This is a genomic window from Actinomadura montaniterrae (assembly GCF_008923365.1).
Lineage (GTDB): Bacteria > Actinomycetota > Actinomycetes > Streptosporangiales > Streptosporangiaceae > Spirillospora > Spirillospora montaniterrae.
In genome coordinates this window covers 1-55,891 of record NZ_WBMR01000034.1, presented here as the reverse complement: position 1 = coordinate 55,891, position 55,891 = coordinate 1, and the positions used below count along the sequence as shown (strand labels likewise).

The 55,891-nt window shown below is 74.4% G+C and carries 53 protein-coding genes (1 of these 53 cut by a window edge); 22 read left to right on the top strand and 31 right to left on the bottom strand.

The genetic code is table 11. The annotated features are described in order from the left end of the window. Together F9B16_RS15050 and F9B16_RS15045 are read left to right on the top strand one after the other, a co-directional pair. Positions 1–289: the 3' end of an AAA family ATPase gene (locus tag F9B16_RS15050; RefSeq protein ID WP_151540677.1), read on the top strand. The gene continues 2,420 nt to the left of window position 1, outside the view; 289 of the gene's 2,709 nt are visible here — the last part of the coding sequence; its start codon lies beyond the left edge, outside the window; it ends in the stop codon at positions 287–289. Positions 290–360: 71 nt separating this feature from the next. Then, the gene (locus F9B16_RS15045; RefSeq protein WP_151540676.1) at positions 361–1,902 is read left to right on the top strand and encodes a toprim domain-containing protein; all 1,542 of its coding nucleotides are present in this window, start codon (positions 361–363) and stop codon (positions 1,900–1,902) included. Here F9B16_RS15045 and F9B16_RS15040 read toward each other — a convergent pair whose 3' ends face one another. Further along, positions 1,903–3,177 carry an amidase gene (locus F9B16_RS15040; protein ID WP_151540675.1) on the bottom strand — a complete coding sequence of 425 codons (1,275 nt, stop codon included), beginning with the start codon at positions 3,175–3,177 and terminating at the stop codon, positions 1,903–1,905. A gap of 441 nt (positions 3,178–3,618) precedes the next feature. Here F9B16_RS15040 and F9B16_RS15035 point away from each other — a divergent pair, with 441 nt between their 5' ends. The 6 genes from F9B16_RS15035 (at position 3,619) to F9B16_RS15010 (ending at position 12,471) form a co-directional block, all read left to right on the top strand. Beyond that, positions 3,619–5,223: a gamma-glutamyltransferase gene (locus F9B16_RS15035; RefSeq protein WP_225991640.1), complete on the top strand. Its 1,605-nt coding sequence runs from the start codon at positions 3,619–3,621 to the stop codon at positions 5,221–5,223. Between the two features lie 74 nt (positions 5,224–5,297). Then, the gene (locus F9B16_RS15030) at positions 5,298–7,724 is read left to right on the top strand and encodes a phosphoketolase family protein (RefSeq protein ID WP_151540674.1); all 2,427 of its coding nucleotides are present in this window, start codon (positions 5,298–5,300) and stop codon (positions 7,722–7,724) included. Positions 7,725–7,812: 88 nt separating this feature from the next. Beyond that, a complete protein-coding gene (locus tag F9B16_RS15025; RefSeq protein WP_151540673.1) occupies positions 7,813–8,874 on the top strand; it encodes an acetate/propionate family kinase in 1,062 nt (353 codons plus the stop codon). 118 nt (positions 8,875–8,992) lie between these two features. Beyond that, the gene (locus F9B16_RS15020) at positions 8,993–10,237 is read left to right on the top strand and encodes a PP2C family protein-serine/threonine phosphatase (protein ID WP_151540672.1); all 1,245 of its coding nucleotides are present in this window, start codon (positions 8,993–8,995) and stop codon (positions 10,235–10,237) included. Positions 10,238–10,248: 11 nt separating this feature from the next. Continuing rightward, positions 10,249–11,631 carry a sigma-70 family RNA polymerase sigma factor gene (locus tag F9B16_RS15015; protein ID WP_151540671.1) on the top strand — a complete coding sequence of 461 codons (1,383 nt, stop codon included), beginning with the start codon at positions 10,249–10,251 and terminating at the stop codon, positions 11,629–11,631. A 60-nt stretch (positions 11,632–11,691) separates the two neighbouring features. Beyond that, entirely contained in the window at positions 11,692–12,471 is a 780-nt protein-coding gene (locus F9B16_RS15010) for an SDR family NAD(P)-dependent oxidoreductase (RefSeq protein WP_151540670.1), read from the top strand. 12 nt (positions 12,472–12,483) lie between these two features. Here F9B16_RS15010 and F9B16_RS15005 read toward each other — a convergent pair whose 3' ends face one another. Together F9B16_RS15005 and F9B16_RS15000 are read right to left on the bottom strand one after the other, a co-directional pair. Next, complete coding sequence (locus tag F9B16_RS15005; protein WP_151540669.1) at positions 12,484–13,032, bottom strand: TIGR03086 family metal-binding protein; 549 nt, start codon at positions 13,030–13,032, stop codon at positions 12,484–12,486. Positions 13,033–13,185: 153 nt separating this feature from the next. Next, entirely contained in the window at positions 13,186–13,983 is a 798-nt protein-coding gene (locus tag F9B16_RS15000; protein WP_151540668.1) for an aminotransferase class IV family protein, read from the bottom strand. Between the two features lie 97 nt (positions 13,984–14,080). On the opposite strand from F9B16_RS15000, the gene F9B16_RS14995 reads away from it, so the two are divergent. Next, a complete protein-coding gene (locus tag F9B16_RS14995) occupies positions 14,081–16,741 on the top strand; it encodes a DUF4132 domain-containing protein (RefSeq protein ID WP_151540667.1) in 2,661 nt (886 codons plus the stop codon). 21 nt (positions 16,742–16,762) lie between these two features. On the opposite strand, the gene F9B16_RS14990 is transcribed toward F9B16_RS14995, so the two are convergent. Further along, on the bottom strand, positions 16,763–17,335 hold the full coding sequence (locus tag F9B16_RS14990; protein WP_151540666.1) for a TetR/AcrR family transcriptional regulator: 573 nt from the start codon (positions 17,333–17,335) through the stop codon (positions 16,763–16,765). A gap of 91 nt (positions 17,336–17,426) precedes the next feature. Here F9B16_RS14990 and F9B16_RS14985 point away from each other — a divergent pair, with 91 nt between their 5' ends. Together F9B16_RS14985 and F9B16_RS14980 are read left to right on the top strand one after the other, a co-directional pair. After that, entirely contained in the window at positions 17,427–17,831 is a 405-nt protein-coding gene (locus F9B16_RS14985; RefSeq protein WP_151540665.1) for a nuclear transport factor 2 family protein, read from the top strand. Positions 17,832–17,909: 78 nt separating this feature from the next. Continuing rightward, complete coding sequence (locus tag F9B16_RS14980; protein WP_151540664.1) at positions 17,910–19,298, top strand: DUF6882 domain-containing protein; 1,389 nt, start codon at positions 17,910–17,912, stop codon at positions 19,296–19,298. Positions 19,299–19,338: 40 nt separating this feature from the next. Here the strand turns inward: F9B16_RS14980 and F9B16_RS14975 are convergent, their stop codons facing one another. Then, a complete protein-coding gene (locus F9B16_RS14975) occupies positions 19,339–19,902 on the bottom strand; it encodes a TetR family transcriptional regulator (RefSeq protein WP_151540663.1) in 564 nt (187 codons plus the stop codon). A 102-nt stretch (positions 19,903–20,004) separates the two neighbouring features. Here F9B16_RS14975 and F9B16_RS14970 point away from each other — a divergent pair, with 102 nt between their 5' ends. After that, the gene (locus F9B16_RS14970; protein WP_151540662.1) at positions 20,005–20,889 is read left to right on the top strand and encodes an SDR family NAD(P)-dependent oxidoreductase; all 885 of its coding nucleotides are present in this window, start codon (positions 20,005–20,007) and stop codon (positions 20,887–20,889) included. A gap of 32 nt (positions 20,890–20,921) precedes the next feature. On the opposite strand, the gene F9B16_RS14965 is transcribed toward F9B16_RS14970, so the two are convergent. Further along, a complete protein-coding gene (locus tag F9B16_RS14965) occupies positions 20,922–21,407 on the bottom strand; it encodes an Lrp/AsnC family transcriptional regulator (protein ID WP_151540661.1) in 486 nt (161 codons plus the stop codon). A 127-nt stretch (positions 21,408–21,534) separates the two neighbouring features. Here F9B16_RS14965 and F9B16_RS14960 point away from each other — a divergent pair, with 127 nt between their 5' ends. Together F9B16_RS14960 and F9B16_RS14955 are read left to right on the top strand one after the other, a co-directional pair. After that, complete coding sequence (locus F9B16_RS14960) at positions 21,535–25,011, top strand: indolepyruvate ferredoxin oxidoreductase family protein (protein ID WP_151540660.1); 3,477 nt, start codon at positions 21,535–21,537, stop codon at positions 25,009–25,011. A gap of 209 nt (positions 25,012–25,220) precedes the next feature. Beyond that, positions 25,221–25,757 (top strand): hypothetical protein, encoded by a 537-nt coding sequence (locus tag F9B16_RS14955; protein WP_151540659.1) that lies wholly within the window; start codon positions 25,221–25,223, stop codon positions 25,755–25,757. Between the two features lie 92 nt (positions 25,758–25,849). Here F9B16_RS14955 and rpmG read toward each other — a convergent pair whose 3' ends face one another. The 7 genes from rpmG to F9B16_RS14920 all read right to left on the bottom strand — a co-directional run bounded on the left by rpmG (position 25,850) and on the right by F9B16_RS14920 (position 31,442). Then, positions 25,850–26,014, bottom strand: a complete 165-nt coding sequence (gene rpmG / locus F9B16_RS14950; RefSeq protein ID WP_151540658.1) for a 50S ribosomal protein L33 — start codon at positions 26,012–26,014, stop codon at positions 25,850–25,852. Positions 26,015–26,078: 64 nt separating this feature from the next. Continuing rightward, a complete protein-coding gene (locus F9B16_RS14945; protein WP_192808794.1) occupies positions 26,079–26,510 on the bottom strand; it encodes an HIT family protein in 432 nt (143 codons plus the stop codon). Positions 26,511–26,535: 25 nt separating this feature from the next. Then, positions 26,536–27,030: a hypothetical protein gene (locus F9B16_RS14940; RefSeq protein WP_151540657.1), complete on the bottom strand. Its 495-nt coding sequence runs from the start codon at positions 27,028–27,030 to the stop codon at positions 26,536–26,538. 1,032 nt (positions 27,031–28,062) lie between these two features. After that, positions 28,063–29,427 carry a hypothetical protein gene (locus tag F9B16_RS14935; protein ID WP_151540656.1) on the bottom strand — a complete coding sequence of 455 codons (1,365 nt, stop codon included), beginning with the start codon at positions 29,425–29,427 and terminating at the stop codon, positions 28,063–28,065. Then, the gene (locus F9B16_RS14930; protein WP_225991639.1) at positions 29,424–30,161 is read right to left on the bottom strand and encodes an ABC transporter ATP-binding protein; all 738 of its coding nucleotides are present in this window, start codon (positions 30,159–30,161) and stop codon (positions 29,424–29,426) included. The genes F9B16_RS14935 and F9B16_RS14930 overlap by 4 nt, the downstream gene beginning before the upstream one ends. Positions 30,162–30,163: 2 nt before the next feature. Further along, a complete protein-coding gene (locus F9B16_RS50870; RefSeq protein WP_192808793.1) occupies positions 30,164–30,874 on the bottom strand; it encodes a hypothetical protein in 711 nt (236 codons plus the stop codon). Between the two features lie 46 nt (positions 30,875–30,920). Next, the gene (locus F9B16_RS14920; RefSeq protein WP_151540654.1) at positions 30,921–31,442 is read right to left on the bottom strand and encodes an RNA polymerase sigma factor; all 522 of its coding nucleotides are present in this window, start codon (positions 31,440–31,442) and stop codon (positions 30,921–30,923) included. Between the two features lie 170 nt (positions 31,443–31,612). Here F9B16_RS14920 and F9B16_RS14915 point away from each other — a divergent pair, with 170 nt between their 5' ends. After that, positions 31,613–32,041 (top strand): MarR family winged helix-turn-helix transcriptional regulator, encoded by a 429-nt coding sequence (locus tag F9B16_RS14915; RefSeq protein WP_151540653.1) that lies wholly within the window; start codon positions 31,613–31,615, stop codon positions 32,039–32,041. A 65-nt stretch (positions 32,042–32,106) separates the two neighbouring features. Here F9B16_RS14915 and F9B16_RS14910 read toward each other — a convergent pair whose 3' ends face one another. Further along, positions 32,107–32,340, bottom strand: coding sequence for a DUF3040 domain-containing protein (locus F9B16_RS14910; RefSeq protein WP_151540652.1), 234 nt, complete (start codon positions 32,338–32,340; stop codon positions 32,107–32,109). Positions 32,341–32,450: 110 nt separating this feature from the next. Next, complete coding sequence (locus tag F9B16_RS14905) at positions 32,451–33,155, bottom strand: helix-turn-helix transcriptional regulator (RefSeq protein ID WP_225991638.1); 705 nt, start codon at positions 33,153–33,155, stop codon at positions 32,451–32,453. Between the two features lie 118 nt (positions 33,156–33,273). Between F9B16_RS14905 and F9B16_RS14900 the strand changes: the two genes are divergently transcribed. Then, the gene (locus tag F9B16_RS14900) at positions 33,274–33,909 is read left to right on the top strand and encodes a DUF2231 domain-containing protein (RefSeq protein WP_151540651.1); all 636 of its coding nucleotides are present in this window, start codon (positions 33,274–33,276) and stop codon (positions 33,907–33,909) included. After that, positions 33,906–34,331, top strand: coding sequence for a hypothetical protein (locus tag F9B16_RS14895; RefSeq protein ID WP_151540650.1), 426 nt, complete (start codon positions 33,906–33,908; stop codon positions 34,329–34,331). Before F9B16_RS14900 ends, F9B16_RS14895 begins: the two co-directional genes overlap by 4 nt. Here the strand turns inward: F9B16_RS14895 and F9B16_RS14890 are convergent. Both F9B16_RS14890 and F9B16_RS14885 read right to left on the bottom strand, forming a co-directional pair. After that, complete coding sequence (locus F9B16_RS14890) at positions 34,328–34,675, bottom strand: YciI family protein (RefSeq protein ID WP_151540649.1); 348 nt, start codon at positions 34,673–34,675, stop codon at positions 34,328–34,330. The two genes, F9B16_RS14895 and F9B16_RS14890, sit on opposite strands and share 4 nt — an antisense overlap. Before the next feature lie 34 nt (positions 34,676–34,709). After that, the gene (locus tag F9B16_RS14885) at positions 34,710–35,438 is read right to left on the bottom strand and encodes an SDR family NAD(P)-dependent oxidoreductase (protein ID WP_151540648.1); all 729 of its coding nucleotides are present in this window, start codon (positions 35,436–35,438) and stop codon (positions 34,710–34,712) included. 57 nt (positions 35,439–35,495) lie between these two features. Here F9B16_RS14885 and F9B16_RS14880 point away from each other — a divergent pair, with 57 nt between their 5' ends. Together F9B16_RS14880 and F9B16_RS14875 are read left to right on the top strand one after the other, a co-directional pair. Further along, a complete protein-coding gene (locus F9B16_RS14880; protein WP_151540647.1) occupies positions 35,496–36,089 on the top strand; it encodes a TetR/AcrR family transcriptional regulator in 594 nt (197 codons plus the stop codon). Positions 36,090–36,168: 79 nt separating this feature from the next. Further along, positions 36,169–37,194: a hypothetical protein gene (locus tag F9B16_RS14875; RefSeq protein ID WP_225991637.1), complete on the top strand. Its 1,026-nt coding sequence runs from the start codon at positions 36,169–36,171 to the stop codon at positions 37,192–37,194. A 154-nt stretch (positions 37,195–37,348) separates the two neighbouring features. Here F9B16_RS14875 and F9B16_RS14870 read toward each other — a convergent pair whose 3' ends face one another. After that, positions 37,349–38,770, bottom strand: coding sequence for an MFS transporter (locus tag F9B16_RS14870; RefSeq protein WP_151540646.1), 1,422 nt, complete (start codon positions 38,768–38,770; stop codon positions 37,349–37,351). Positions 38,771–38,837: 67 nt separating this feature from the next. Between F9B16_RS14870 and F9B16_RS14865 the strand changes: the two genes are divergently transcribed. Next, complete coding sequence (locus F9B16_RS14865; protein WP_225991636.1) at positions 38,838–39,335, top strand: winged helix-turn-helix transcriptional regulator; 498 nt, start codon at positions 38,838–38,840, stop codon at positions 39,333–39,335. A gap of 76 nt (positions 39,336–39,411) precedes the next feature. On the opposite strand, the gene F9B16_RS14860 is transcribed toward F9B16_RS14865, so the two are convergent. The 13 genes from F9B16_RS14860 to F9B16_RS14800 form a co-directional block, all read right to left on the bottom strand. Beyond that, positions 39,412–40,089: a GTP-binding protein gene (locus F9B16_RS14860; protein ID WP_151540645.1), complete on the bottom strand. Its 678-nt coding sequence runs from the start codon at positions 40,087–40,089 to the stop codon at positions 39,412–39,414. Then, the gene (locus F9B16_RS53590; protein ID WP_264159704.1) at positions 40,070–40,687 is read right to left on the bottom strand and encodes a DUF742 domain-containing protein; all 618 of its coding nucleotides are present in this window, start codon (positions 40,685–40,687) and stop codon (positions 40,070–40,072) included. Before F9B16_RS53590 ends, F9B16_RS14860 begins: the two co-directional genes overlap by 20 nt. A 6-nt stretch (positions 40,688–40,693) precedes the next feature. Next, positions 40,694–41,113 (bottom strand): roadblock/LC7 domain-containing protein, encoded by a 420-nt coding sequence (locus tag F9B16_RS14850; RefSeq protein ID WP_151540644.1) that lies wholly within the window; start codon positions 41,111–41,113, stop codon positions 40,694–40,696. Further along, positions 41,110–43,755, bottom strand: coding sequence for a sensor histidine kinase (locus tag F9B16_RS14845; protein ID WP_151540643.1), 2,646 nt, complete (start codon positions 43,753–43,755; stop codon positions 41,110–41,112). Before F9B16_RS14845 ends, F9B16_RS14850 begins: the two co-directional genes overlap by 4 nt. Positions 43,756–43,950: 195 nt before the next feature. Then, positions 43,951–44,298, bottom strand: a complete 348-nt coding sequence (locus F9B16_RS14840; RefSeq protein ID WP_151540642.1) for a hypothetical protein — start codon at positions 44,296–44,298, stop codon at positions 43,951–43,953. A 152-nt stretch (positions 44,299–44,450) separates the two neighbouring features. After that, positions 44,451–44,963, bottom strand: coding sequence for an ATP-binding protein (locus F9B16_RS14835; RefSeq protein ID WP_151540641.1), 513 nt, complete (start codon positions 44,961–44,963; stop codon positions 44,451–44,453). A gap of 204 nt (positions 44,964–45,167) precedes the next feature. Beyond that, positions 45,168–45,749 carry a PadR family transcriptional regulator gene (locus F9B16_RS14830; protein WP_151540640.1) on the bottom strand — a complete coding sequence of 194 codons (582 nt, stop codon included), beginning with the start codon at positions 45,747–45,749 and terminating at the stop codon, positions 45,168–45,170. 59 nt (positions 45,750–45,808) lie between these two features. After that, complete coding sequence (locus tag F9B16_RS14825) at positions 45,809–47,662, bottom strand: fatty acyl-AMP ligase (RefSeq protein WP_151540639.1); 1,854 nt, start codon at positions 47,660–47,662, stop codon at positions 45,809–45,811. A gap of 7 nt (positions 47,663–47,669) precedes the next feature. Continuing rightward, positions 47,670–49,418: an acyl-CoA dehydrogenase family protein gene (locus F9B16_RS14820; protein WP_225991635.1), complete on the bottom strand. Its 1,749-nt coding sequence runs from the start codon at positions 49,416–49,418 to the stop codon at positions 47,670–47,672. Between the two features lie 133 nt (positions 49,419–49,551). Beyond that, positions 49,552–49,959, bottom strand: a complete 408-nt coding sequence (locus tag F9B16_RS14815) for a nuclear transport factor 2 family protein (protein ID WP_151540638.1) — start codon at positions 49,957–49,959, stop codon at positions 49,552–49,554. Positions 49,960–50,090: 131 nt separating this feature from the next. Continuing rightward, positions 50,091–50,714 (bottom strand): SGNH/GDSL hydrolase family protein, encoded by a 624-nt coding sequence (locus tag F9B16_RS14810; RefSeq protein WP_151540637.1) that lies wholly within the window; start codon positions 50,712–50,714, stop codon positions 50,091–50,093. Next, the gene (locus F9B16_RS14805) at positions 50,714–50,971 is read right to left on the bottom strand and encodes an acyl carrier protein (protein ID WP_225991634.1); all 258 of its coding nucleotides are present in this window, start codon (positions 50,969–50,971) and stop codon (positions 50,714–50,716) included. The genes F9B16_RS14810 and F9B16_RS14805 overlap by 1 nt, the downstream gene beginning before the upstream one ends. Positions 50,972–51,382: 411 nt before the next feature. Further along, positions 51,383–52,414, bottom strand: coding sequence for a sulfotransferase family protein (locus F9B16_RS14800; protein WP_151540636.1), 1,032 nt, complete (start codon positions 52,412–52,414; stop codon positions 51,383–51,385). A 532-nt stretch (positions 52,415–52,946) separates the two neighbouring features. Here F9B16_RS14800 and F9B16_RS14795 point away from each other — a divergent pair. Both F9B16_RS14795 and F9B16_RS14790 read left to right on the top strand, forming a co-directional pair. After that, complete coding sequence (locus F9B16_RS14795; protein ID WP_151540635.1) at positions 52,947–53,786, top strand: hypothetical protein; 840 nt, start codon at positions 52,947–52,949, stop codon at positions 53,784–53,786. Positions 53,787–53,841: 55 nt separating this feature from the next. After that, positions 53,842–55,878, top strand: a complete 2,037-nt coding sequence (locus tag F9B16_RS14790) for a flotillin family protein (protein WP_151540634.1) — start codon at positions 53,842–53,844, stop codon at positions 55,876–55,878. Positions 55,879–55,891: the final 13 nt, after the last annotated feature.

The window sequence follows — 55,891 nt, the reverse complement described above, 5'->3', positions numbered from 1 at the left end:
CGCGGAGGCGGACGGGTTCCGGCTCGCGCCCGGCACCGAGGAGACGCTGCGCTCGATGCTGCGGACCGCGCCGCGCGGCCCGTCGTTCGGCAACGGCCGGCTGATGCGCAACCTGCTGGACGTCGCCGTCGCGAACCAGGCCGACCGGATCGCGTCCGCGGCCGTGGGCGCCGGCGGCGACGGCGGGCCGGCGAAGCCGCCCGCGAAGAAGGACCTGGTCACCCTCACCGCCGAGGACCTGCCGCCGCTGCTGGACCACCCGGAGGAGTTCTTCGGCCTGTACCTGTGACGCCTGTACTCCCGGCGTCCGGGGTATGACTCAGGCGGCTTCCCCGCCGGCCCGACGAAGGCGAGGGACCCGTGACCGCCACCCCCTGGGAGGACGACCGGCGCCGCCTGGCCGCGCTGCTGCGCGACATGGCCGCCCATGAGGTGTCGCTGCTGCGCGACGGGACGCGTCCGTGGACGTGGTGGCTCGACCGGGCCGTCCTGCACGGGCGCCGCCACGGTTTCGTCAACACGCTGCTGATCGGCGCGCAGTGGCGCGCGGCGACGGACGTCCGGTCGTACGAGGACTGGCGCGCCGCCGGGCGCCAGGTCAGGAGGGGCGAGGCGGGCATCCGCGTGCTGTCGCGGACGGGCCGCCCCTACGCCGTCTTCGACATCGCGCAGACGACCGGCCTGCCGCTGCCTCCCGCTCCAGCCGGGCCGCCCGCGCCGCCCGAGGGGCTCGTCCACCGGCTGGCGGGCGAGCTGAGCCGGGGGCTGCCGCCGGTGGAGGCCGATTCGGTCGCGTATCTCGTCCTGGCGTGGCTCGGACTCGAACCGGATCCGCCGGTGTTCCCGGTGAACGCGTTCTGGGCGGGCGCCGAGGCGGGCGACCGGATCCTGCGGACGGCCCGCCGCGTCCACGATCGCGTGCGCGACCCGTCCGGCGGGGTCCTGCCGGACGCGCACCGCTTCTTCCGCGCCCGCCTCAAGGCGAGCTGGGTGCCCGCCTACCTGGACGGACGCGGCTTCCCGGCGGCCGTGCAGCGGCGCCGCCAGATCGGCTGCGCGCCGGACTCGCCGCACGCCCTCGTCGATCACCTGCGTTCGCTCGGGCACGCCGACGAGGCGATCGTCGCGTCGGGGCTGGCGCGGCGCGGGGCGTCGGGACGGCTCAACGCCATGTTCCGCGACCGCGCGATGTTCCCGATCCGCAGGCCGGACGGGGCGATCGCCGGGTTCCTCGGCCGCCGCCGCGACGACGCGGACGGCCCGAAGTACCTCAACGGCCCCGACACCGGCTTCTTCCACAAGGGCGAGCTGCTCTACGGCCTGCACGAGGTCCGGGAGCGGCTGGCGGCGGGCGCGCGTCCCGTGCTGGTCGAGGGCCCGCTGGACGCGATCGCGGTCGAGACCGCGCGGGCACCCGAGTACGCGCCCGTCGCGACCTGCGGGCTGTCCCTCACGTCCGCGCACCTGGCGGCCCTCGCGGACGCCGCCGACCTCGACGCCACGGGCGTCCTCATCGCCCTGGACGACGACCCGGCGGGCCGGTCCGCGGCCGTCCGCGCGTGGGACGTCCTGACCCGGGTCGCCGGCCCGCTCGACCTCGCCTCGCTGCCCGGCGGCCAGGACCCGGCGGGCGTCCTGGCCGCGCAGGGCCGCGACGCGCTCCTCCAAGCGCTGCGGACGGCGATCCCGCTGATGGACGCGGTCGTGGACGCGGCGGCGGCGCGCGCGGGCGGTTCCCTCACCAGCCCTGAGCAGCGCCTCGCCGCGCTCCGCGCCGCCTGCTCGCCGATCACGGCCCGGCCGTCCGGGGCGGCCCGGCAGGTCGTCCGCCTGGCGGCCCGGACGGGCCTGCCGGCGCCCCTCGTGACCGTGGTCCTCGCCGACCACCTCACGGGCGGCTGATCACGGGACGAGGCCTGCCGCGAGGGCGAACAGCAGATCCTCCCGGCCCGCGCTCGTGACCAGCTGCAATCCGGCGGGCAGCCCTCCGGCCGTCCCGGCGGGGACGGTCAGCGCGGGCAGGCCGAGGACGTTCCAGGCGCACGTCAGGCTCAGCAGCACCGGCTGCACCCGGCCCAGCGCGCACTCCTCCTGCCCGATCTCCGGCGCGGTGATCGGGACGGTCGGCAGCGCGAGCACGTCGTGGCGGCGCAGGAGCGCGGCGGCCTCCTCGGCGAACCGCGCCCGCTCCCGGGACGCGCGGACGTACCGCCAGCCGGGCGTCTCCCCGGCGCGGCGCAGGCGGTCGAGGGTGGCCGGCTGGTACAGCTCCGGGGCGTCCGCGACGCGTTCCGCGTGCACCTCGTAGGCCTCGCTGTCCTGGATCGCGGCGAAGACGCGGCGCAGCTCCCGCAGCTCGACGCGTTCGGCGGGCGCGCCGGGGAGCAGCCCGCGGACGATCTCCGCCACCTCGTCCGCGACCGGAGCGCCCTCGACCCACGCGACGCGGAGGTCGTCGTGCCCGGCCAGGGCGTCCTGCGGCTGCCGCGTCAGGACCCGGTAGGCCGTCCGGCAGTCGGCGGCCGTGGCGGCGAGCACGCCGACGTGGTCGAACGAGACCGACAGCGGGAAGACGCCCTCGGTCGGCACGGCGCCGTAGGCGGGCTTGAACCCGGCGATGCCGCAGAACGCGGCGGGAATGCGGACGGACCCGCCCGTGTCGGTGCCGATGGCGAGCGGGACCATGCCCGCGGCGACCGCGACCGCGCTGCCGCCGCTGGACCCGCCGGAGATCCGGGACGGGTCGTGCGGGTTGCGGGACGGGCCGTTCACCGCCGTGTCGCCGCTCGCGCCGTACGCGAACTCGTGCGTGGTGGTCTTCCCGACGATCACCGCGCCGGCCGCGCGGAGGCGGGCGACGCAGGCCGCGTCGCGGTCGGCGACGTACCCGTCGAAGTGCGCCGAGCCCATCCCGGTCGGCAGGCCCGCGACGTCGACGATGTCCTTGATCGCGACGGGCACGCCGTGCAGCGGGCCGCGGTCGCGTCCCGCGGCGAGTTCCTCGTCTGCGGCGCGGGCGGCGGCCGCGGCGCCCTCCGCGTCCACCGTGACGAACGCGTTGAGGGACGGATCGATCGACTCCAGCGCGCGGTCGAGCAGCCCGGCGGCCGTCTCCGCGCCCGACCGCAGGTCGCGGCCCAGGTCGCCGAGCGTCCGTCCGGCGAAGAATCCCGTCATGCCGCCTGCATAGCACGGCGCGCCGGACCCGTGCCGCTCGCGCCGCCGCCGATCGCGGGAGGCGCCGTCCGGCGGTCCTCCGGCCAGGGCCGTCGCCCGCTCGTCGCAGGAATCCGACCGTTCGGCGACGGGACCGCCGGACGCGTGAACCTACGCGCGGGTACACGGCAAGCTTCATCGCACCTTGTGGAGGCGTTCCCACCGGTTCGCTGGGGGGCGGGGCGGCGGCCCGCGGCGGTCGCCGCCCCTGTAACCGGTGCCTTCCACAGCCGGGTGGGGGGACGGGGCCACGGCGGCGCGGTCTTGAGGCGCGCACCCGCCGCCGTGGCCTCCCCGGCCGCCCCGCCGCCCTCACCGCGTCCCCGGCTCCCTGTCAAATCCGCTGACAATGCCCGCCATCTGGGCCTTTCGGCCCGGCGCTGCGGCAACTACCGTCATAGTGTGAACGCGCCGGTGGAGCGGTACCGCCTCTGGGGGCGGACCCCCAGACCCCCCGGGCTCCCGCCCGAAGCGCGGGATCAGCAGGGGATCACCGGCACCGCCGACCGGGCGATGATCTGCACCGCCGACCACCGCGCGTCCTCCGCTGGCCTCGCGATCCTGCGGGCCGGCGGGTCCGCGGCCGACGCGGCGGTGGCGGCGAACGCGGTGCTGGCGGTCGTCGCGCCGCACCGCTGCGGGCTCGGCGGCGACCTGTTCGCGCTGGTCCACGACCGTCCCGGGCCGCCCGCCGCGCTGAACGCCTCCGGCCGCGCCGGGTCGGGCGCCGACGCCGCCGCCCTGCGCGCGGAGGGCCGCCGCCGGATGCCCGTCCGGCACGACCTGCGGTCGGTGACCGTCCCCGGCTGCGTGGACGGCTGGCTCGCGCTGCACGCCCGGCACGGCCGGACGCCGCTCGCCGAGGTGCTGAAGTCGGCGATCCTGCACGCCGAGCGCGGGTTCACCGCCTCGCCCGGCCTCGTCGCGGCCTGCCGGGACGCCCCGGGCGGCGACGGGCTCGCGTGGCCCGCGCGGCCCGGCGAGCAGGTGAAGCGGCCGGGGATCGCCCGCGCGCTGCGGGCCGTCGTCGCGGACGGGCGCGCCGGGTTCTACCAGGGCGAGTTCGGCGACGGCCTCCTCCGCATGGGACGCGGCCTCTACGCTCCGTCCGACCTCGCCGAGCCCTGCGCGGAGTGGGTGCCCGCGCTCGGCGTCCGCGCGTTCGGGCACGACGTGTGGACGGCCCCGCCGAACTCGCCGGGCCACGTGCTGCTCGCCGCCCTGGCGGTCGCCGCCGGGTTCGACCTGCCGGATCCCGCCGACCCCGGCTGGGCGCACCTGCTCGCCGAGTCCGTGCTCGCGGCCTCCGACGGCGGCGGGGAGGCGGACGCCGCGGCGCTCCTGCGCCCGGACCGCATCGACGCGCTCCGCGCCGCGATCGACCCGGCCCGGCACTGGCGCCGCCGCGGAACGGTCCAGTCCGGCGACGCCGCCTGCGTCTGCGTCGTCGACGACCGGGGCATGTCCATCGCGCTGCAGCAGTCGAACGGCACCGGACTCGGCTCGCTCCTCTTCGAGCCCGGAACCGGGATCAACCTCCACAACCGCGGCGCGGGGTTCACGCTGGCGCCCGGCTCGGCCGCCGAGTACGGGCCGCGGCGCCGCCCGCCGCACACGCTCGTCCCGGTGGTCGCGACGCGCCCCGATGGCACGTTCCGGGCGGTCCTCGGCTGCGCCGGCGGCGGCGTCCAGCCGCAGGTGGACCTGCAGATCCTCGTGCGGCTGCTGCGCGGCGCGGCGGCCGAGGACGCGCTCGCCGCGCCCCGCTGGCGGCTCGCCGGCGGGCTCGGGCCGTTCGAGGCGCCGCAGGGCAACACCCCGATCCGTCTCGACCTGCAGGCCGGGGCCCCGGACGCGTGGGCGCGGCACCTGCCCCGCTACGGGCACCTCGTGCGGGCGGCGGCGGAGGACGAGGAGTTCGGCGAGGCGCACCTCATCGAGGCCGGTCCCGGCGGCGGCCTCCGCGGCGACGGCCCCTGCCCCTTCACGCTCCCCCGCGTCCGCTGAGCGGGGATTGACGGGAGTCAGAGGGGGGACGTGATCCTTCCCGGGCGTATGCCGACCACCGAAGGGACCGCGCCATGACCGAGGCCGTGACCGCGTCCACCCCCCTGTCCGATGACGAGGTCCGGCGGATCGACGTGTACTGGAGAGCCGCGAATTACCTTTCGGTAGGGCAGATCTATCTGCTGGGCAACCCCCTGCTGCGCGAGCCGCTGCGGCGGAGCGACATCAAGCCGCGACTGCTCGGCCACTGGGGCACCTCGCCCGGCCTGAACTTCTGCTACGCCCACCTGAACCGGGTCATCAAGGCCCGCGACCTCGACATGATCTACATCATGGGGCCGGGCCACGGCGGGCCGGCGGCCGTCGCGAACGCGTGGCTGGAGGGCACCTACAGCGAGGTGTACCCGGACGTGTCGCGGGACGGCCCGGGCATGGAGCGGCTGTTCCGGCAGTTCTCGTTCCCCGGCGGGATCCCGAGCCATGTCGCGCCGGAGACGCCCGGCTCGATCCACGAGGGCGGCGAGCTGGGCTACTCGCTCGCGCACGCGTACGGCGCGGCGTTCGACAACCCGGACCTGGTCGTGGCGTGCATCGTCGGCGACGGCGAGGCCGAAACGGGGCCGCTCGCGGCGTCGTGGCACTCGACCAAGTTCCTCGACCCGGTGCGGGACGGCGCCGTCCTGCCGATCCTGCACCTCAACGGCTACAAGATCGCGAACCCGTCGGTCCTGGCGCGGATCTCCGAGGAGGAGCTCGTCCAGCTCCTCGACGGCTACGGGTACCGGCCGGTCGTCGTGAGCGGGGACGAGCCGGAGTCGATGCACCGGAAGATGGCCCTGGCCCTCGACCAGGCCCTGGACGAGATCGCCGGCATCCAGCGGGCCGCCCGCGACGGCGGCGACACCGCCCGGCGGCGCTGGCCGATGATCGTCCTGCGGTCGCCGAAGGGCTGGACGGGCCCGAAGGTCGTCGACGGCCTGCCGGTCGAGAACACCTGGCGCTCGCACCAGGTGCCGCTCACCGGCGTCCGCGACGACCCCGAGCACCTCGCGCTGCTCGAGGAGTGGCTGCGCTCCTACCGTCCCGGCGAGCTGTTCGACGAGGAGGGCCGCCCGTTCCCCGCGCTCACCGGGCTGGCGCCGGAGGGCGAGCGGCGGATGAGCGCGAACCCGCACGCGAACGGCGGGCTGCTGCTGCGCCCGCTGAAGCTGCCCGACTTCCGCGACTACGCCGTCCCGGTGGGCAAGCCCGGGACGACGACGTCCGAGGCGACCCGCGTGCTCGGGACGTTCCTGCGGGACGTGGTGGCGGGCAACCCGTCCAACTTCCGGATCATGGGCGCGGACGAGACGGCGTCCAACCGGCTCGGCGACGTCTTCGCGGCCACCGACCGGGTCTTCGAGGGCGAGCGGCTGCCGACGGACGAGTATGAGATCCCGGCGGAGCCGGGCGGGGGGCGCGGGGGGTCGTCCCCCCGCAGGCTGTTCGCCCCGCACGGGCAGGTCATGGAGGTGCTCAGCGAGCACCTGTGCCAGGGCTGGCTGGAGGGCTACCTGCTGACCGGGCGGCACGGCCTGTTCAACAGCTACGAGGCGTTCGTCCACATCGTGGACTCGATGTTCAACCAGCACGCGAAGTGGCTGAAGGTGACGCGGCGGCTGCCGTGGCGGCGGCCGATCGCGTCGCTGAACTACCTGCTGTCGTCGCACGTGTGGCGGCAGGACCACAACGGCTTCACCCACCAGGACCCGGGCTTCCTCGACGTGGTCATGAACAAGAAGCCCGAGATCGTCCGGGTGTACCTGCCGCCGGACGCGAACACGCTGCTGTCGGTCGGCGACCATTGCCTGCGCTCGCGCGACTACGTCAACGTGATCGTCGCGGGGAAGCAGCCCGCGCTGAACTGGCTGCCGATGGACGCCGCGATCGCGCACTGCACGCGCGGCATCGGCATCTGGGAGTGGGCGTCGACCGATGGCGGCGCCGATCCCGACGTCGTCATGGCGTGCGCGGGCGACATCCCGACGCTGGAGACGCTCGCCGCCGTCGACATCCTCCGCCAGCTGTTCCCCGACCTGCGCGTCCGGGTGGTGAACGTCGTCGACCTGATGCGGATGGAACCCGACACCGAGCATCCGCACGGGCTGCCGGACCGCGAGTACGACGCGCTCTTCACCACCGACAAACCGGTCATCTTCGCGTTCCACGGCTACCCGTACCTGATCCACCGGCTCGCCTACCGCCGCCACGGCCACGACCACCTGCACGTCCGCGGCTACAAGGAGGAGGGCACCACGACCACGCCGTTCGACATGGTCATGCTGAACGACCTGGACCGCTTCCACCTCGTCATGGACGTCATCGACCGCGTCCCGTCGCTCGGCGGGCGCGTCGCGCACATCCGCCAGCGCATGGCCGACCAGCGCCTCGCCCTGCGCGCCTACACCCGCGAGCACGGCGAGGACGCGCCCGAGGTCCGCGACTGGACCTGGCCCTACTGAAGACGGGCCTTACTGAAGACGGGCCTTACTGAAGACGTGGCCTTGCTGAAGCAGAGCCGTACCAGAGAGCCGTACTAGGGGGACCGCGATGCGCATCCTGACCGTGAACCCGGGGTCGAGCAGCCTGAAGCTGAGCATGATCGACCCGGACGGCTCCGTCGTCACCGAGAACGCCGGCGCCCGCCACGAGGTCGCCCCGATGGTCGCGGACATGCCGGCGCCCGACGCGGTCGGCGTCCGGTTCGTGCACGGCGGTACCGGCTTCACCGAGCCCGTCGTCGTCGACGCGGCGGTCACCGAACGGCTGGAGGCGCTCGCCGACCTCGCGCCGCTGCACCAGCCCGCGTCGCTGCACGCGCTGTCGGAGATCACCGCCGCGCTGCCCGGCGTCCCGGCCGTCGCGTGCTTCGACACCGCCTTCCACGCCACGCTCCCGGACGCCGCCGCGACCTACGCGCTGCCCGCGGAGTGGCGGGAGCGGTTCGGCCTGCGCCGCTACGGCTTCCACGGCCTGTCGTACTCCTACGCCGTCCGCCGGACGCGCGAGATGCTCGGCGCGCTGCCGACCCGGACGGTGATCTGCCACCTCGGGTCCGGCGCGTCGCTCGCCGCCGTCGCCGACGGCCGCTCCGTCGACACGACGATGGGCTTCACGCCCCTCGAAGGGCTCGTCATGGCGTCCCGCGCCGGCAGCGTCGACCCCGGCATCCCGCTGTGGCTGATCAAGCACGGCGTCGAGGCGTCCGAGGTCAACGAGGCCCTCGAGAGCCGGTCCGGGCTGCGCGGGCTCGCCGGGACGGGCGACATGCGGGAGATCCGCGAGCGCGCCGAGGCCCGCGACGCCGTCGCGCTCGCCGCCCTCGACGTCTACCACCACCGGCTGCGCGCCTGCGCCGCCGCGATGGCCGCCACCCTCGGCGGCCTCGACGCGCTGGTCTTCACCGGCGGCGTCGGCGAGCACGACCCGTCCGTCCGGCACCGCCTCGCCGAGGACCTCGCCTTCCTCGGCGTGTCCGTCGACCCCGCCCGCAACGACGGCGCGCACGGCGACGCCGACGTCACCGCGCCCGGTTCCGCCGTGCGCGTCCTCGTCGTCACCGCGCGCGAGGACCTCGAGATCGCCGACGGGGTCCGCCGGTGCCTCCGCTGACCCGCGCCGGACGCGCCGCCGGCGCCCCCGCCACCGGTGGCCGCCCGGAGGGCAATGACATCCTCCAACCTGCACCAATACCGGTAAAGCGCCGGATATCGCGCATACGATGACCGGGATGGAGAGACCGGCGGACGCCCTGGAGAGCCTCGCGCGCAAGCTCGAGAACATCCAGGCGATCACCGATGAGGCCTTCGCGCACATGGGCGTCGAGGAGTTCCTGGACACCCTGCTCGACCGCGTCCGCGACATCCTCGGCGTCGACACCGCGGCCGTGCTCCTGCTGGACCGGCGGGCCCGGCTCCTCGAAGCGGCCGCCGCGAAGGGCCTCGAGGAGGAGGTCACGCAGGGCGTGCGCGTCCCCGTCGGCCAGGGCTTCGCCGGACGCGTCGCCGCCGAACGGATCCCGGTCTACATCCCCGACGTGCCCCACGCGACCGTCTACAACCCGCTGCTGGTCCAGCGGGGCCTGCACTCCCTGCTCGGCGTCCCCCTCATCGGCGGCGGGCGGCTGGTCGGGGTCATGCACGTCGGCACCCTGGCGCCGCGCCGGTTCACCGCGGACGAGACCGAGTTCCTGCAGCTCGCCGCCGCCCGCGTCGCCCTGGCGGTGCAGTCGCTGACGAGCCGCGCCGAACGCGCCGGCGCCCTGGAACTGCAGCGCAGCCTCATCCCGTCCGGGCTCCCGGAGATCCCCGGCCTCGAGCTGGCCGCGCGCTACCGTCCCGGCAAGGAGAGCGTCGGCGGCGACTGGTACGACGTCTTCGACCTCCCCGCGGGCGAGATCGGCATCGTCATGGGCGACGTGGCCGGGCACGGGCTGGGCGCCGCCGTCGTGATGGGCCGGATGCGCAGCGCGCTGCGCTCGTACGCGCTGGAGACGACCGACCCGGCCGAGGCCCTCGGCAAGCTCAACCGCAAGATGATGCACTTCGAGCCCGACGCGACCGCGACCGTGCTCTACGCGGTGTGCGATCCCGCCTTGGACCGGGTCCGGCTGTCCTCGGCCGGCCACCCGCCCCCGGTCCTCGCCCTGCCCGGCCGTCCGGCGGAGGCCGTCGACATGAAGTTCGACCTCCTGATCGGACTGGACGAGACCACGGCCCGCCACACGACGGTGGTGGAGCTTCCCCCCGGAGCGCTGCTGTGCTTCTACACCGACGGGCTCATCGAGCGGCGGGACGACTCGGTCGACAGCGGCATCGCACGGCTGTGCGGCGCCGTCCGCGCGGACCCGCCCGAGCAGGTCGCCGCCGCGGTGATGGGTGCGCTCATCGGCCGCGAGCGCGCCGAGGACGACGTCGCGCTGCTCCTTCTGCGCCGGGCCCTGGACGGCCCGGCGGCCGCGGAGCCCTTGCCCTAGGCTCTGGGCGCATGGCGGACAACGCGTGCCGGGTGTGCGGGAAGGCACTGCCGCGCCCGGACGGACGGCCCGGGCGGGCGTCGGTGTACTGCTCGGCCGCGTGCCGGCAGAAGGCGTACCGGACGCGGCGGGCCGGCGGCGGCGACGCCGTCCACGACCTGATCTCCGACATCGAGCGGCGCGTGCGGAGCCTGGCGCCCGAACGCCCCGAGCCGTTCTACGCCGACGTGCGGGAACTGTCGTCGTCGATCGGGCGGCTGCGCCGCATCGCGCGCGTAGCGGCGGACGCGACGCGGTCCGTCCCGGCTGCCGTCACGGAATCCGTCACGCATTCCGTCACGCCGGCGCTCACGGAATCCGGCACGCCCGGATCCGGCACGTCCGAATCCGGCACGGAATCCGTCACGCCGGAGCCCGTGACGAATCCGCTCCGGGACGGGGACGAGATCGATTTCGCGGCGCTCGTCGAACCGCACCGGCGCGAGCTGCAGGTCCACTGCTACCGGATGGTCGGCTCCTACGACGACTCCGAGGACCTCGTCCAGGAGACCCTGCTGAAGGCGTGGCGGAACCGCGACGGGTTCGAGGGGCGCTCCAGCCTGCGCACCTGGCTCTACACGATCGCCACCAACGCGTGCCTGGACTTCCTGCGCCGCAACGAGCGCCGCCCGCAGCGGTACGCCCCGTCCCCCGTCCCGCCGTCGAACGAGGTGACCGCGCCGCCGTTCCTGCCCTGGCTGCAGCCGTTCCCCGACGACCCGGAGGCGGCGGCGGAGACCGCGGAGACGCTGGAGCTGGTGTTCCTCGCCGCGATCCAGCACCTGCCGCCGAAGCAGCGCGCCGTCCTGATCATGCGGGACGTGCTCGGCTGGCCCGCCGCCGACACCGCGGCCGCCCTCGGCCTGACCGTGGCCTCGGTGACCAGCGCGCTGCAGCGGGCCCGGCCCGCCCTCCGCGATCGTCTCCCGGAACGGCGTGACGAATGGGCGCGCGGCACCGACCCGTCCGAGGCCGAACGCGCGCTCCTCGACCGCTACATGCGGGCCGCCGTCGACGGCGACACGGCCGCGATGACCGCGATGCTGCGGGAGGACGTCCGCATCACCATGCCCCCGAACCCGCTGTGGTTCGGCGGCCGGGACGCGATCATCGGGATGCTCTCGCAGACGTTCGACCCGTCCTCGCCCGCGTACATCGGCCGGTGGCGGCACCTGCCGGCCAGGGCGAACGGGCAGCTCGCCCTCGGCGGCTACGTGCAGCGGCCCGGCACCCGCGTCTACCGGGCGCAGGTCATGGACGTCCTGCGGATCGAGGACGGCCTGATCGCCGAGATCACCTCGTTCGAGCCGCACCTGTTCCCCGCCTTCGGGCTGCCGCTGACGCTGACCGATTAGTTTCCCCGCCGCGCGCGTCTCCATAGGCGTCCCACAACAACGCGAGAACGGAACACGGACATGCTCCTGGAGAACAAGAACGCGATCATCTACGGCGCCGGCGGCTCGATCGGCGGGACCGTCGCGACGACCTTCGCCCGCCTGGGCGCGACCGTCTTCCTCGCCGGCCGGACCCGCGCATCCCTCGACGCCGTCGCCGCGGACATCGCGGCCGCCGGCGGCCGCGCCGAGGTGGCCGTCCTCGACGCGCTGGACGAGAAGGCCGTCGAGGAGCACGCCCGGCAGGTCGCCGACGCCGGCGGCATCGACGTCTCCTTCAACCTCGTCACGCGCGGCGACGTGCAGGGCATGCCGCTCACGCAGATGCCCGTGGACGACTTCGTCAGCCCGATCACGACGGGGATCACCGCGAACTTCATCACGGCCCGGACCGCCGCCCGGCACATGTCCGAGCGCGGCTCCGGGGTCGTCCTCACGCTGAACAGCGGCTCGGCGAAGGGCAGCCCGATGATGGGCGGCACGGGCCCGGCGGACGCCGCGCTCGACGCCCTCGTCCGCAACCTGGCGCAGGAGTGCGGCCCGGCGGGCGTGCGCGTCGTCGGGATCTGGACGGCGGGCCTCCCCGAGACCCTCTCGCCGGAGAAGCTGTCCCAGTTCGGCCCGCCGATGGACGACGCCGCCTTCCAGGCCCTCCTGACCCGCCTGGACGAGATGCGCCTGCTCCGCCGCTCCCCCACGCTCGCCCAGATCGCCGACACCGCCGCGTTCCTCGCGTCCGACGGCGCCGCCGCCATCACCGGCACCTTCGTCAACGCCACCGGCGGCATCTTCACCGACTGACCCCGCCCGTGGTCAGCGGCGGGGGTCGCGGCCGGTGACGCCCAGCACGCGGTGCAGGAGGGGCGCGTCGTCGGGGACGGGGACGGCGGGCCCCCAGAGGGTCGGGACGGGAGCCTTCGGGACGAAATCGGCCACGTGGTCGAGGCAGGCGCGGAGCGTGTCGTCCGGCAGCGCGAAGGGCCGGCCGGTGGCGGTGGCGAGGTCCCAGCCGTGTACGACGATCTCGGTGAACGCGATCTTGCCCCACAGCTCGTTGGGCAGCGTCGTGCCGCCCGTCTCGGTCTCGCCCTCCCAGGCCGCCGGGTCGGCCCAGGCCTCGCCGAGCGCCCGCACGTGCTCGGCGACGCGCTTGTGCCAGCCGTCGCCGAGGCCCGTGGCGCCGCCGGATCCGGGAGGCTCCTCGCGGGCGAGCCCGGCGAAGCCAGCGGACACCGTGTCGACGTGGAGGATGAGGTCGCGGACCGTGTACTCCGTGCAGGGCGTGGCGTCGTCGAGCCGGTCATCGGAGACGCCCGCCAGCACGTCGATCATCCGGTCGCAGGCCGGGGTCATGTCGATCATCGGTCTCCTCGCAGTGCGGTTCCTCGGCCGCGCGAACGCGGCCCGTGGGATATAGACCTGCGGGGAGCCCGAAACTCGTCGGTCACGACCGTAGCCGCCCGCGGAGATGATCGAGCCGGGCCGTGACCGCGAGGGCCGCCGAGCAGCCGCTGGTCACGGCTCGGTGAGGGGTTCGGCCTCGTAGGCCTGGTGGAGCAGGTCCAGGAAGCGGGGCGCGTCGGGAACGGGCGCCGACCCGATCCGGTGGACGGCGATGCCCGGCGTCCACGAGTTCATGACCACGGCCCCGGACAGCGACGGGACGTCGGCCGGCGTCACCTCCTTGACACGCTGGGGCACGCCGAGCCGTTCCAGTTGGCGGCGGACGATGCCCATCGTGGTGCCGACCAGCATCGGCGCGTCGGGCCACACCACGGCGTCGCCGTCCCAGAAGGCCAGGTTCCAGATCGTGGCCTCGGTGAGCCGGCCGCGGCGGTCGACGAACGCGGCGTCGTCGAAGCCGTCCCGGACGGCCCGCCGCATGAAGTACGTCTTGGCCACCTCGCCGACATGCTTCACGGCGGGCAGCACCCGTTCGTACTCGACCGTCGCGAGCGCCAGGGGCCCCTCCGGGCCGGTCGCGGGCGGCCTCGTGCGGACCAGGACGTCGGGCTCCGCGTCCTCGACCGGAGCGGACCCGCCCGGCGCCACGTACATGGTGGCCGTCAGCGAGACGTCCGCCGGACCGGCCTCCAGCGCCGTCCGCAGGAAGGACCGCACCCGGTCGTCGGGCACCGCCCGGCCGAACAGTTCCGCCGACGCGGACCGCAGCCGCTCCAGATGCAGGTCGAGGCCGCGGATGCGGCCTCCGCGCACCTGCATGGCGGTGAAATGGGCATAGCCCGCGAAGGCGAGCGGCGCCAGTTCCCCGGTGGTCGCCGCGTGCCCGTTGCGGTGGGCGAGTGTGGTCATCGGTGTCTCCATAGGTCCGGAATGATCGCCGCCCTCATCGTGCATGCTCACACGTCCGGGCCTACGGTGTCGGTCCCCTGCCCTACCGTGGGGCCGCGTGATCACCTCCCGCCCCGAGAACGTCCTGGCCGTCCCCGACGCGTGGCTGGAGGACCTGCTCCCCCGGCACGGGGGGCGGGTCCCGGCGCCCGAGACCGTCCCGGACCAGGAGGCGCACGCCGCCGTCCGCGACGGCCTTGAGGCCGCCGAGCCCCTCGTCCGCGAGGTGCTGGAACACCGGGGCACCGTGCCCGGGCTCGCGGAGGCCGGGCTCGCCTACCTGAAGGGCGAGGCGACCCCGCTGGGGGCGGCGGTGGTCGCGCGCGTGGAGACGATGGCGCGGTCGAGGTCGCGTTTCGCCTGCGACCCCGGCTGGGCCGACCACCTCGCGGCCGAGCACGGGCTCGCCTTCGCCGCCTGCGTGTTCGCCGAGATCGAGGGGATCTGGGTCTCCGGCGACGGCGGGCCGGTCGGGCTCGAGGAGCAGCCGGCCTACGTCCTGGAGGGCACGGGCGACCTCGACCACGCCCACTGGGCGGCGGGCCGCGCGGGCCGGCGGATGCGGGCGTTCCTGGCGGCCGCGGGCGAAGACGACCGGACCGCGGCCGTGCAGGCGCTCGCGGGGCACCGCCAAGGACCGGTCCGGCGGCTGGTCGCGGCCTTCCTGATGCCGGACCGGACGGACTGGGTGGACGACTGCTGCCAGGACCCGCCGCCGCGCACGTCGTACTACACCTCGTCCGGCGCCAAGATGCTGTGGTGGTCGCTGGGGACCGCCGAGCAGGTCGAGCGGCTCGGCGACTGGGCCGTCCTGCAGACCGGCGAGCGGGACCCCGACGTGCTCTACACCCTGGTCGACGGGCTGGGCGAGGCCGCGGCGCCGGTGCTGGCGCGGTCGCTGGACGGCGACGCGGAGCCGAAGGAGCGGCGCCGCATCGTGGACGCGCTGGCGCGGATCCCGGGCGACGAGGCGTTCCGGATCATGGGCGGCCGGCTCGACGCGACGCACGTGCTGCCCGCGATGGAGGCGATGATCGACCGGTTCCCGGTCCGGGCGCTGCGGCTCCTGCCGGAACTCGGCACCGGCACCGCCTGGCGGTCGTCGCTGGCGGCGGGCCTGCTGAACGCGCACCTCGAGGCGCACCCGGAGCTGGTCTCGGCGGCGGACCTGAACCCGCGGGCCCGGGAGGCGCTCGACGCACTCCAAGCCGCGCGCACGGCCGAGGCGCCGCTCGACCAGGTGCCCGCGGCCCTCCGGAAGGGCGGGAAGAATCGGGCGCCGGCGTGGGCGCGTCCGGCCGCGCTGCCGCAGGTCCTGCTGCGCGGCCGCGAGCACGCGCTGCCCGCGGCGGCGACGGGCCACCTGGTCGAGGCCCTGAGCAAGGCGAGCCCGCGGCGCGCGCCCGCCCAGAGACTCAAGGACGCGCTCGACGCGCTCGACCCCTGGTCGCTGGCCGAGTTCGGCTGGAGCCTGTTCGCCCGGTGGCGGGCGTCCGGCGAGGCGACGCGGATCGGCTGGGCACTGGCGCAGCTCGGCTGGACCGGCGACGACGAGATCGCGCGGCGGCTGGGCGGGATGGCCCGGTCCTGGCCCGGCCAGAACGGGATCCAGCTGCCGCTGAAGGCGCTCGACGTGCTCGCCGGGATCGGCACGGACGTGGCGGTCATGCAGCTGCACCTCGTCGCGGACAAGGCCCGGCCCAAGCGGCTCAAGAAGCGGGCGGGGCAGCTGCTGACCGAGGTCGCCGACGAACGCGGGCTCACGATGGACCAGCTCGGCGACCGGATCGTCCCCGACTTCGGCCTGGACGCCGGCGGCGGCATGACGCTCGACTACGGCCCGCGGACGTTCACGGTGGGCTTCGACGAGCAGCTGCGACCGGTCGTGTTCGACGGCCGCGGCACGCTCCGCAAGACGCTGCCGAAGCCCGGCGCCAAGGACGACCCGGAGGCGGCGCCCGCCGCGTACCGGGCGTTCACCGGGCTGAAGAAGGACGTCCGCACGGTCGCCGCCGACCAGATCGGCCGGCTGGAGCGGGCCATGGCCGGGCAGCGGCGGTGGACGACCGGCGACTTCCGGCGGCTGTTCGTCCGGCATCCGCTGCTGTGGCACCTCGTCAGGCGGCTGGTCTGGCTGCACGACGGGGACGGGGCCGCTCCGGTCGCGTTCCGGGTCGCCGAGGACCGCACGTTCGCCGGCGTGGACGACGAGGCGCTGCCGCTCCCGGAGTCCGGCGAGGTCCGGATCGCGCACCCGGTGCACCTGGGCGAGAGCGTCGCGGCCTGGTCGGAGGTCTTCGCCGACTACGAGATCCTGCAGCCGTTCCCGCAGCTCGGCCGGCCCGTCCGCGCGTTCACGGCGGAGGAGGCGGCCGGCGACCGGCTCGACCGGGTCGCGGGCACCGTGGTCGGCGTCGGGAAGGTGCTGGGCCTGGAACGCCGGGGCTGGGAGCGCGGCACGCCGCAGGACGCGGGCGTGCAGCACTGCCTCACCCGCGGCGTGGCCGGACGCACGGTCGTCCTGGACGTGAGCCCCGGCTTCCCGGTGATGTCCCCCGCCGAGTGGCCCGAGCAGACCCTCGGCGCCGTCTGGATCGCCGGGTCCGAGGCGTCCGATCCCCATCTCGCGGAGGCGACGTTCGGGGAGCTGGACGACGTCGAGGCGTCCGAACTGCTCCTCACCCTGCACGATCTCGCCGCTCAGGCTGTGCCCGCGTAGGCGGGGCGCCCTGCGGCGCCGTCACTCGGGCTGCTCGGCCTTGGTGATGGCGTAGACGGCCGGGCGGAGGATCTCGACGACGCGCTCGGGGTCGGCGTCGGCCAGGTGGTCGAGCTCGATGAGGTGCCGGCCGAGGGCGATCCCGATCAGCATCGCGTTGACGACGGCTGCCCGCAGGTCGGCGTCCTCGTCGGGGATGGCCTGCCCGATCCCCTCCTTGCGGAGCCGCGCCGCGGACCGGAACGCGCGGGCGGCCTCCGGGTGGGTCAGCATCGACCGCAGGAGGGCGAGCGACTCCACCGGTTCCTCGGCCAGCGAGGTGCGGAGCCGGTCGAGCAGTTGCTCGGCGACCTCGTCGGCCGTGCCGCCGGGCATCCAGCTCGCGCCCGCCTCGATGGCCCGCGCGAAGAGCTTCTCCTTGCTGCCGAAGTAGTGCATGACCAGGCCGGGGTCGACGCCCGCGGCGGTGGCGACCGCGCGGATGGTGGTCCGGTCGTAGCCGGCGTCGGCGAAGATCCGGCGGGCGTGCTCGAGGATGCGGGCCTGGGTGGCGCGCCGCTGCTCGGCCCGGGACCCGCCCCCTGGAGTGCTCACCTTCTCATTCTATGAGCGTTGACCGGGCCGCCCATTTCGTTCTACATTCGTTGAACCAGTCATACAACGCACGTTGAACGAAGGAGCGGCCATGAGCGCACCGGCGACACCCCTGGAAGTCCTCGAACGGCGGCGGGACCTGCTGATCAACCGGGACATGGAGGCGTTCGCGGACCTGTTCGCAGCGGACGGCGTCATCGAGCTGCCGTTCGGCGGCCCGGGACTGCCGGACCGGCTGGAGGGCCGCGACGAGATCCGCGCGTTCTCCACGAAGGCGGGCCGGCCGGACCTGGAGATCCGCGACCTGCGCGTCCGCGACGTCCACCGCACCACCGACCCCGAAGTCGTGATCATGGAGCTCACCACCGTCGGCCGGGTCGTCGCGACCGGCGAGCCGTTCGAGGTGCCCTGCATCCAGGTCTTCCGGATCCGCGACGGCCGGATCGTGCTCTTCCGCGACTACGTCGGAGCCGGATCGCTGCCGGCCCCGTCCTGATCGCGCGATCGCCCGGCACGCGGCGCAGACGATCCCCTACGCTCTGGTGATCGCAGTCGGACGGAATGCGGGGATCCGGTGGATTCGTTCAGTGACGCGCTGCTGACACTGGCCGCGCCGCGGCTCGGGGTGGCGGCGGAGCGGTCGGCGCGCCTCAACCGCGCCCTCGAAGGGACGACGTTCCGCCGGAACCTGGAGGCCGGGGTCGCGTGGTCGGGCGACCGGCGGATGGCCGCCGGGATCCTCGGCAGCCACGCCGAGGACAACACCTTCCAGTGGAGCTGGGTCGTCCCGGGCTTCGCCGGGACCCCGGCCGCCGCGCACGCCGAGCGGCTCCGGGAGATCGGCGAGCGGCGCGGCGTCCCGGAGCTGACCGAGCCGCTGGTCGACCTCGGCGGGTTCTACGACCCGCGCGCCGCCGCCGACGACCTCGCCCTGCTCGCGGTCGCGCTGCTCGACGCGAGCGCCGCGATCCGGCACGGCCACGGCGGCCGTGCGCTCACGTTCATCGTCGCCGACGCGCCCGACCTGACGTCCGGCGCGCCCGCCGCCGAGCAGGCCGGGGCCTGCCTGCGGCGCGCCGCCGACCTGCTCGGCGACTACGACGCCCGTCAGCACACGGACGCGATGATGCGCGGCTACGCCGGCCATCACGGTCTCGCCGTGCGCGGGACGGAGATCGAACTGCCGGACGGGACCGTCCCCTTCCCCACCAAGGACGACGGCCGTTCCGGTCTGCTGCTCGTCAACGAGCTCGACGTGAACGGGCCCGTCCCCGCGTCGCTGCTGGCGACGGCCGCCCCGGCGATGGCGTGCGTCCTGGCCGGGCAGAACGCGCTGATCGACCGGCTCTCCGACGACGGCGTGGACTGGCGGACGCCGCCCGAGTGGGACGCCGCCGCCGGGACGCTGCGCTTCGGCGGCACCGTCACCGTCCAGGCCCGGGAGATCGGCGTCTTCGCCCAGAACGGCACCTGGACCTGGGCGGACGGCGACGGCCCGGCACAGGCGAAGGAGCTGGTCGCCGCCGGCGGCGAGCCATCGTGGGCGGCCGGCGAGGTCGACCTGAGCGGGCATCCCCGGCCCGCGCACGTCGCGGAGCTGCTGACCTGCGCGGCCGCGCGCCTCGGCGGCGGCTGGGGCGCCTGGTCGGTGCCGGGGCCCGGCGGCGAGCGGCGGTTCGCGCTCGTCGATCCCGAGCAGCCCGGCACCGGACCGGACACCATGCTGGCGGCGCTGCACACCAGCGCCAACATCGTCCAGCAGCTCGTGCTGCGGCGGGACCGGTACGAGATCACGCGCGCGATGGCGCTCGGGGTGTTCGAGCACTGCGGGTACGTCCCGTGGCACGCCGGCGAGCCCGAGTTCCTGATGGGCGTCCAGGGCCTGTACCAGGTGCGCGCCTACGTGAGCGTGGACGGCACCATCTACCGGCTGTCGTCCGGCCTGTTCGGCCAGCCCGGCTGACGCGCGTCCAGGCCTGTGTGCCCGGCCGGGGCGTCGCAGGTCAGGCCAGGAGGGCGGCCACCGCGTCGACGACGAGGCGGCGGCGCCGTCCGGCCGAGCCGTCCTCGATGAGGGCCTCGAACTCGGGCATGCTCGCGCTCCACAGGCCCGACAGGTGGATGACCAGGCCGAGCAGTTCGGCGGCGGAGAAGCGGGTGGGGAGCGTGCCGTCGGCCTGCGCGGCGGCGATCGCCCGGATCTTCGCCTCGTTGCCCGCCACGACGGGCGCCAGGAGGTCGGACGAACCGGCCCGTTCCAGCCGGTACCAGGTCGCGATGCGCTGTACCCACGGGCGCTTCTCGTAGGAGTCGTGCAGGCGGCCCGCGTACTCGGGGAGGTTCGCGGCGTCGATGGGGACGTCGTCGAGCGTCTCCCGCACCATGGCGTCGAAGACGGCGTCGAACAGGCCGTCCTTGCTGCCGAAGTAGTGGTAGATCTGCGCCTTGTTGCTGCGGGCGGCGGCGGCGATCCGGTCGACGCGGGCCCCGGCGATGCCGTGCGCCGAGAACTCCTCGCGTGCCGCGTCCAGCAGCCGTCGCCGCGTGGCGTCCGCGTCCCGTGCCATGCCCCGCACTCTATCAACTAACCGTTCAGTTGACATCTGGGCCGGACCGTGCCTACCTTGTTCTAAACAACCAGTTAGTTAGTAACTGCTCCGGAGGGCACCATGTCCACCCAGAACTCACTGTCATTCCTGGTCAGCGGCGCTTCCCGCGGGCTCGGGCGGGAGATCGCCCGCGCCGCGCTGGAGGCCGGCCACCGGGTCGTCGCCGGAGTGCGCACGCTCTCCGCGCTGGACGACCTCGCCGCCGAGCACGGCGACCGCCTCGTGGTCGTCCCGCTCGACGTGACCGACGCGCACGCCGCGGAAGCGGCCGTGCGGACCGCCGTGGACCGGTTCGGCCGGCTGGACGTCCTGGTCAACAACGCCGGCTACGCCGACCTCGCCGCGATCGAGGACGTCGACTTCGACGACTTCCGGACCCAGATCGACACGAACCTGTTCGGCGTGGTCCGGCTGACGCGGGCGGCGCTGCCGGTGATGCGCGAGCAGCGCGCCGGGCACATCGTCCAGGTCTCGTCGGTGGGCGGCCGGCTCGCCACCCCGGGCCTCGGCGCCTACCAGACCGCCAAGTGGGCCGTCGGCGGGTTCTCCTCGGTGCTCGCCGCCGAGGTCGCGCCGCTCGGGATCAAGGTCACCGTGCTGGAACCCGGCGGGATGCGCACCGACTGGGCGGGGTCGTCCATGCGGATCGCGCCCGTCCGCCCCGAGTACGCCGAGACCGTCGGGGCGATGGCGGCCAGGCACGCGGACGGGAGTGTCACGGCGGCGAGCGACCCCGCCAAGGTCGCGCGCCTCGTCCTCGACGTCGTCGCGCTGGACGAGCCGCCGCTGCGCCTGCTCGTCGGCCCCGACGCCTACGCGTACGCCACCGCCGCGGGCCGCGCCCTGCTCGCCGAGGACGAGCGGTGGCGCGAGCTGAGCGTCTCCACCACCGCGGACGACGCCACGGCGGAGCACGTCGACCCGCTCGGCCACGCCCGCCCCTGAAACCCGGGCCGGCCGGGCGTCGGGGGGAGGGGTCAGCGGGCGCGGCGTTCCTCGTCCTCCAGGAGCGGGCCCAGCCGGAACGGGACCTGCTCGGTGAGGACGATCGAGGTCGTGCTGCGGCGCACGCCGGGGCACGCGAGAATCGAGTCGATCACTTCGTGCAGCTGCTTGCCGTTCGGGGCGACCGCGCGCACCAGCAGGTCGCCCTGCCCGGTGATGCCGAGCACCTCCAGGACGCGCGGGATCGCCGCGAGCGCCTGCGCGGCCTCGCGCAGCCGGCCCTGCGCGACCTCCAGGGTGACGAACGCGGTCAGCTCGAAGCCGAGCGCGCCGAGGTCGACCTCGCGGCCGCGATGCCCGATGACGCCGTCGCGCTCCAGCCGCTCGACGCGGGCGTGCGCGGTGTTGCGGGCGATGCCGAGCTTGGCGGCCAGCTCGGTGATCCCGATGCGGGGCTGGTCGACCAGCCGGCGCAGGATCTGGATGTCGAGGAGGGTGGCACGCGTCACAACGCTCATCTCCGGCGGGTAACTCGGTTCTGACTTGAGCAATCCGCTCAATTATCGCCTCATCATCTTGCACTCCGCTCAGGCAAGAGTGCTCAATGTGGCTGAACAGTCCGGCCGCCGGGAGAGGGGCAGCACCATGACCAGTACCTCCGCGCTCCGCGACCGCCTCGAGCTGGAGCGGGGCCGGGTCGCGCTCGGCGGCGTCCAGGCGCTGGTCCGGCTGCTGCTCGAGCAGCGCCGCGCCGACGCCCGCCGCGGCTGGACGACCGCCGGCTTCGTGTCCGGGTACCGGGGATCCCCGCTCGGCGGGCTCGACCAGCAGCTGATGCGCGAGGCGAAGCTCCTGGACAGCCACGACATCCGGTTCATCCCGGGCGTCAACGAGGAGCTGGCCGCGACCGCCGTGTACGGGTCCCAGCTCGTCGACCACCTGCCGGACCCGCGCTACCAGGGCGTCTTCGGCCTCTGGTACGGCAAGGCGCCCGGCGTCGACCGGTCGCTCGACGCGTTCAAGCACGCCAACTGGCTCGGCACCGCCGAGCGCGGCGGGGTCCTCGCCGTCGTGGGCGACGACCCGTCCTGCAAGTCCTCGACGCTGCCGTCCGCGACGGAGGGCGCGCTCGCGGAGGCGTTCATGCCGGTGCTCGCGCCCGGATCGATCACCGACGTGCTGCGGCTCGGCCGGCACGGGTTCGAGATGTCCCGGTTCAGCGGCGCGTGGACCGGGTTCAAGCTCGTCACCGACGTCGCGGACTCGCTCGAGGTCGTGGACGTCGCGCCCGTCCCGGACCCGGTCGTCCCCGAACTGGAATGGCGTGGCCGCCCCTGGAAGCCGACGCGGCGCCCCGGCGTCGACCTCAAGGACACGACGTCCCTCGAAGCCGAGGTCCTGCACGGACGGCTCCGCGCCGCGGCGGCCTACGCGTCCGCGAACGGCCTCGACGTCATCGAGGGCGCCACCGGCGACGCCGCCATCGGGCTCGTCGCGTCCGGCCGCACCTACCTCGAACTGCGCGAGGCCCTCGACCGGCTCGGCCTCGACGACGCGGCCCTCGCCCGGCGCGGCGTCCGGCTCCTCAGGCTCGCCCTGATCCACCCGCTCGACCCGGTGCGGCTCCGCGCGTTCGCCGCCGGCCTCCGCGAGATCGTCGTCGTCGAGGAGAAGCGCGCGTTCGTCGAGACGCAGATCCGCGACCTGCTGTACGACGCGCCGGAGCGGCCCGCCGTGCTCGGCAAGAACGGGCCCGACGGCGCGCCCCTCGTCCCCGCGGACGGCGGCCTCACCGCCGACCGGATCGTCAAGGCGCTCGCCCGGCTCCTCGCCGACCGCGTCGGCGAGGACCACGTCGACCTGCGCGACCCGGCCCTGCGCCCGCGCAAGCCGAGCATCAACCTGCTCGCGCCCGCCCGCACCCCGTACTTCTGCTCCGGCTGCCCGCACAACCGGTCCACGGTCGTCCCCGACGGGTCGATGGCGGCGAGCGGCATCGGCTGCCACGTCATGACCGTCTTCCAGGACCGCAGCATCGGCACCACGCAGATGGGCGGCGAGGGCGCGATGTGGGTCGGCGCCGCGCCGTTCACCGGCACCGGGCACATGTTCCAGAACCTCGGCGACGGCACGTTCTTCCACTCCGGCAGCCTCGCGGTCCGGCAGGCCGTCGCCGCCGGCACCAACATCACCTTCAAGCTGCTCTACAACGCGGCCGTCGCGATGACCGGCGGGCAGGACGCCGACGGCGGCACCGACCCCGCGTCCATCACCCGCATGCTGCACGCCGAGGGCGTCGCGAAGATCGTCGTGGTCGCGGACGACCCGTCCCGCTACCCGCGCGGCACTCAGTGGGCGCCCGGCGTCCGGGTCCGGCACCGCGACGACCTCGACGCCGTCCAGCGGGAACTGCGCGAGATCCCCGGCGTCACCGTGCTCCTCTACGACCAGGCGTGCGCCGCCGAGACCCGCCGCAAGCGCAAGCGCGGCCTCGTCCCCGACCCGCAGACCCGCGTGCTGATCAACGAGGCGGTCTGCGAGGGCTGCGGCGACTGCGGCACCAAGTCCAACTGCCTCAGCGTCGAGCCCGTCGAGACCGAGTTCGGCCGCAAGACGCAGATCAACCAGACGTCCTGCAACAAGGACTACTCCTGCGTCGACGGCGACTGCCCGTCGTTCGTCACCGTGATCCCGGGCGAACGGAGGCCGTCCGGGCCCGCGCTGCCGAAGATCGGCGAGCTCTCCGAGCCCGCCTCCCGGCCGGACGCGGCGGACGTCCTGCTCGTCGGCATCGGCGGCACCGGCGTCGTCACCGTCAACCAGGTCCTCGCCACCGCCGCGCTCCTCGACGGCCGGCACGCCCGCGCCCTCGACCAGACCGGGCTCAGCCAGAAGGCCGGCGCGGTGGTCTCCCACCTGCGGATCGGCGCCGCCCCCGCCGAGCGCCCCGGCATGATCGGGGACGGCGGCGCCGACGCCTACCTGGTGTTCGACGCGCTCGCAGGCACGTCCGAGACCAACCTGCGCCGCTGCGCCCCCGGCCGCACCACCGCCGTCGTGTCCACCAGCGAGGTCCCGACCGGCCGGATGATCACCGACGTGACGGCGTCGCTGCCGCCGAGCGCGTCCCTCTTCCGGCAGATCGCCGCCCGCACCGACGCCGCCCGGCTCGTCGCGCTCGACGCCCTGGACCTGGCCGAACGCTGGTTCGGCAGCACCACAACCGCGAACTTCGTCGTCGTCGGCGCCGCCTACCAGGCCGGGCTGCTGCCGCTGTCGGCGCGCGCGATCGAGGAGGCGCTCGCCCTCAACGGCGTCCAGGTCGACGCGAACGTCCAGGCGTTCCGGGCGGGCCGGCGGCTCGTCCTGGAGCCCGGCTGGGCCGAACCGCCCGCCGCCCCCGCCGTCCAGCGGCCCCTCGCCGTCAACGCGCCCGCCGCCATGAACCTCGTGGACGCGTCGGGCACCGACGACGAGCTGGCCCGCGTGCTGCGGATCCGCGTCCCCGACCTCGCCGCCTACCAGGACCTCGCGCTCGCCAAGCGGTACCTCGACGCCGTCCTGCGCGTCGCCGCCGCCGAACGCGACGCCGTCGCGTCCGGGCAGCGGCTCGCCGTCGCCGTCGCCCGCCACCTGCACAAGCTCATGGCCTACAAGGACGAGTACGAGGTCGCGCGCCTCCACCTCGACCCGGCGCTCACCCGCCAGGTCGAGGAGCAGTTCGGCGCGGGCGCCACCGTCCGGTACATGCTGCACCCGCCGCTGCTGCGCGCCGTCGGCGTCGACCGCAAGATCGCGCTCGGCCGGACGGCCCGTCCCGCGTTCCACGCGCTGCGCGCGATGCGGCGGCTGCGCGGCACCCCGTTCGACCCGTTCGGCGCCACCGCCCAGCGCCGCGCCGAACGCCGCCTCGTCGCCGAGTACCTCGCGGTCGTCGACGAGCTCGCCCGCGGCCTCGACAAGGACAACCACGCCCTCGCCGTCGAGATCGCCGAACTGCCCGACATGATCCGCGGCTACGAGGACGTCAAGACCGCGAACATCGCCCGCTACCACGACAGGCTGCGCGACCTCCTCGGCTCCTGGCGCGCGGAGCAGCCGCTCCCCGCCGGGAACAGGTAGGACCGGCCGGCCGCGGCCCGCACCCCAACGACGTGGCGCGGGGCCGCGGCCGGCTGCATTCCCCGCTCCCGTTTCGAACCGCCGCCGGCCCGGACTCCTTTTCCGCTCGCCCCGCAGCCCCGTCGAACCGTCGCCGCCCCGTCCGGCGTACTCCGGAACATGGCGCACGGCCGGTGACCCGCCGTCGCCGTCCGACCGGGGAGGGACCCATGACCGCCGAGCCCGCGGGAGCCGACTGGCGGGCCGCGCTGCCGCGGACCCGCCGCCGGTCGCCCTTCCCGTGGCTCGCGCTCGCCGGGGTCGTCGCGACGATCGCCGCCGCGGCCACCCTCGTCCTCGGGCTCGGCGACACCCTCAGCGCCCCCGATCGCCCGCGCGGACGGCTCCTCCCCCTCCAGGCCGCGTCACCGACCGCCCCGGCGCCCCGTCCGACTCCCGCGCAAGGCCGGCGCACCTTCTCGGCCCCGGCCCCGGCTCCCGCCCCGGTGCCGTCGGTCTCGTTCCGCCAGGCCCTGCTCCGCCTGCGCTTCGCGGTGGGTCAGGGCGTCGCGACCGGCGACGTCCGCGCGGACGTGGGCGTCGACCTCACCAACGTCATCCAGGGCATGCTCGCCCACCCCCGCCACGGCGGCGCGGACGTCGCGGACCTGCAGCACAAGATCTCCACCCGCACCCGCGAGGGCGCCATCGCCGCGCGCCGCTCGACCGAACTCCACCAGATCCTCGCCCAAGCCACGCCGCCCTGACGCCCGAAGCCGCCCGGTCCATCACCCACCGAACCGATCCACGCTCGGAAAAGTGCGCGCCCGCCGAAAGACTCGGCGGGCGCGCTCCAGGATCAGCGTTCCTCGCGGTACAGCACGTGGGCGCGCCGCACCGGGTCGTACTTGCGGAGAACCAGGCGGTCGGGGTCGTTCCGGCGGTTCTTGCGGGTCACGTACGTGTGGCCGCTGCCCGCGGTCGACCGCAGCTTCACCACCGGCCGGACGTCGTTTCGTGCCATCGGGAACCTCCTCCGTTCAGAACGACACCGATAACCATTGCCGCTCCTCGTTTAATCCCGCAGGTCACAGATGCCGCCGGAGCGCCAGCGCGAGCTCGTCCCGCCGCGTCTCGCCGACGTCTTCCTCCGGCGCGCGTCCGAGCAGCGCGAACACCCGCGGCCCGCGCAGGTCATCAGGCAGGTCGTCCGCGCGCGGGACGATGTGGAAGTGTACGTGCGAGAACCCTTCGGCCTCGGCGAACTGCGCGATGTAGGTCTTGCCGCATCCGGTGACCGCGTGCAGCGCCCGCGACAGCCGCACCTGCCAGGACCCCAGCGCGGCGGCCTCCGCGTCCGTCAGCTCCGCGACGGCGGTGACGTGCCGGCGCGGCATGAGCACGAGCCAGCCGGGCGTCCCGGTGCCGAACGCGTGCGCCACGCGCCAGCGCTCGTCGAACGCGACGATTTCCCGAGGCGGCAGCGGTCCATCCGGCCGTTGTGCTCGCACACGAGGCATTCGGGGTTCTCCATGGCGGCCGATCCTAGGAGCGTCCGCCGGGTGCGGCGCGGGCCGCGATGGCCAGCAGCCCGGCGAGCAGAAGGGCGGCGGCGACCGTGGCGGCGGTCGGGTCGTGCGCGGTGCGGATCGGCCAGAACCACAGCGATGCCCATGACCGTTCGAGGGCGCGCCCGCACAGGATCGTGTAGGCGAGCGGCAGCGTCCAGCAGCGGTGCGGGCCGGCGACGACCGCGGTGAGCAGCGTCATGCCGGTCAGGCCGGCACATGCCCGGATCAGGGCCAGGGTTCCGCCGGTCGGTGCCCGGCCCACGGCAGCGGCCGCGAACAGCACCGTGGCCGCGGCGAACAGCAGCACCACCGTCAAGATGCGCAGGACGGGCAGGTGACGCCCGGTGACCCGCTCGACCTCCCCGATGGGGCTCCCGGTGGCGGCGCCGACCACCGCCGCGGCCCCCATCGCGACGACCAGCGGAACCATCGCGCCGAGCGCCCCACCCGACCGGGGAATCGGCAGCACCAACACAAGCGCGACACACGCGATCGCCCCCACCGCAGGCCCGGCCCGCCGAGAAGCCAAATGCAACCGAACCAGCCGCAACGCCGGCATCGACATCACAACAACACCTCCCTGATCAACAACCACCAACAACCACCAACAACCACCAACAACCCGAGCAAAACCCCAGCCCCGACACACAAACGCAGCACGACACGCAAACGCAGCACGGAGGGCGCGTCGCGGCGTCGAGTGCCCGGCACGGAAGGCCCAGCGCGACGCCACGGCTCGGCGGCTGCGGGGTTGGGACGCAGCGCGAAGGCACGGGACGCGGCGCGGCGCGGCGGCACAGCGACACAGCGCGGCTGAGAGGACGCGGCACGGCGCCAGGGCTCGGCACGGCGCGGGGGCTCGGCGCGGCGCGGGGGCGGGTGTACGGCGCGGAGGCGCGGCACGGAGGCGCGGTGCGAAGGGCATGACACGGAGGCGCGGTGCGGCGCGGTGCGGGGGTGGGAGCGCGGCGCGGAGGCGCGGGACGCGGAACCGCGACCGCGGCACAGCGCGGGGCGGGAACGCAGCACAGCGCGGGGCGGAGGTACGGCGCAGCGTATTGGGCGCGACGCGAGGGCTCGGCGCAGTGTGGGGACGCGGCGCGGAAGCGCGGGACGCGGCGCGGAAGCGCGGGACGCGGCGCGGAAGCGCGGGACGGAAACACAGCACGGCGTGGGGCGGAGGTACCGCGCAGCGTATTGGGCGCGGCACGGCGGACGCGGCACGGGAACACGTCACGGCGCGGTGCGGGGACGCGGAACGCGACCGCAGCGCCGCGCGGGGCGGGAACGCAGCGCCGCGCGGGCCGGGTACGCAGCACAGCGCGGGGCGGGAATGCGGCACAGCGTGGGCGGGAACGCGGCAGGGCGCGGGGCGGAGGTACGGCGCAGCGTATTGGGGGCGGCGCGAGGGCTCGGCGCGGTGCGGGGGCCGGGTGCAGCGGGGAGGCGCGGGACGCTCCGCGGCACGGCGTGGGGGCGGCGCGGCGTGTTGGGGGTGGGGTCAGGGGAGGGCATTTGGGGGGAGGTGGGTGGTGCGGAGGGGGTGGAGGTGGGTGGCGAACCATTGGTGGCGGGTCGGTGGGGGGAGTGCGGCTAGGCGGTGGGCGGCGGCGAGGACGGCGGGGGTGGGGCCGCCGCGGGTGGGCAGCGCGGACGCGTCCGGAGGGTCCCCGGCCGCGATGAGGACGGCGAGGACGGCGGCTTGGCGTGCGGGGTCGGTGCCGTCCCACGCTCCGAACAGGAGACCGGCCGCCGTGTCGGCGCGCATGCTGCGCGCGGCGCGGCCGGTGACCGGTCCTCGTTTGTCGTAGGCGTCGAAGGGAGCCGGCACGGAGAGGACGCCGTCCGTGATGTGCGGGCCGTCGACCGGTCTCTGGTCGATCCGGGACGGGACCCCGGGCAGGCCCGCCAGCTGGCTGGTCACCGGACGCACCGCGGCGGCCACGTCGGGAAGGCGCGCCTTGAGCGCCGGGTGGACGCAGATCTGGATCGGTCCGCGGTCGCAGGCCGGGGTGTAGGGCACCGGACGGCCGTCGCCGCGGGACTCCAGTCGCGGGATCACGGCGATGCCGCGGCCGGCGTCGACACGCCCGGTCCCGGCGAGCCAGAGTCCGGCGCCTGCGGCGGCGGTGCCGGTGGCCGTCAGGATGATCCCGGCCGTCCGGACGAGCGGTCCGCCGGCGGCGCCGCGCAGGGCGAGCGGGCCGAGCGCGACGGCGACCAGGCCGGCGGCGAAGATCAGCTCGACGGCGGGAAGGTCGTGGCCCGTCCGGTAGAACAGCGCGCGGTACGGATCGGTGACCTGGCCGACCGGGCTGACCAGGCCCACGGCGACGCCGGTGGACTTCAGCGTGCCCGCGACGACCAGCAGCAGGAACGCGCCGATCGCGGTGAGGGGCGCGACGAACCGTCCGGACAGCATCGCGCCGGTGGCGTGCCCGGCGGCGCAGAACGCCAGGAACGCGGCGAAGGTCGCGGCGACCGGCCACCAGGGCGGGGATCCCCAGCTCGCCGTGTGCGCCGTCAGCCCGTACAGGAAGCCGGTCGCCGCGGACAGGAACGCCAGGCCCCACAGCGCCGTCGCGGCGCAGCCGGGAAGGGTGCGGCTCCAGCCGCCGCGCGCGGTGCTCACCAGCAGCTCGCCCGTGCGGGCGCGTTTCTCCCGGGACGCGGTCCATGCGGCGGCGCCGGCGATGACCGGGCCGAGGCCGAGGAGGGTCTCCTGCAATGCCTCGCCGCGGCGGGTCCAGACGGCCGACGCGGTGACCGAGCGCCCGTACGGCGAGATCCACAGCAGGACGGCCAGGGTGGGCAGCAGGAAGGGGGTGACGTTGCGGCGGAGTTCCAGCCGCAGCAGGCCCATCATGTCCGGGTCTCCGCGAGGACGGCGCTGTAGCCGCGTTCGAGCGGCGCGTCCCCGATGCCGGTGCCGGCGCCCCGGGCGCTCAGTTCGGCCGGTGTGCCGGTGAAGACCAGCCGCCCGTCGGACATCAGCCCGACCTGGTCGCATGCGGCGCCGACGTCCTCGACGAGGTGGGTGCTGACGATGACGGTCGCCCGCTCCCCCATGCGGCGCATCAGGGTGCGGAACTGGACGCGCTGTTCGGGGTCGAGCCCGGCGGTGGGCTCGTCCAGCAGCAGCAGCTCGGGCTCGTTCACGATCGCCTGCGCGATGCCGACCCGCCGCAGCATCCCGCCCGACAGCGTGCGCAGCTTGGAGCGGGCGCGGTTGCCGAGGCCGACGTCCTCGACGGCGGAGGCGACGGCGCGCGGGACCCGGGCGCGCGGCATGTCCTTCAGCAGCGCGATGTACTCCACGAACTCCACGACGGTGAAGCCGGAGTAGTAGCCGAGGTCCTGCGGCAGGTAGCCGAGGCGGCGCCGGATCTCGCGGCGTTCCGCGTGCCCGGCGGGGTCGCGGCCGAGCAGCCGCAGGTCGCCGGCCGACGGCGGGATCACCGTCGCCAGCACGCGCAGCAGCGAGGTCTTGCCCGCCCCGTTCGGCCCGAGCAGCCCGTACACGCCGGGCCCGATCCGCAGGTCGACGCCGGCGACGGCCTGCCTGCGGCGGAAGGACCGCGTCAGGCCCCTGGTCTCCACGTTCACTGCCAACCTCGCTTCGCCGGGCCGGACCTCGGCGCGGCCGGGGTGCTGGTGCCGATCAGGACGACGGCCGCGCAGACCACGGCCAGGACCGCGTACGGGACGAGCAGCGCGGGCCGGGCGACCGCGGCGGCGGCATGCCCGGTCACGGCCCGCGCGGACAGTACGGCGAGGCACCAGACGGTGAGCCCGGCGGCGACGCCCGTGTTGGCCGATCTCGTCAGCGTCGCCACCGCCAGCGCGAACGCCGACACCGCCGCCATCGGGACCAGCCAGCCGAAGGTGACCGCGGCGGCGTGCGCGGACGCCGCCGACGCGGCCAGGCCGAGCAGCGCGTCCGTACCGAAGACGGCGGGGACCCGGACGAGCAGCACCATCCGGTCGCCGATCGGCAGCGTGCGGGTCAGTTCGTAGGCGGGGTCGACGCCGGGGCCGTAGGCGTAGGCGATGCCGGCGGCCGCGACGACCGGCGCCAGCAGCGGGACCAGCGCGGTCCCGGTCGCCAGCGACGCGACCGTCCCGGCGCCGAGCACGGCGATGGAGGCCAGCAACCAGGGCAGCAGCAGGGACGGCGTGGACAGCAGCGCCCGGGCGAGCCCGTCCGACCGCAGCAGCGCGGCGAGCGCCCGCTCGACGCGTCCGGGCGGACGGTGCCAGATCTGTGCGGCGACACCGAGCCACACCCGCTCGAGGTCGGGTGTCTCGTTCATTCCGGCTCCTTCCTCTCCCTCCGGGCGGCTCTCATGACGGCCTCCTTCATGACGGGCCTCCCAGCGCGGTGCGCAGGAACCGCCGGGCGCGGAAGGCCCGGCTCTTCACGGTGCCCTCGGGGATGCCCATGGTCTGTGCCACCTCCGCCACGCTCCGGTCCTCCTCGTACAGCAGCCGCCACAGCTCGCGGTCGGGCTCGTCGAGCCCCGCCACGGCCGCGTCCAGCTCGATCCGGGTCAGCGCCCGTTCGTGCTGGTCGGCCTGCGGATGAGGCGGCAGCAGGTTGGGCGGCCGGTTGCGGCGCGCCCACAGCGCCGCCTGCCTCCGCGCGATGCCCCACAGCCAGCCGCCCGCGCCGGCGCCGTCCGGTCGCCCGCGGTCCGGGCGGTAGCTCCGGGCGCCCTTCCAGACGCCGAGGAACGTCTCCTGCAGCACGTCCTCGACGGCGTCGGCGGCGAGCATGCGCCCGAGGCGCGCGGCGAGCCACGGCGCGTGCCGCGAGAACAGGTCCCGCAAGGCCGTGTCGTCGCCGCCCGCCATGGCCGCGATCAGCTCGTCATCGTCCATCACTCCTCTATTGCGGCATCGCCCGTCCCGGTTCACCAGACTTCCGGGCAGTTGTGGACAACGGGCGGCGCGGCGGCCCTGACGGCGGGCGGCCACGGCCGGCGCGGCGGGCCCGACGGCGGGCGGCCCTGGACGGCGGGGTCTTAGACTCGGCGTGTGGACGGGGTGCGTTGAACGAGCTCAGCCAGGAGGACTTCGCGTCCCTGTTGGCGTTCCGGACGGGTCTGCGCCGCTACCTGCGCTGGAGCGAGACGCGGGTGCGCGAGGCGGGGCTGACGCCGGCGCAGCACCAGCTGCTGCTGGCGATCAAGGGGCACGGTCCGCGGGTCGCTCCGACGGTGGGCGAGCTGGCCGGGTACCTGCTGCTGCGGCACCACAGCACGGTGGAGCTGATCGACCGGGCGGAGCGGGCCGGGCTGGTGCGGCGGGGACGCGACGCCGAGGACAACCGGGTCATCCGGGTGTCGCTGACGCCGGCGGCCGACCGGGTCCTGTCGGAGCTGACGCGTCTGCATCTCGCCGAGCTGCAGAGCCTCGCGCCGATCCTGGAGCGGCTGAGCGCCGAGCTCAGGCATCTGGAGAACCCGCACCCCGGTTGACGCGGGGCCTTGAACCCCCGGCCTGAACCCCCGGCGCCTGAATCCCAGCTGGACGCGACCTGATGTCAGTGTGTGGCGAGGGCGGCGATCGCGCCGACGGCGACCATGCCGGCGAGCAGGACCGCGGTCATGATCCAGCAGGTCCATCGGCTGGGTTCGGCGCGTTCGCGGCCCGGCGGCGTCTCGGCCTCCGCGAGCTGGTTGAACATCGCGAACCGTGCGGCGAGATCGTGGTCTTCCTTGCAGAGGCCCATCTCGATGAGCGCGAGGACGCGGCTCTCGTGCAACGGCAGGCTCATCGCCCCTCCAGCCACTCCGCTTCCGCCCTGGCCGCTCCGCTTGGCGAGAAGGGCGTGTGCATGTCCTATTAACCGGAACACGCAAGATCTATCGTCCCGCGATAGAACAGTTACGGCGCCGGAGCGCGCGGGCCGAACTCGACGCAGCAGTAGCCGTCGTGCGGCGCGAGGGTCGCCTGGACCGAGGACGCGCCGAGGCCGTCCACCATGCCGGACAGGAACGCGTGGTTGACGCCGCAGACCAGGTCGGGGTCGTCGGCGGCGAGCGGGTGGAACGGGCAGTTGCGCAGGCGCAGCCGGGCCGGGCTCTCGCGCTCGGGCTCGAACCCGTGCCGTGCCAGCACGTCCGCGGCGCGGGTGAGCGCGCGCTCCGCGCCGAGCCTTCCGCCGCGGACGGGCCGGCTCTCCGCTTCGCCGAGCGTCCGGCCGCGTTCGGCCGCCGCCCGCAGCGCCGCCTGCTCGCCGCTCTCGCCCGCGGACTGCGTGCGGACGGCGTCCAGCAGGATGCCCGCCAGCAGCCCGTGCTCCCGCTGCGGCACGCTGACCTGCACGTCCATGCCGGACGGCTCGTACACCTTCGGCGCCCGCCCGACCCGGCGCACGCCGGACGGGTTGGCGTAGCCGGCCCGCAGCAGGCCCGCCGCCACGAGCTTGTCGAGGTGGAACGCGGCGAGCTTGCGCGAGATGCCGACACTGGCGGCGGCCTCGTCCCGGGTGACGGGGCGGTTCGCGGCGCGGATGAAGGCGTACATGTCGCGGCGCAGGCCGTCGCTCAGGATCGCGACGGCCTCGAGCGCGGTGGGATCGGCGGGCACGCCCCCACTTTACGCCCAGAAATCTGGCTGAAACCAGGACGACATGCCCAGGTTCTGGCCATCCCGTTGACGGCCTCTCCTAAAACACCAATACTTGTTGGCGAAATAGGAGGTCGCCATGGACGCCCTGCGGCAGGCCAAGCGGCCGGTGAGCGCGCTCGCCGGGCCGTACGGACATCCCCTTCACCCGCTTCTGGTGACGGTCCCCATCGGGGCATGGACGTGCAGCCTGGTCTTCGACGTCGCCTCCCGCCTGGTAGGCGACCCGGCGTTCCTGGCCAAGGGCTCGATGTGGCTCATCGGGATCGGCGTCGCCGGCGCGCTCGCCGCCGCGTCCGCCGGGTTCCTCGACCTGCTCGCGATCGCACCGGGCACGCCCGCCTTCCGCTCGGCCCTCGTCCACATGTCCCTGAACCTCGCCGTGACGCTCGCGTACGTGGGCGGATTCGGCTGGCGGACGGCAGCGGACCATGCGGGCGCGGTCGGCGCCGGGCAGCTCGCGCTGTCGGCCGTGTCGTTCGCGGCGCTGGCCGTGTCGGGGTACCTCGGCGGACGGCTCGCCTACCGGTACGGCGTCCGCGTCGCCGACGAGACGGCGCAGGCCGAGGGCTTCACGCAGGCCGACGGGCCCACGCAGGCCGACGCGTCCACACAGGCCGACGGGTCCACGCGGGCCGACGGGTTGGCCGCCTCCGCGCCATCCGCACAGGAGCCGGCGAGCCGGCGCCTCACCGAGAACGAGGGATCACCATGACCATCGCCGCCCTGATCACCTGGCTCGTCACCGCGCTCGGCGGCTTCTACATGCTCGGCACCTGGATCGCGCGGGGCGGCGTCCGGTCGGGCCGGACGCGCCTTCCGGTCCCGGTCGTCCTCGGGCACTTCCTGCTCGCCGCCGCCGGGCTGGTCGTATGGATCGTCTACCTGTTCGCCGACCGTTCCGCGCTGGCCTGGACGGCGTTCGGGCTGCTGCTGCCCGTCGCGCTGCTCGGCTTCGTCATGTTCGCCCGCTGGTTGCCGTCTGTGCGCGCGCACACGGTCGCGCCCGAGGGCGCGCCGGGCGCCGCGGAGGCGGCTCCGGCCGAGAGCGCGTTCCCGGTCCCGGTCGTCGTGGGACACGGCCTGTTCGCGGTGGCCACCCTCGTCCTCGTCCTGCTGGCGGCCCTGCGCGGCTAACCGCCGTCGCCCGGCAGCGCGTCGCCGGGGAAGCTGCGGACGGGGTGGACCTCGTAGGTGAACACCCCGGCGCGCACGCCCGGGTCGTCCTCCATCAGCTCGCGCGTCCGCTCGACGGTCGCGTTGAAGATGCCGACGCCGCACAGGTCGCTGTCGTCGGTGACCGGGCAGACGATCGACAGCAGTCCGTCGGCGCGCAGCCGGAAGTTGCGGCGGCCGTGCTCCCAGACGACCGCGTCCGCGCCGGCACGGCCGTACCCTTCGGCCGCCTTGAGCAGGACGACCGTGTATCCCCTGGTCAGCGCCCGCTGGGCCTGCATGTACTCGTCGGTGATCTCGGTCATCGCCAGCCTCCTCCGCTGCGCGGGATCGTACCCCTCACCAGGGGACGGGACCCTGCTCGCGGAAGAATCCGCCGGTCGGCCCGTCCGCGGGCAGGGTGGCGAGGTCCACGACGATCCGGGAGCCCTCCTCGACGGTGCGGGTGCCGCGGTGCGCGCTCATGTCCGTCGCGACGTACCCGGGCGTCGCCGAGTTGATCTTGATGTGCGCGAGGCCGGGGTCGGCGGCGAAGGCCGCGGCGTACTGGACGGTCAGCATGTTCAGCGCCGCCTTGGAGCTGGAGTAGGCGAGCCGCAGGTGCGCGTCGCCGCCGAAGTCCGTGCCGCCGCCGGTCAGCGTGAGGGACGCCGTCGTGCTGGACACGTTCACCACGCGCGGGGCCGCCGAGCGGCGCAGCAGCGGCAGCATCGTGTTCAGGACGGTGACGGCGCCGAAGACGTTGACCTCGTAGGTGCGGCGCATGTCGTCGGCGGTCATCTCGGTGGCGAGCGCCTCGACCATGAGCCCGGCGTTGTTGACCAGGACGTCGAGACGGCCGTGCTCGTCGCCGATCCGGGCGGCGGCGGCCGCGACGCTCGGCGCGTCGGTGACGTCGAGGGGCAGCGGCCGCACGTCGCCGTCCGGTGCGAGGTCGCGCGCGGCCGCGGCTCCCCGGTCCGCGTCCCGGCTGCCGAGCAGGACGGTCATGCCCCGCCGCGCCAGCCGCCGCGCGGTCTCCTTGCCGAGTCCCCTGTTCGCCCCGGTCACGAGCGCCGTCGTCGCCATGGCATCCTCCTCGCGTTACAGCCTGTATCTCAATATACAACCTGTATCATCACGGCCATGGAGCGAGCAGCCGGGATCGAACGCACCCGCCGCGCGATCGTCGACGCCGCGCGGCGCCACCTCGTCGAGGTCGGCTACCACGGGCTGAGCATGGAGCGGGTCGCGGCCGAGGCCGGGGTGACCCGGGTGACGGTCTACCGCCGGTTCGGTTCCAAGCCGAGCCTGCTGGAGGCGGTCGCCGACGACCTCGCGGGGCGCTCCGAGGTCGTCCCGCAACTGCGGGAGGCCCTCGACCGGCCGGACGCGCCCGGCGCGTTCCGCGGAACCGTGTCCGGGATCTGCCGGTTCTGGGGAACCGATCCCGATCTGCTGCGCCGGCTGGTCAGCCTCGCGGAGGTCGATCCGGAGGTCCGCGACGTCATCGCCGGGCGCGAGCGGTGGCGGCTGGCGCAGGTGACCGCCGCGATCGGGCGGCTGGACGGCGAGGGACGCCTGCGCCCGCCGTTCGGGGTGCCGGAGGCGAGCGCGGTGGCCGGGGCGGTGACGTCCTTCCCGTCCTGCGACGCGATGGCCGCCGACCTGGGCGTTCCCCACGCCGATCTCGCCGGCCTCCTGATCCCGCTCCTCGCGTCCGTCGCCGACCTCGGCTGAGGGCGCCGCGCGGCCCGGCACCATCCGCGGTTCCCGGCGCGTTCACCCGCCGGACGGACGCGGCTCCTACCGTGCCCCGGTGACCGAGATCAACATGTCCTCCCTGCCCCGCCGGACGGTCCTGGTCGGCGCGCTGGGCGCCGCCGCCCTCGCCGCTACCGCCGCCCCAGCCTCCGCCTCGTCCCGCCCCCTCCGGGTGCTGATCGCGACCAACGAGCCGTGGGGCACTTACCACGTCTCCCCGCTGCTCGCCGAGGCCGCGGCGCGCGGCGTCCGGCTGACCCAGCTCGTCCCCGACCGGTCCCGGATCGCACCGGACGACCCGGTGCCCGTCGCCACCCCGGACACCGCGCCGCGCGCCGACCTGCTGGTCGTCACCGGAGCGGGCGACTGGCCGCTGGAGTGCGCGGCGCGGTTCCGGCACCTTCCCCTCGCCGCGAGCTCGCTGGCCTACCTCGGCCCGGACGAGGCGCCGGGCGCGAAGCGGCTGCGCCCCCGGCTGCGCACCGTCACCTCGTCGTCGGACGCCGAGGCGCGGTCGTTCGCGAGCTACCTCGGCACCCGCCGCCGCGTCCATGTCGTCGGGTCGCCGCAGACCGACGACCTGCCGCGCCGCGCGCCGGAGAGCGGCCTGGTGCTGGTCGTCACCAGCGTCACCCACCCGGACGGGACGGGCGGCGCCGCGCCCGGCACCGAGCTGCTGCTCGCGTCGGCGGCGCGGCTGAAGGACGCCGGCAAGCACGTCCTGGTCGGCCTGCACCCGCGCGAGGACCCGGAGCTGTGGCGGCAGTACGAGATCAGCGCGGTGCCGACGCTCCAGGCGTCCGCGCGGGCGGAGGCGGCGATCGGGATCCCCGGCACGGTGTTCCCGCTGATCGCGGCGGTCGGCACGCCGCTGGTCGGATGCACCGATCCGGCGCTGGAGGTCCCCGGCTACCTGCTGTCGGTGTGCTCGTCCACGATCACGGACGCGGCGGACGCCGCCGGCGCCGTGTCCGGCGCGCACCTGCCGGACGCGTCCGTGCTCGCCGACGCCGTCGGGCCGGTCGGCGGGTCCGCGGCGCGGCTGCTGGAGGCGTGGCGCCGGACCCCCGGGGTCCACTGATCCCCCGCGCGCGCCCGCGGAAAGCACGACGGGCATCCCGTCCGGATCGGGATGCCCATCATGTGGTGGGGCGGTGGGCGGACCGGATCGTCATCGATCCGGGTCAAGGTTCCGTCCGCGCCCGCGTTCTGCGTCAAGCATGTCAAGCAGGGAGTTAGGTGCCGGCGACCACTTCCTTCTCGGTTTCGGGGACGGGGGCGACGGGCTGCCGGCGGCGCGGGGTCATGCCGAGGGCGGCGATCGCGGCGATGACCATGAACGCGCCGACCATCAGCCAGGCGTGCACGTAGGCGCGGTGGGCGTCCACGTAGCCGTGGGGGGAGCCGAGGACGGCGACGGCGAGGCTGACGCCGAGGACGCTGCCGATCTGCCGGCTCATGTTGACGACGGCGCTGCCCGTCGCGAACCGGTGGTCGGGCAGGTCCGCGGCGGCGGCGGAAAGGATGGTGGGCAGCGCGAGGCCGACGCCGACGCCGCCGACGAGCCAGCCCGGCAGCATCTCGGCGGCGTAGGCGGGGGTCGCGTCGAGCGAGGCCGCGACCATGACGACGCCGAACGCGCAGAGCATGCAGCCGACGGCGGTGATGAGGCCGACGGGGACGCGGCGCGCCGCCATCTTCCCGGCGATCAGCGCCATGACCGGGACCATCAGGGGCCCGGGCGCGACGCCGAGCCCGGTGCGGACCGGCGAGTAGTGCCAGACCTGCTGCATCCACAGCACGCCGAGCAGCAGTTCGGCGGCGAACGCGACGGTGAAGAGCAGGACGGCGGCGTTCGACCAGGCGAAGGTGCGGACGCCCAGCAGCGCCGGCTCGATGACGGGCGCCGGGTGCCGGCGGGAGCGTCCCCAGAAGAAGGCGAGGGCGATCACGGCGGTGCCGATCACGATGGCGGTGCGCTGCCCGGGCCAGTCGTTGATCTTCACCACGCCGAGCGCGAGCAGCGCGATCGCGCCGGTCAGCACGGCGGCGCCGGGCAGGTCGGGGACGCGGGCCGCGGCGCCCTCGCGGCTGTCGGGCACGAGGCGCAGCGCCAGGAGCGTCGCGAGGATCCCGATCGGCACGTTCACCTCGAACACCCAGCGCCAGGACGAGTCGACCAGGACCCCGCCGACGGCGGGCCCGGCGGCTGCGGCGAGCGCGGACGCCGACGACCAGATCCGCACGGCGCCGGCGCGGCGTCCGGGCGGGAAGACCGACAGCAGCAGGCCGAGGCTGGTGGGGATGAGCGCGGCGGCGCCGGCGGCCTGGACGACGCGGAACGCGACGAGCCACCACAGCGACGGCGCGAGGGCGCAGGCCTGGGAGGCGAGGGTGAACACGGTGAGGCCGAGGACGAGGCCGCCCTTGCGGCCGTAGCGGTCGGCGAGCCTGCCGAGCGGGACGAGCAGCGCCGCGAACACGATCGCGTAGCCGTTCAGCACCCAGGACAGGTCGGCCAGGGACGTCCCGGCGAAGTCGCGGCCGATGTCGTCGAACGCGACGTTGACGATGAACAGGTCGAGGCCCGCCATGAAGGAGGCGACGGACAGCACCGCGAGCGAGGCACCCGGGCGCACCTGACTTTGTTTCACCATAGTCAGGGACGCTAACCCCGCCACCTGACTTTGGTCAAGCGAAGTCAGCAGGTTTATAGTGGATCCCGTGACGATCGCACTTGAGGGGCATTTCGCCGACCGCGACACCTGGTCGATGCAGAACTGCCCGGTCGCGCGGACGCTCGCCGCGCTCGGCCCGCCGTCGGCGGTGCTGGTGCTCAGCGAGGCGTACTTCGGGACGAACCGGTTCGGCGACTTCGTGAAGAACCTCGAGATGACCGAGTCCGCCGTCACCGCCCGCCTGCGCCACCTCGTGAGCGCGGGGCTGCTCGTCCGCGAGCCCTACCAGGAGCCCGGGCAGCGCACCCGCTACGAGTACCACCTGACCAAGATGGGGCTGGACCTCGCGCCCACGCTCGTCAGCCTCATGGAGTGGGGCGAGACGTACCTGCCCGGCGAGGAGGGGCGGCAGGTCGCGCTCCGGCACGCCGGCTGCGGCGAGGGCGTGACCGCGCAGGTCCGCTGCGCCGCCGGGCACGACGTCGCCGTCGACGAGATCGTGATGGGTTCGCCGTCGGCCGCGCCCGACGGCGAACCCACCTAGCCGCCCCCGCGCGCGGTGGCGAACTCCCCAGCCGGCCCGCGCGCGCGGAGGCGAACCCAGTGACCGCCCCGGCGGGCTAACCCTCCGCCCGGGCCGGAGCGGGCCAGGGCCGGGGCCCCGGCTCGGACGGGGCGCGGGACGACGCCGCGCCAGCGATCCGCAGCGCGTGCTCCACCAGCGCGACCAGCACCTCCTTCGCCGACCCGGTCCGCCGCGCGTCGCACAGCAGCACGGGCACGTGCGGGTCGATGTCCAGGGCCGTCCGGATCTCCGGCGGCTCGTAGCGGTCGGCGTCGTCGAAGCAGTTCACCGCCACCACGAACGGCGTGCCCTTCTGCTCGAAGTAGTCGATGGACGCGAAGCTCGCCATCAGCCGCCGCGTGTCGGCGAGCACGACCGCGCCGAGCGCGCCGCGCGACAGCTCGTTCCACATGAACCAGAAGCGTTCCTGCCCGGGCGTCCCGAACAGGTAGATGGCGACGCCGTCGCGCAGCGTGATGCGCCCGAAGTCCATCGCCACCGTCGTGGTGGTCTTGGCGGCGACGCCGTCCAGGTCGTCCACGGCGGCGCCGACGTCGGTGAGCGCCTCCTCGGTGCGCAGCGGCCGGATCTCGCTGACCGCGCCGACCAGGGTCGTCTTGCCGACCCCGAACCCGCCGGCGACCAGGATCTTCAGCGCGACCCGCGGCCCGTCGGCCCGCTCGTCGTGCTCACCGGCGGGATCGGGCGGGGGGTCAGAGCGCGCGGAGTTCATCGAGCACCCTCCTGAGCAGGTTCGGGTCGTTGTGCGGCTGGACGGACGGGGTGGCCGGGGCCCAGCGCTGGACGCTCACCAGGCCGGAGTCGACCAGGTCGCCGGCCAGCACCCGGATCACGCCGAACGGCAGGTCCAGGTCGGAGGCCAGGTCGGCCAGGGCGTGCGGGCGGCGGCACAGCGCGAGCAGCCGGCGCTGGTGCCGCGACAGCCGGCCGGGCTCGGCCGGCTGCCGGCCGGTCGCGACGAGGATCGCCACGATGTCGAGCGGCTCGCCGCGCGGCCGGGTCCGGCCGCGCGTCACCGCGTAGGGGCGGACGATCGGCCCGGCGGCGGCGTCGATCCACCGCTCGCGCGCCGGCGCGAACGGGCCGCCGCTGCCGGCGGGCTCGCCGAAACCACCGGGCTCGCCGAAACCACCGGGCTCGCCGGGGTCGCCGAACCCGTTCGGGTCGCCGGGGCCCGGGGGTCCGGCGGAGGCGGCCGGAGGGGCGAAGGCGCCCGGGGCACCGGGCCCGCCGGGGCCCGGGGGTCCGCCGGTCCCGGGTGCGCCGGGACCGGCGGGTCCCCGGGGGGCGCCGGGTGCGCTGGGGGTCATGGCGGCTCACCCGGATCCGGGCCCCGGGCCCGGCTGTCTCAGGCCGGTGGACAGCTGCTTGCCGACCCGTTTGACCAGCATCGTCATCTCGTAGGCGACCAGCCCCGCGTTCGCGCCGACCTCGCTGAGCAGCGCCAGGCAGCTGTTCGCGCCGGCGGGGACGACGAAGAACAGCCCCCGCTCCATCTCGACCATCGTCTGCCGGACGTCGCCGGAGTCCATCTGCGGACGGGCGCCGACGGCCAGGCTGTGGAACCCGGCGGCGAGCGCCGCGAGGTACTCCGCGTCCTCCCGCCCGACGCCCCGGGACATCCCCATCACCAGGCCGTCCCGCGACAGCACGACGACCTTGCGGATCTGCGGGACCCGGTCGACGAGGTCGTCGAGCAGCCAGTTCAGCTCGTTGGTCGTTCCCTGCCCGCTCATGCCCGCTCCCTGCCGTCCGGTGCCTCGTCCTCGTCGCGCCCGCGCAGCCAGCCCGCCTGGAGTGCGGCGAACAGGTCGCGGGACGCCTCCGCCGACCGCTCCTCCCACGCGACGAGCGCGTCGTCGGGGGCCGGTGCCGTGCGCGGGGTCGCGCGCGGGTCGTCGCGCAGCTGCGGCGCCAGGTTGCCGCCGCGGACCCGCCGCGGCAGCGGCACGCGCCCGCCGCCCGCCTGGACCTCGCCGAACGAGGCGGGCGCCTCGAACGACCGCGCGTCGAACGCCTGCGTCTCGAACGCCCCGGATCCGAACGCGCGCGGCTCGAACGCCTGCGTCTCGGCGGGGCCCGCGTCCAGGTGCGGTGTCTCCAGCCGCCACGCCTCGTGGAACGGCTGGGTCTCCTCCGGGGCGCCGCCGTGCGGCTCCGGGAACTCCACCACCGCCGGCGCCTCGACGTCGAACGGGGTCGGCGCGTTCAGCATCGCGGTCCCGTTCGACGGCGCCGACCCGGCCACGCCGGACGGCCAGGGCCGCGACGAGCCGTTCGCGGCGCCGTTCGCCGCGCCGTTTCCGGGCGCGGGCGCGGCCGCCGGGCGCGCGAGCGGCGCGTCGTCCTCGTCGTCCGGCCCTTCGGCCTCGACGATCAGCCGGCGCGGGATCAGCACGACGGCGCTGACGCCCCCGTACAGCGACGGCTGCAGCGCGACCCTGATGCCGTGCCGGTGGGCAAGGCGCCCGACGACGAACAGCCCGAGCCGGTCGGTGACGGCGAGGTCGAACTCCGGCGGCTGCGACAGCCGCAGGTTCAGCGCGTCGAGCTCGGACTGGTCGAGGCCGATGCCGCGGTCGATGATGTCGACCGCGAACCCGTTGGCGCCCATCTCGCCGCGCACCAGCACCTCCGTCGGCGCCGGGGAGAACACCGTGGCGTTCTCGATCAGCTCGGCGAGCAGGTGGACGATGTCGGCGACGGCCTCGCCGATCACCGCGGCCCGGCCGGACACGACCACGACCTCGACGCGGGTGTAGTCCTCGACCTCCGAGATCGCCGACCGGAGCACGTCCTCGACGTGCACGGGCCTGCTCCAGCCCCGGCCGGGCGCCGTCCCGGACAGGATGACCAGGCCTTCGGCGTGCCGGCGCATGCGGGTGGTGAGGTGGTCGAGCCGGAACAGGTCCTCCAGCGCCTTCGGGTCGGACGCGCCGCGCTCCATCTCGTCCAGCATCCGCAGCTGCCGGTGCAGCAGCGACTGGCTGCGGAACGCGACGTTCAGGAACACCCGGCTGATGCCCTGCCGCAGGTAGGACTCGCGGACGGCGGTCTCGATCGCGGTGTGCTGGACGCGGGTGAAGGCGTCCCCGACCCGGGACACCTCCCGGCTCTTGCCGATGACCAGCGGCGGCGCCTCCGCCTCCACGTCGACCTCCTCGCCGCGCCGCAGCCGCGCCACGACCCGGGGCAGCCGGTTCGAGGCGAGGTCGAGGGCGGCGCGCTGCAGCCCGCGCAGCTCGCGGGAGAGGCTGCGCGCGGCCAGCAGCGACAGGACGATCGACGCGATCACGGCGAGCAGCCCGAACCCGCCCGCGATGACCAGCCGCACGATGATGCGGTGGCCGATCGGTTTCGCCATGTCGTCGAGCGCCAGGCTCGCCTGGGTGACGCGCTGGTCCCACGCCTGCCCGAGCAGCTGCGTGGTGGCCGTCCAGTCGCCCGCCTCGGCGGGCAGCCGGTCGCCGCGCGCGTTGACGATCGCCGACTCGGCCGCGCGGTACCGCTGGAAACCGGCGGACTGGGCGAGCTGCTGGAGCGGCGCCCGGATGCTCGCGTTCAGGTCGGCGAGCCCGGCGTCGAACGCCTGCCGTCCCTGCGCCGCGAACTGGACGAACGCGATGTGCTCGGCCGGGGTGAAGCGGCCCCCGCGGCCCATCGCGGAGATGACCAGCGAGTCCTCCTTCAGCATGGCGGCGCGGGCGTTGCCGAGGCTGATCAGGGCGCGGCCCTGGGTGAGGATGTTGACGTCGTCGACCGCGACGAAGCCGTTGAACACGGCGACGAGGTCGTCGAGGACGGTGCTGTAGGAGTTGATGAGGTCGAGCGTCTCGAAGCGCCCGGCGTCGACCCTGGCGCGCAGCTGCGGCAGCTTCGCCAGGTCGCGGACGGCGACGGTGAGCCGCTGCTTGGTCTCGGTCTTCGCGGCGTCCTGCGCGTCCTTGGACAGCGCCGACCGCTTGAAGGCGGCCTCGAGGCCGTCGACGCGGGCGCGCTGCTGCCCGAGCTTCTGCTTGTACTGGGGCTGCCGCGTGACCAGCGCGGCGACGCTCAGGGAACGTTCCGCCTGGAGCTGGCTCACCAGCGTGATGCCGGGCAGCCCGATCTTCTCGTAGGTGGTGGAGAAGTCGTACTTGTCGAACGCGTCGCCCAGCGTGATGTTCGCGGCGAACGCCCACAGGGCTATCAGGGACACCAGCGGGACGAGCAGCAGCGCGGTGATGCGCATGCGGATCGGCCGCCGCTTCCTGGGGCCGGTGCTCTGCTCGCCGGTGCGTCTCGTGCGTCGCGCGCTCTCGGCGGCGAAGTCGCCGTCGCCGGGTTCCTCCCGGGCCGGGGCCGCGTGCGGGGCCGTCGGCCGGCCTTCGGTGTCCATCGGATCACCCACTCGTCGGGGTCGGGCCTGCTGTCGGCCCGCCGCTGGGTTCGTCGAACTCGGGTCGGGGCGGGCGCGGGCTCGAAGCCGCGCTCCGCCAAGCTCGGGGCGGGCGGGCCCTCGGGGCCGCGCTCCGCCGGGTGCGGGGCGGGCGGCCCGTGCGGGCCGCACTCCGCCGGGGGCGGGACGGGGCGGTCACGGGCGCGCCTCGTCCAGTGCGGCGCGGGCGACCAGGCCGCGCAGCCGGCCGGTGATCATCGCCACCGCCTCGGCATGGCCGCGCGCCGCCTTCTCCCGCGTGCTGTAGCGCCCGACGTCGGCGTGCATCGACAGGTCGGACACGATCGTCTGCCAGAGCAGGGGTCTCCCGTTCGCCGCGAACCCGAGGTCGATCACGGTGAACCAGGTGGAGACGACCACCACGACTCCGCCGACGCGGATGACGTCCTGGGCGAGCAGCCTCGACCGGGCGTCGAGCAGCAGCCGCTGCGCCTCGTCCGCCGTGGCGCGTATCCCATCCGCCCGGTAGTACTCCACGGACATGGCAATCCCCATCGCCGCCGGTAAGGGCGTCCGCCGGCGCGCGCGCGTGGGTCCCGCCGTTCAGCCGAACGGCGGTACGGGGCGGCGCGGCGCCGCGCAGGGTGCATCGCGCCCGAGCCCGCGCGGGTGCGCGGGCCGGGACGGTGCCCGGGTCAGTGCGGGTGCCGCTCGTCGTGCGGCCGGGCGCCGATCTCGCACCAGACCGTCTTGCCGGCGGCGGTGAGGTCGGTGCCGTGCCGGTCGGCGAGGGCCGCGACGAGGAACCAGCCGCGGCCGGTCTCCTCCATGAGGTCGACGGGCCTGGCGTGCGGCAGCGCGGCGCCGCGGTCGTGCACCTCGATCCGCAGCCGGGACCCGCCCCGCAGCAGCCGCAGGCACAGCAGCGTGCCGGTGCCGGCGGCGTGCCGGACGGCGCCCGTGACCAGTTCGGAGATCAGGACCTCGGCGTCGTCGCGGGCGTGCGCGGCGCCGGCGGAGCCGAGCACGGCGCGGCCGAACGCGCGGGCCCGCGGGACCGACGCGCGCTCCGCGGGCAGTGTCAGCTCGCCGAGCAGGACGGGGTCCGGCCCCTCCATGGTGGTGAGGCCGTGCGGGTGGGCGGGGACGGTGTGGTGGGGGGTGGCCAGGGTGCTAGGCAACTCGATGGTGCGGTGTTCGCCCGACATGTGGAACGCCTCCTTGACTAAGGCGTGGCGGCCCGTCCCGGCCCGGCCTTGACTCCTGGCCGGGGAGGTCGCTGGGGGTGAATGCCCGTATCGCCGTCCGGGGCGCCCGGATGGGGACCCCGCGCGGCCTGGCCGGCTTCGCCGGTTCGGGCGCGTACGGCGGCACGGTGTGCGAAGGGGCCGCGGCCGTGCGGCCGGCGCCGGTCACGACGCCTCGCCCCCTTCGGCGTGGGCGCCCGCCCGGGCGCGCAGCAGCCGGGCGGTGCTGGTGAACCACTCGTGGTGCTCCTGCTCGAACCGGCGGCCCCGCAGGCACGTCAGGTAGGGGCCGATCGGCGTGGCGCTGCGCAGGAAGGTGTGCTCGTCCAGGTCGCCGCGCAGGCGCGCGAGCATGCGCTCGAACAGCTCGACCTTCGCGGCGGACATGCGGGCGCGCTCCTCGAGCTGCGCGATCACCGCGTCCGCGGAGATGTGGTCGACGGCCTGCACCATGACCAGGATGTTCTCGCGGATGGTCCCGGGTTTCGCGGGGGTGCTGGCGAAGCGCTCCAGCTCGTCCACGCCGGCCCGGGTGACGGTGTAGACGCGCTTGTTGGGGCGGTCGTGCTGGATGACCTGCCGTCCGCTGATCAGGCCTTCGGTCTCCAACCTCGACAGCTCGGAGTAGAGCTGCTGCGGAACGGCGTGCCAGAAGTTGGAGACCGACAAATCAAAGATCTTGGCCAGCTGGTAGCCGCTGTACTCGCCGTCGAGCAACGCCGCCAGGACCGCGTGACGCAACGCCATCGGACTTCTCTCCCTGCTTGACTCAGGGTGATGCCCGACGTTATCAGACAACGACATGATTAGTCATGCTTTTGACTAGGGTGAGTATGGACGAATTTCGCGACGCCCGGTTCGAGGTCCGCTCCGAGCGCCGTGACCTCGCCGTCCAGCAGCGCCTGCCGGGTCGGGCCGCGCCGCAGCTTGCCGCTCGTCGTGCGGCGGACCGTGCCGCGCCCGGTCAGCACCACGCTGAGCGCGGGCAGCTCGTGCGCGCGCGCCACGGCGGCCTTGATGACCCCAGCCAGCTCGTCCGGCGGCGTCCCGCCCGCGGCCCGCGTGCTGATCTCCTGGACGAGCACGACCTGCTCCCGGCCGTCCTCGGTCGTCACGCCGTCGAGCACGAACGCGGCGCCTATCAGCGCGGCGGGGTGCGCCGCCTGCGCCGTCTCCTCGATGTCGTGGGCGTGGACGTTGCGGCCGTTGACGATGATCAGGTCCTTGCTGCGGCCGGTGACGAACACCTCGCCGCCGTCCACGAACCCGAGGTCGCCGGTGCGCAGGAACGGGCCGTCGCCGCCGGCCGTGTACGCCTGGAACGTCGCGCGCGTCTCGGCGGGGCTGCGCCAGTAGCCCGCGGCGACGCTGCCGCCGCGCACCCAGAGCTCGCCCGCCCGCCCGTCCGGCAGCGGCTCCAGCGTCTCCGGATCGACGACGCGGACGTCCAGGGTGACCGGGCGGCCGCTGCTCACCAGCCGCCGCACCGTCCCGTCCCGCACCGTCCCGTCCAGCGCGTCCTCGCCCGGGCCCTCGCGGTCCTCGCTCTCCTCCGCCGGCACGGCATGGCCGCGGGACAGGGCGGCGGCGTCGAAGTCGCGGATCACCGGGCCCGTGCCCCACGGCGCGGCGCTGATGAGCAGCGTCGCCTCCGCCATGCCGTAGCACGGCATCCACATCCGCGGCTCGAACCCGGCGGGCGCGAACCGTTCGCTCCACCGCTCCAGCGTCGCCGCGCGGACCGGCTCGGCGCCGTTCTTCACCGTCTGCAGGGACGACAGGTCCAGCGTCTCGATCTGCCGGTCGGTGACGCGGCGCAGCGCCAGCTCGTACCCGAAGTTGGGCGCGACGGTGATCGTCGCGCGGTGCCGGGTGATGAGCTCCAGCCACAGCACCGGCCGCTTGATGAAGGTGATCGGCGAGGTCAGCACGTACCGCATGCCGAGGTACAGCGGTTCCAGGAACTGGCCGACGAGGCCCATGTCGTGGAAGTGCGGCACCCAGCCGACGCCGATCGACTCCGGCGTCCCCTCGATGCGCCGCCTGATCTCCTCGGCGTTGTACAGCAGGTTCCGGTGGGTGACCATCACGCCCTTCGGCTCGCTCGTCGAACCGGACGTGTACTGCAGGAACGCGAGCGTGTCGGGGCCGAACTCCGGCATCGTCCACCCGCCCGCGTCCACGAGCGGGTCCTCGGTCCCGGCGGCCTCGGTGTCGAGGCACTGCACCTTCCCGGCGAGCCCCGCCTCCTTCAGCCACCCCTCGATCGCGTCGAGATGCGCGCCGTCGGTGAGGATCCAGGTGATGTCGGCGTCCGCGATGATCCGGCGGGTGCGGTCGAAGCGCCCCGCGTCCAGCACCGGAAGCGGCGCCGGGACGGCCACGACCCGCGCGTACAGGCAGCCGACGAACGCCGCCATGAACTCCAGGCCCTCCGGATACAGCAGCAGGACGGCCCGGTCCCGCAGGCCGCGCTCCTCCAGCCGGCGGGCCACCGCCACGGCCCGCCGGTCCAGCTCGGCGAGGCCGAGCACGTCCTCCCGGTAGGCGCGGCCGGGGCCGGGCTCCTCCTTGACGAAGGTGAAGCCCCGCGCGTCCCCGTGCGCCCGCACGGTCTCCCGGACGGCCGACACGAAATCGGTGTGCCTGTCCATGCCCATGGCGCCGTCACACGTCCTCGGCCAGCGACGTCAGCGTGAACCAGCGGCCCTCGCCGGACGTGCGGAACATCGCGTCCTCGAACGCCGGCAGGAACTCCTCCGACAGGACGGTGTCCGGGTAGGTGCGCTGCAGCAGCCGCTGCAGGCACAGCACGAGCCACTGCCCGCCCGCGAACGACCCGCCGAACTCGCGGTGGTTGTGCAGCCACGTCAGCATGCACGACACCATCGCGTGCAGCTCGCAGTACCGCCGCGCCCGCATCAGCGCCGCCACCGACGAGGTGTCGCCCTCGCTCTCGCGGATGCCCTCGTCGACCTTCGCGCGCAGCGCACCGATGCTCGACACCAGGTCCTTCAGCTCGGCGGCGACGCCCGGCGCGGCGTGCGCGTTCGCCGCCGAGAGCAGCTCCTCGGAGATCTGCTCGAACCGCTGCCCGACCTCGTCGCGGCCCTCGTTGGTGAGCTGGAGGCGCCGGCCGTCCGGCTCCCAGGTCGGTGGCGTCCGCGTCCACGAGAACAGCTCGGCGAGCAGCGCGTCCTCGCCGCCCGTCTCGTCCGGCGGACGGCACAGGAACGGCAGCTGCGCGGCGACGTTCGCCAGGTTGACGTGCGTGGTGCCCTCGAAGATGCTCGCGATCGCGTGGTCGCGCTGCAGCTTCTGGAACACCCCGTGCGCGACGCCCTCGCGCAGGTAGCCGCGCGCCGCAAGGACCGTTCCCATGCTCGCGACGACCTCGTCGCCCTGCACCGGGACGAAGTACTTCACGATCGACGACCACAGGCTCAGCCGGCCCGGCGCGACCGTCAGGCTCCGCGCCACCGGGATCGCGACGCACTCGGCGATCAGCAGGTCCAGGTGCGCCTTCAGCAGATGGTCGCGGATCACCGGGATCTGGTAGATGTCCGCCCCGTACAGGGTGCGCTGGTGCGCGTACTCCATCGCGATCCGCACCACCGCGTCCATCGTCCCGACCGACAGCGCCGCGATCGCCGTCCGGGTGATCTGCAGCGTCTTCAGCGTCTGGACGAGCCCGGCCCCGCGCCGCCCGATCACGCAGTCCGCCGGCAGCCGCGCCCCGTCGAACGCGACGCCGCTCAGGTCGTGGCCGCGCAGCCCGACCGTCCGGACGGGCGGCAGCGTCGACCAGCTGTCCGGGTCCAGGGTCGTCTTGTCGACCAGCAGCAGCGAGAAGTCCCGCGCGCCGGTCCTGGCGTAGGTCGTGACGAACCGGCCGCGCGTCGCGTTGCCGACCGGCCACTTCGTCCCGGTCAGCACCAGCTCGTCGCCCTTGCTCACCGCCTCGGACTCGCTCGCCATCACGTCGCTGCCGTGGTCGGCCTCCGACACCCCGAAGCAGGCGAGGTCGCCGTTCAGCACGCCGTCCGCGACCGTCCTGCGCTGCCGCTCGTCGCCCCACAGCCACACCGGGTTCACCGCCAGCAGGCCCGACCCGTACATCACCGCGACCGTGACGCTGCGCCGCGAGATGCCGCGGGTGACGAAGAACAGCTCCTCCAGCGTCGTCAGGCGCCCGCCCAGCCCGGACGGCACCAGGTACTTCGGGAAACCCCAGGCCCGGACGGCGTCCACCGCCCCGGGCGGCAGCTCGTCGCGCTCCTCGGCCTCGACGATCGCCTTGTAGGAGAACGGCCCGGCCTCGTCGTCCATGGGGTCGCCGAGGAAACCGTCCAGATCGGCTGCGATGCGATGCGCCGGCGACAGGCCGGTGCGTGCGGGGACCATTCCGCTGTCCATCTTCCACTCCCTGTAGCCGAACTTGTCGCGGTGCCCGCGCGCCCTCACCGGCACGCGGCGCCGCCGGGCCGGCGCCCGGAGGCGGCCCCCACGCCCCCGGCCCGCGCGGCCCCGTCACGAAGGGGACGCCCCGTCACGTCCCCTGGTCCTCCATGCGGCGGCCGACCACGCGGGCGAGCGTCATCGCCGCGGGCAGCGGCCGGACCATCACCGTCAGCCCGGTCACCAGCCCGGTCTCGCCGAACCTGAGCAGGTCGAGGCCCTGCAGCGACTTGCCCATGACCCGCGCGCTGAACACCAGCGCCTGCGGGGGCGGCTGCAGGGACCCGCCCGCCGCGTCCGTCCCGGCGAGCTCGTCGGTGTAGCGGAAGTCCTCGAACACCTCCAGCAGGACGCGCAGCAGCGCGGTGACCGCGTCGCGGCCGTGGTACGGCTTCACCATCACCGGGCTGTGGAACTCGATGCCCGGGTCCAGCGTCCGGGTGATGGCGGCGAGGTCCTTGGCCTCCACCGCCGCTCGGAACGTTCCGGGGACCGTCACGTCGCCGCTCCCTTCGCCGGGGCGGCGCCCGCCCGCGGTATCGGCGCCCGTGATCGCGGGACATGGGCGGGCGATAATGGTCTCTTCATCGTCATCCCGACTCTTCGACTGCCCCCCGAGGCTGTCCGTTCTCAGGTCGCCCGCTCGCCGAGCAGCTCGGCGGCGAGGTGCGCGATCACCTCCGCGACATAATCGTGCCCGGCCGGGCTCAGGTGGATTCCGTCGGCACTCCACATCGCGGGGTCGGCGATTTTCGTCACCGTTTCACGAGCCGGGAACGCCATTCCGAAGTCGCCCGCGGCGCGTTCCAGCTCGGCATTGAAGAGGGCGATGCGCTGCAGCACGCGTTTCTTGCGGAACTGCGAGATGGGAGACCGTTCGAGCAGCGGCGGGCGGGGCACCGGAATCGCCAGCAGGCCGGCTCCGGCGTCCCGCGCCCAGCGGTGCACCTCGTCCAGCCGGGCGCCCGCCGCGGCCGGCTCGAACCCGTTCAGCGCGTCGTTCATGCCGCAGCCGAGCACCGCCAGGCGGGGCCGCGCGGCCCGCACGGCGGGGAGCTGGTCGCGCACCACGTCCTCGATCGTGGCGCCCGCGTCGGAGACGTTCAGCACGTCGCCGGGCGGCACGCCGAGGCGCCGGGCGAGCCGGCCGGCCCAGCCGAGCCAGCCGCCCGCCGGGGCGGGATCGTCGCGGCCCTCGGCCACGCTATCGCCGAGCACCACCAGGGCGGCGCCCGCGGCCGGCGGGCCGGCCATCACGCGACGAGGTCGAGAAGGTAGGCGGTGAGGTCGGCGACCGTCTCACGGCGCCGCGCCTCGGCCACGTCCACCTCCACCTGCAGGTGGTCCTCGATGTCGCTGATGATGCTGATCGCGTACACCGAATCGACGCCGTAACGTGCGAGTTCGACCCCTGGATCGATGTTTTCCGTCGGCCTGTCGAGGTAGAAGGCGATGCGGTCAAGAAGCCACATCTGGAGCTCGTCGTGGGAAATTGTTTGCGATCCGCTCACCGCACTCCCCTTTTTGTCAGAGGATCTTCTGAACCAAACCCCGATGGCCATCCGTAGCTGAGCACATGGCACGGTACATGCATATGTTCGGCATGTCACAGATCTGTCTGTGAACTATCGGACACGAGCATGTCACTTTTCCGTAAATTAAGTCAGCCAGCCGGTAAAACGGAGCCCGTGTACCGGACGGTAACCGGTTCCGTAAGGGGCCCACGACGGGCGCCGTCAGGCGACCGCCGTCACGGCCGCCCCACCCGGCCGCTCCTCCCCCGCCCGCCGCCCCACGGCACGCGACCTGCACCGTTCCCCACGACCGCGCACCCGCCCCCGCGCCGCCCGGCGCGTGGCGCCGGGCACGTTCCATGAGAATTTCGGACAACCGCCCAATCGGCGCCCGCACCCACCGTTCGATCAGTGATCGGGCCGGACGGGAACGATCGACGCGCCGGTCGCCGGTCCCGTCAGCAACGAACCGACGGGGTTCGGCTCGTGCCGGCGGGCCATCCGGTCCCGCACCGCCCGCGCGCGCTGCGTCCGCCAGCGGTGCGCCGCCGTCCGGCGGAACCGCGCGAGGTGCGCCGCCGCCGGGCGGTCCCGTCCCGCCGGCGCGTACCCGTGCCGCCGCAGCCGGTCCGCCAGGACGTGCTCGACGAGGTCCGCCTCCCACGGCTGCATCCGCGTCGCCCACGCGCCGACGCTGCGGTCGTTGACGGCCTCGTGCGTCCGCAGATGCCAGCGGCGCTCGGCCGGGACCGTCCGGCGCGCGTGGTGGTGCGGCTCGGCCATCGCCTCGTCGTACTCCTCCTCCAGGAACCCGCACAGCGCCACCAGCGACCGCTCCGGCTCGGCGACGAGGTCCTCGTAGCGCATCTCGAAGTAGCGGCCGGGGCCGAGCCGCCGCGCGAGCCTGCTCCCGGTGTCGACGGCCTCCCGCCACGTCAGCGCGGCGGAGTGGACGTCACCCTCGTACCAGGGCATCCGGACGAGCGAGCTGACCGCGTCCCGCCCGTCGCGGACCAGGTGGACGAACTGCGCGTCCGGGAACATCCGCAGCAGCATCGGCACCTTGCGGAAGTAGCTCGGCCGCTTGTCGCCCCACCGCGCCTTCCCGTGCTCGCGCGCGTAGCGGCGGAACACGGCGGCGAGCGCCGACCCGAGCGTCGGCGGGCCGTGCACGATGTCGTCGACGACCACGCCGGCGTCCAGGCCGAGGACGTCGAACTTCGTCCCGCCGCCCGCGGTGATCCACTCGCCGAGCGCCCGCCGGTTCGCCTCCGCCCGCAGGTCGCCGAAGCCGAGCCGCCGCGCGTACGCGACGTGTACGAACCGCGTCTCGGACGGCACCGCCAGGCGCCGGTGCGAGTGCAGCATCTGCTGCAGCAGCGTCGTGCCGGAGCGCGGGCAGCCGAGGACGAAGACGGGCCGGTGGGACTGCGTGGTCATGGCGCGTGAAGGTACGGACGCCGCCTGAACCGGACCTCAGACGAACCTCAGAGTTCGCTGAACGTGCTCATCTCATCACCGTGAGCGATAGGCCTTTAGCCCGGAGATGCACCTCCCGCCCCACCGTTTTCCAGAAAGGGCCCCGGAGCACGAGAAACACCGACATCTCCGTTCAGGTCCCGACAAAAGGCTTCCCTCGCCGGGAGAACCGGGGTAAAGTAACCCCCGGTGTGCCGGGAAGTCTGGTCGGCGAGACAGGATTTGTCTCCGACCAGGAGGATTTCAGATGACTCCCCGGCCCTTTCTCATGGCCCCGCCCACGCCGCGGCGCCGTGTTCCGCGTCCCACCCCGCGCAGCCTCCGGCTTCGGGCCGGCCTGACCTCTGCGACCTGGGCGGACTCATATCCGGACACATGACCGGCCGTATTCGGCCGGGCGCCGGATACGGCAGCGCATTTCCCTTCTGAACCGGTGACCGCATTCGGCGGCCCGGACGATGAATGACGCCTCGAGGCGGGAGCGTGCACGGCCATGCGTGAATTCGTCGACACCGCGCTCGGCTTCCCCACGGCGCTTTTCAGCTTCTCTCTGGTGGTGGTCGCCGCGTACTGGGCGCTCGTCCTGCTCGGCGGCCTGGGGCACTTCCACGCCGGCACCGATGGCCATACGGGGGCCGGTGCCGGCGCGGGAGGCCACTTCCACGGCCACGGCGGTTTCCACGGCGACGGCGCTCTCCACGGACACGGCGGCTTCCACGGGCACGGCGGCGGACACGGCGCCGTCCACGGGCACGGCGCCGCGCACGGGCACGGCGGCGGGCACGGGCACGGCGGCGGGCACGATCCGTCCGGCGGCCACGAGGACGGCCACGGCTCGGGCGGGCCGCTGGGCGCGATCGGGCTGGGCGGCGTGCCCGCCACCATCACGCTGTCGCTGCTGATCGCGCTGGCCTGGTTCGCGAGCCTGGCCGGGTCGGTGCTGGCGGGCGGCGGCACGCCGGCCCCGCCGCTCGCCGGCGCGGTCCTGGCCGGGGCGCTCGCGGCGGCGTGGCTCGGGACGCGGCTCGCGATCGTCCCGCTGCGCCGGGTGTTCCGCGAGGAGCCGGCGGCGTCGCTGCGCGACTTCGTCGGCCGCACCTGCGTCATCCGCACCGGACGGGTCGGCGCCGACTTCGGCCAGGCCGAGGTCACCGCCGACGACGGCTCGTCCGCCATCGTGCAGGTCCGCCGGCACGCGCTGGACGTCGCCGCCGAGGGCGCCCCCGCCGGCGCCGCGGAGCCCGCCCTCACCGCCGGCAGCACCGCGCTGATCTTCGACTTCGATCCGGACGGCCAGTTCTTCTGGGTCATGCCCTACGAGCAGGCCCCCTGACCTCCGGCTTCTCCGACCCCCGCATCCCACATCCTCCCAGTAGACAGGGATCCCGATGGACGCCATCACGATCGGAGCGGGCGTGCTGATCGCGCTCGCGCTGCTCATCGCGCTCGGCATCGCGCTGATGATGACCCGGCTGTTCCGCAAGGTCGACCAGGGCAGCGCGCTGATCATCTCCAAGCTGAAGAAGGTCGACGTCACCTTCACCGGCGCGGTGGTCCTGCCGGTCCTGCACAAGGCCGAGCTGATGGACATCTCGGTGAAGACGATCGAGATCGAGCGGACCGGCCGGGACGGGCTGATCTGCAGGGACAACATCCGCGCCGACATCCGCATCACGTTCTTCGTCCGGGTGAACAAGACCGTCGAGGACGTGATCAAGGTGGCGCAGGCGATCGGCACCGACCGCGCCAGCCACCAGGACACGCTGCAGGCGCTGTTCGCGGCGAAGTTCTCCGAGGCGCTCAAGACCGTCGGCAAGCACCTGGACTTCACCGACCTCTACACCCGCCGGCACGAGTTCCGCGACCACATCATCGAGCTCATCGGCACCGACCTGAACGGCTACAGCCTGGAGGACGCGGCGATCGACTACCTGGAGCAGACGCCGCTGCTGTCGCTGGACAAGTCCAACATCCTCGACGCGCAGGGCATCCGGAAGATCACCGAGCTGACCGCGATCGAGCACGTCCGGACCAACGAGTACACCCGCAACGAGGAGAAGGAGATCACCCGCCAGAACGTCGAGGCGCGCGAGGCGATCCTGGAGCTGGAGCGCCGCCAGGCGGACGCGGAGCTGCGGCAGCAGCGCGAGATCGAGACCGTCCGGGCGCGGGAGAAGGCGGAGACCGAGCGGGTGCAGGCGGAGGAGCGGCTGCGCGCGCGGACCGCGGACATCCGCACCGACGAGCAGCTCGGCGTGCAGCAGGAGAACCGCGACCGCGAGGTGGCGGTGGCCGCGAAGAACAAGGAGCGGGTCATCGCGGTCGAGAACGAGCGGATCGAGAAGGACCGGATGCTGGAGGTCATCGCCCGCGAGCGCGAGACGGAGCTGACCCGCATCGCCGCGAACAAGGAGGTCGAGGCGGAGAAGCGGGAGATCGCGAACGTGATCCGGGAGCGCATCGCGGTCGAGCGGACGGTCGCCGAGCAGGAGGAGTCGATCAAGCGGGTGCGGGTGGTCGAGGAGGCCGAGCGGACCCGCCAGGCGGTGATCATCCAGGCCGAGGCGGAGGCGCAGGAGGGCCTCGTCAAGGACATCAAGGCGGCGGAGGCCGCGGAGGCCGCGGCGCAGCACCGCGCCCGCGAGCAGCTGACGATGGCCGACGCGCGGCGGCAGGCGTCCGAGCTGGACGCGCAGGCCAAGATCCGGCTGGCCGAGGGGATCCGCGCGGAGGCCGCGGCGGAGGGCCTCGCGGAGGTCGAGGTCCGGGAGCGGGACGCGGCGGCGATCGAGAAGGTCGGCCGCGCGGAGGCGACGGTCGCCGAGCAGAAGGCGCTCGCCGAGGCGGTCCGGATCAAGGGCGCGCTGAAGGCCGAGGCCGAGGGGCTCACCGACAAGGCGGCGGCGATGGCGGCGCTGGACGACGCGACGCGCCAGCACGAGGAGTACCGGCTGCGGCTGGCCGCGGAGAAGGACATCCGGCTGGCGGGGATGCAGGTGCAGCGGGAGGTCGCGGAGGCGCAGGCGACGGTGCTCGCGGCGGGGCTGGAGAAGGCCGACATCGACATCGTCGGCGGCGACAGCGTGTTCTTCGACAAGCTCGTCGGGTCGATCGCGCTCGGCAAGGGCGTGGACGGGTTCGTCGGGAGCTCCGAGACCGTGCGGGCGCTGGGCGGTTCGTGGCTGGACGGGACGGGGTCGTTCAGCGGCGACCTGACCCGGGTCCTGGAGTCGGCCGGCGGCGGGGGCGTCGGGGGCCTGACGATCGCGGCGCTGCTGACGCGGCTCGCCTCGGCCGGCGGCCCGAACGCCCCCGCGCTCAGCGACCTGCTGGACGCCGCCGAGCGCCTCGGCGTGGCGGACGCGCCGGTCGCGGCGGTGCCGCCCGCGGGGTCGAACGGCGCCCCGCTGACCCCGGCGAGCTGACCGTCCGGCCGCA

What these genes read in the sequence shown, in the direction of transcription:
- F9B16_RS15015 (WP_151540671.1), top strand. Translation starts at nt 10,249, where the DNA reads ATGGCGGACAACGCGTGCCGGGTGTGCGGGAAGGCACTGCCGCGCCCG.
- F9B16_RS15025 (WP_151540673.1), top strand. Translation starts at nt 7,813, where the DNA reads ATGCGCATCCTGACCGTGAACCCGGGGTCGAGCAGCCTGAAGCTGAGC.
- F9B16_RS14820 (WP_225991635.1), bottom strand. Translation starts at nt 49,418, where the DNA reads ATGGACAGCGGAATGGTCCCCGCACGCACCGGCCTGTCGCCGGCGCAT.
- F9B16_RS14920 (WP_151540654.1), bottom strand. Translation starts at nt 31,442, where the DNA reads ATGGACGATGACGAGCTGATCGCGGCCATGGCGGGCGGCGACGACACG.
- F9B16_RS50870 (WP_192808793.1), bottom strand. Translation starts at nt 30,874, where the DNA reads ATGAACGAGACACCCGACCTCGAGCGGGTGTGGCTCGGTGTCGCCGCA.
- F9B16_RS15010 (WP_151540670.1), top strand. Translation starts at nt 11,692, where the DNA reads ATGCTCCTGGAGAACAAGAACGCGATCATCTACGGCGCCGGCGGCTCG.
- F9B16_RS14945 (WP_192808794.1), bottom strand. Translation starts at nt 26,510, where the DNA reads ATGCCTCGTGTGCGAGCACAACGGCCGGATGGACCGCTGCCGCCTCGG.
- F9B16_RS14850 (WP_151540644.1), bottom strand. Translation starts at nt 41,113, where the DNA reads ATGAGCGGGCAGGGAACGACCAACGAGCTGAACTGGCTGCTCGACGAC.
- F9B16_RS14795 (WP_151540635.1), top strand. Translation starts at nt 52,947, where the DNA reads ATGCGTGAATTCGTCGACACCGCGCTCGGCTTCCCCACGGCGCTTTTC.
- F9B16_RS14870 (WP_151540646.1), bottom strand. Translation starts at nt 38,770, where the DNA reads ATGGTGAAACAAAGTCAGGTGCGCCCGGGTGCCTCGCTCGCGGTGCTG.
- F9B16_RS14975 (WP_151540663.1), bottom strand. Translation starts at nt 19,902, where the DNA reads ATGGCACGGGACGCGGACGCCACGCGGCGACGGCTGCTGGACGCGGCA.
- F9B16_RS14985 (WP_151540665.1), top strand. Translation starts at nt 17,427, where the DNA reads ATGAGCGCACCGGCGACACCCCTGGAAGTCCTCGAACGGCGGCGGGAC.
- F9B16_RS14800 (WP_151540636.1), bottom strand. Translation starts at nt 52,414, where the DNA reads ATGACCACGCAGTCCCACCGGCCCGTCTTCGTCCTCGGCTGCCCGCGC.
- F9B16_RS14960 (WP_151540660.1), top strand. Translation starts at nt 21,535, where the DNA reads ATGACCAGTACCTCCGCGCTCCGCGACCGCCTCGAGCTGGAGCGGGGC.
- F9B16_RS14880 (WP_151540647.1), top strand. Translation starts at nt 35,496, where the DNA reads ATGGAGCGAGCAGCCGGGATCGAACGCACCCGCCGCGCGATCGTCGAC.
- F9B16_RS14825 (WP_151540639.1), bottom strand. Translation starts at nt 47,662, where the DNA reads ATGGGCATGGACAGGCACACCGATTTCGTGTCGGCCGTCCGGGAGACC.
- F9B16_RS14935 (WP_151540656.1), bottom strand. Translation starts at nt 29,427, where the DNA reads ATGATGGGCCTGCTGCGGCTGGAACTCCGCCGCAACGTCACCCCCTTC.
- F9B16_RS15030 (WP_151540674.1), top strand. Translation starts at nt 5,298, where the DNA reads ATGACCGAGGCCGTGACCGCGTCCACCCCCCTGTCCGATGACGAGGTC.
- F9B16_RS14910 (WP_151540652.1), bottom strand. Translation starts at nt 32,340, where the DNA reads ATGAGCCTGCCGTTGCACGAGAGCCGCGTCCTCGCGCTCATCGAGATG.
- F9B16_RS14890 (WP_151540649.1), bottom strand. Translation starts at nt 34,675, where the DNA reads ATGACCGAGATCACCGACGAGTACATGCAGGCCCAGCGGGCGCTGACC.
- F9B16_RS14790 (WP_151540634.1), top strand. Translation starts at nt 53,842, where the DNA reads ATGGACGCCATCACGATCGGAGCGGGCGTGCTGATCGCGCTCGCGCTG.
- F9B16_RS14965 (WP_151540661.1), bottom strand. Translation starts at nt 21,407, where the DNA reads ATGAGCGTTGTGACGCGTGCCACCCTCCTCGACATCCAGATCCTGCGC.
- F9B16_RS14835 (WP_151540641.1), bottom strand. Translation starts at nt 44,963, where the DNA reads ATGTCGGGCGAACACCGCACCATCGAGTTGCCTAGCACCCTGGCCACC.
- F9B16_RS14895 (WP_151540650.1), top strand. Translation starts at nt 33,906, where the DNA reads ATGACCATCGCCGCCCTGATCACCTGGCTCGTCACCGCGCTCGGCGGC.
- F9B16_RS15040 (WP_151540675.1), bottom strand. Translation starts at nt 3,177, where the DNA reads ATGACGGGATTCTTCGCCGGACGGACGCTCGGCGACCTGGGCCGCGAC.
- F9B16_RS15000 (WP_151540668.1), bottom strand. Translation starts at nt 13,983, where the DNA reads ATGACCACACTCGCCCACCGCAACGGGCACGCGGCGACCACCGGGGAA.
- F9B16_RS14830 (WP_151540640.1), bottom strand. Translation starts at nt 45,749, where the DNA reads ATGGCGTTGCGTCACGCGGTCCTGGCGGCGTTGCTCGACGGCGAGTAC.
- rpmG (WP_151540658.1), bottom strand. Translation starts at nt 26,014, where the DNA reads ATGGCACGAAACGACGTCCGGCCGGTGGTGAAGCTGCGGTCGACCGCG.
- F9B16_RS14885 (WP_151540648.1), bottom strand. Translation starts at nt 35,438, where the DNA reads ATGGCGACGACGGCGCTCGTGACCGGGGCGAACAGGGGACTCGGCAAG.
- F9B16_RS14845 (WP_151540643.1), bottom strand. Translation starts at nt 43,755, where the DNA reads ATGGACACCGAAGGCCGGCCGACGGCCCCGCACGCGGCCCCGGCCCGG.
- F9B16_RS14970 (WP_151540662.1), top strand. Translation starts at nt 20,005, where the DNA reads ATGTCCACCCAGAACTCACTGTCATTCCTGGTCAGCGGCGCTTCCCGC.
- F9B16_RS15020 (WP_151540672.1), top strand. Translation starts at nt 8,993, where the DNA reads ATGGAGAGACCGGCGGACGCCCTGGAGAGCCTCGCGCGCAAGCTCGAG.
- F9B16_RS53590 (WP_264159704.1), bottom strand. Translation starts at nt 40,687, where the DNA reads ATGACCCCCAGCGCACCCGGCGCCCCCCGGGGACCCGCCGGTCCCGGC.
- F9B16_RS14955 (WP_151540659.1), top strand. Translation starts at nt 25,221, where the DNA reads ATGACCGCCGAGCCCGCGGGAGCCGACTGGCGGGCCGCGCTGCCGCGG.
- F9B16_RS14900 (WP_151540651.1), top strand. Translation starts at nt 33,274, where the DNA reads ATGGACGCCCTGCGGCAGGCCAAGCGGCCGGTGAGCGCGCTCGCCGGG.
- F9B16_RS15005 (WP_151540669.1), bottom strand. Translation starts at nt 13,032, where the DNA reads ATGATCGACATGACCCCGGCCTGCGACCGGATGATCGACGTGCTGGCG.
- F9B16_RS14860 (WP_151540645.1), bottom strand. Translation starts at nt 40,089, where the DNA reads ATGAACTCCGCGCGCTCTGACCCCCCGCCCGATCCCGCCGGTGAGCAC.
- F9B16_RS14840 (WP_151540642.1), bottom strand. Translation starts at nt 44,298, where the DNA reads ATGTCCGTGGAGTACTACCGGGCGGATGGGATACGCGCCACGGCGGAC.
- F9B16_RS14810 (WP_151540637.1), bottom strand. Translation starts at nt 50,714, where the DNA reads ATGGCCGGCCCGCCGGCCGCGGGCGCCGCCCTGGTGGTGCTCGGCGAT.